A 56,467-nucleotide genomic window follows, 5' to 3' on the forward strand; every position below is an offset into this window, starting at 1 on the left:
TGATGTCGAACAGGCGGTCAGTGCGACGCATGACACGCCGTCTGAGCCGCGTTTACGCGGTCATATTCCATAGCACGGTCTCGTGGCGCATCTGAGCGCTTTCGGGATTGATTGCCGCCATCAGAGCGGGTGCAAAATCTTGTTGCATGAAAGCAGCCGCAGCATCTTTGGCGGATTTCATATCTGCCCAGACAACATAATCCGTCCAGCGTCCATCTTCGCCCTGACTCAGTTGACGATGGGCAAAGCCGGGGGCGGCGCGGACAAATGCTTCGGATGCTTGGCTCAGTTTCACGAACTGTTCGGGTTTTGTGCCCTCGGCAAGTGTGAAAGTGACGATTTCTGCGACATGGGTCATGTGGTTCTCCGTTGACCAGGTTTCGATATCGTCCTTCTAGGCCACTACAACTGACATAAACCTGTCAGTTGGGAAATGCCAGCCCGCAAAAATTGTGCGATCCGTTCAAATTCGCGCGCGGAATTGATCTGGCGCACTTTTGCAATGGCCCGTACGGGCGTAGACACAGGGCCAGATCGTATTCCCGGCGCGATGCGCCGACGTAGAAGGAGACAAGACATGCTCAACAATATTGGCCTTCCGGGTATCCTGCTCATTGCTGTTGTGGTTCTCGTCCTATTTGGACGTGGCAAGATCAGCTCGTTGATGGGTGAAGTGGGTAAAGGCATCACCTCGTTCAAGAAAGGCATCAAGGAAGGTTCGGAAGAGCTGGAACAGGACGCCTCCGAGCTGGCTAAAGACGTCACCCCTGAGACCGACAAAGACAAGGTCTGAGTTTAGATGTTTGATCTGGGCTGGACCGAGCTTCTGGTCATCGGCATCGTTGCACTGATCGTGGTGGGGCCGAAGGACCTGCCAGTGCTGTTTCGCAATGTCGGGCGGTTCGTCGGCAAGGCACGCGGTATGGCGCGTGAGTTCAGCACTGCGATGAACGAAGCGGCGGATGAAGCTGGCGTCAATGATATCAAGAAGGGCCTGAACGCGGCGACTAATCCGGTTAGTACCGCGATGGACGGGATCAACGAGGCCGCGCGTGACGTGGCCAAATCCATTGACCCGACCAAGTTCGACCCTGATAGCGAGACCGGCAAACTGGCTGCTGAACGGGCAGAGCAGGCAAAGAAGATCCAAGCCTCCACGGCCCGTGCGGCCGCTGAACGCAAGGCTAAGGAAGCTGCAGATGCGCTTGCAAAGGCGGAAGAGGCCGAAGCCGCGTTGAAAACTGAAAGCAAGTCATGACTAAAACCGACGAGATCGAGGACAGCTCGGCGCCTCTGATCGAGCATCTAGCCGAGCTTCGTACCCGGCTGATCCGGTCGGTGCTTGCCTTTATCGTGGGGATTGTTCTTGCCTTCATAGTGGCCGAACCGATCCTGCAGTTCTTAGTGCGTCCGATCGAGGCGACCCTGCGTGAGCTTGGTGATCCGTCACCAACACTGCAATACACCTCTCCACAGGAATACCTGTTCACACTGTTTCGGATATCGATGGTCTTCGGGTTTGCACTGGCATTCCCCATGATCTCATATCAGCTGTGGCGGTTTGTAGCTCCTGGGCTTTACAAGTCCGAGAAGGGGGCTTTCCTGCCGTTTCTGATCGCATCACCGTTTATGTTCCTGTTGGGGGCGGCTTTTGCGCAGTTTGTTGTGACACCGTTGGCGATGCAGTTTTTCCTTGGGTTTGCAGATGTCAGTTCGATCTTTGCCAACCTGCTGGCACCGGCGGCCGATGATGTCCCGGAAGAGATCATTGTTGTCCCCGAAACAACAGAAGGCGTGAAAATCACCTTCTTCGGAAAGGTCAATGAATCTCTGGATATTACGCTAAAGTTTATTCTCGCCTTTGGCCTGTGCTTCCAGTTGCCGGTTCTGCTGACACTGATGGGCAAGGCTGGGCTGGTCTCGGCCGAGGGTCTGGGTGCCGTTCGCAAATACGCGATGGTCGGTATTCTGGTTCTGGCTGCTTTGGTGACGCCACCAGATGTGATCACGCAGCTGATCCTGTTCACCGTGGTCTATGGACTATACGAAGTGTCGATCTTCCTTGTCGCCCGCGTCGAGAAAAAGCGTGAAGAACAACTGCGCGCGGATGGCTACTATGACGATGAAGAGGCCGAGGCGGATGCGGAAATGATGCAGGACTACGACGAGACAAAGTAGCCTGTATCCTGATTTCAAAAGGCGCGTCCACATTCGGCGCGCCTTTTTCACGCGCGGGCCTTGTTGTGTAGTTCGTAACATGGTTCAACTCAGCCGGAATACCCGGAGGAGCCGATGGACGATCAAGCCCTGAACCGTATCGCCGACGCGTTGGAACGCATGGCGCCCGCGCCGCTGGACGCACCCGATTTCAACACGGCCCCTGCATTTGTCTGGCATGTGGATCCGGACCGGCTGGTGCCCGTCTCTGAGGTTAACCGCGTCGATCTGGATCTGTTGGTCGGCATCAACCGATCCCGCGATACGCTGCTAGACAACACCCGCCGGTTCGCGGCTGGGTACAAGGCCAACAACGCGTTGCTCTGGGGCGCGCGAGGTATGGGAAAATCCAGCCTTGTCAAGGCAGTGCACGGTACTTTGCAAGCAGATCACCCGGATTTGAAACTTGTCGAACTACAACGGGAAGACATGTCCTCAGTCGCGCGTCTGCTGAACCACCTGAGGTTAGCGGCGCACCGGTTCATTCTGTTTTGCGATGACCTTTCGTTCAGCCACGATGATCAACACTATAAGTCACTCAAAGCTGTTCTGGATGGCGGCATCGAAGGCCGTCCGGAAAACGTGGTGTTCTATGCCACTTCAAATCGCCGCCACCTGATGCCACGCGACATGATCGAAAACGAACGCTCCAGCGCTATTAATCCATCTGAGGCTGTTGAAGAAAAGGTATCCTTGTCGGACCGCTTCGGCCTGTGGTTAGGCTTTCACCCCTGCGATCAGGACGAATATCTCGCCATGATCGACCGCTACTGTGCCGCCCATGGCGTCACGATCGACCAGGAAATCCTGCGCGCCGAGGCCATCGAATGGCAAGCCACGCGAGGGGCTCGATCCGGTCGCGTGGCCTGGCAATTCTTTGTCGATCTCGCCGGGCGCAACGGTGTCCACATCGCGTAAACCGCCTGCTTCAACTGGCCACAAATATCCCCGCCGGAGGCATGGCCCGTCAGGGCCAATCAAAACCCGGCTACAATCCGCGCCGCCTCATCCGCAGGGCTGGTCAGCGCCTCGCGGTCTTCACCGGGATGGAATCGTGCACGCACCGCTGTAGGCATCGGCGCGGGTTCAAGGATCGTAACCCGTGGACCTGTGCGAGCTGTCTCGGCTGCCCAACTACGGGCCAAAGCCATTTGCGCGGCTTTGGTGGCACCGTAGATGCCATAGAACTTTTCACCTGCCTTGGGATCATCAAAGAACACCGCGTGACCTGCATCGCCTAATAGGGGCGACACATAGGGAATCAGAACCGATGTGGCTGTCGCGTTAGTGCTGACCGCTTTGGTCCATTCCTTGGGGTCAACAAAGTTTGCTGGTGTCAGGGCCGAGGTATGGACAGCTGTATGCAGCCAAAGGTCAACCTTACCCCAGCGGTCGTGAATGCCACGGCAAAGTGTCGCCATTGCATTGGGATCGGAGATGTCCATCGGGGCCAAAGTAGCCGAGCCACCCTTGGCCTGAATGCGATCGTCCAGCTCTTCCAGCCCGCCTTGGGTGCGGGCGACGGCAACGATGTGATACTCGGGGGAAAGGGCTTCGGCCAGTGCCGCGCCCAGCCCGCGTGAGGCCCCGGTAATCAGGGCGATTTTGGTCTGATCGGTCATAGGTGGGGTTTGAACCCGTGCGCACAAGGCGTCAAGTCTGGATCAACTGCCAGGTATGTCGATCCTGCGGTTCTGGCCGCTTTGTCGCAGCACGACACCTTCCTCATCAATGGCGATCACCTTGCCCGAGGCGACACGGCTGCCTGGCTTTACTTTCTTTACCCGCCCCGAGGACAGACGAACCAGAGCGCGCAACTCGGACTTAGGGCCAAAAATGCCCAGCACAGAGACCGAGTTTTTCTTTAGCGCACCCGCTTGCGTTGCGGCGCTTTTGACCGTTGAATTTGCCATGATCTGTGGCCGGATCGTGTGCCCGGGCCCTGCATTGTGAGTGGTTTACGGTGATCGGGTATCATGCGGCCGTTCGAACCAAAAGGGTTGCAATCCCATTTCCAATAGGTCGCTAACCCAGGTCGCCCAACCCTTTGCAAACGCATCTCGTTCAACAGAGAGTTGTCGGCGGATTCTGACCTATGACTGCCGCCCCACCTCAGGGAAATGACCTGTCGCTATCATTTGATTCGTCTGATCAGCCCGACGCCAGTTTGGCTGCGTTCCACGAACCGCCAACGACCTGCATATCCTCGCGTTTCTTGCTGACTCGGCTGCTGTTTTCAAGACTGTCCAGATAGTCCTCATCTACCCCGGTGATGTAGTTTCCATCAAAGCACGAACAGTCAAAGGATTCGATCTCGGGATTGCCTTCCTTGGCGGCCCAGATCAGATCGTCTAGATTCTGGTAGAACAGCGCATCCGCACCCAACTCTTCGCGGATTTCTTCGATCTCTTTACCATTGGCAACCAGTTCGGCCTTGGTCGGCATGTCGATTCCGTAGACATTGGGGTATTTTACGGGTGGAGAAGCGCTGGCGATGTACACCTTCTTTGCACCAGCCTCGCGGCACATCTGGACGATCTTCTTGATCGTATTGCCGCGCACAATCGAGTCATCGATCAGCAGCACATTATGCCCGTCGAATTCCAACGGCACGGCGTTCAGCTTACGGCGCACGGATTTTTGGCGCTCGGCCTGACCTGGCATGATAAAGGTTCGGCCTACATAGCGGTTCTTGACCAGCCCCTCTCGATAGGGAATGCCGGTAATCTTGGCAGCTTCAAGTGCGACGGGTCGGGCGCTATCTGGCACAGGGATGATCCGGTCGATCTCTAGCCCCGAATCCTGAATCTGCTTGGCGAGTGTTTGGCCCATGCGCATCTGGGTTTTGTAAACCGACACGCCATCCAGCAGCGAATCCGGACGTGCCAGATAGACATACTCGAAAATGCAGGGCGTCAGCTTGCCTTCGACGGCCTGGAACCCATGCATATTCCCGTCGAGATCGATCAGGATCGCCTCACCGGGTTGCAGATCGCGCAATTTGTCGAAACCATTGATGCCAAACGCTACGTCTTCCGAGGCGAAGGCGAAATCATCACCGTCACCGGGCGCTTCTCGCTTGGCGACCGACAGGGGCCGGATACCATACGGATCGCGGAAGGCGAGCATACCAACACCGGCGACCAGACAGATCACAGAATAAGCACCCTGCACCCGCTCCATGGTCATCTTCACACCTGCAAACAAGTTGCGGATCGGGTCGGCATTGCCATTGACCTTGATGGCGTCCGCTACCTTGTCGGCCAACACGTTTAGCAACACTTCGGAATCCGAGGTGGTGCGCAGGTGACGGCTGTATTTCGCGGTCACTTTTTCGCGCTGTTCTTCGGTGTTGGTGATATTGCCGTTATGGACAAGGTAAATTCCGTAGGGCGCGTTCACAAAGAAAGGCTGGGCCTCGGTGGCGCTTAACGATCCTGCGGTGGGATAGCGGACGTGACCCATGCCGATCTTGCCCAGTAGGGTTTCAGCATCGCTGGCGTTGAAGACGTCCTTGACCAGACCATTGGCTTTTTTCTCGCGGAAGAATTCGCCGTTGTAGGTGACGATCCCCGAGGCGTCCTGACCCCGGTGCTGCAGCATCAGCAACCCGTCATAGATTTCCGCAAAGACATCATGTGTCCGGCTTGCGATCCCCAAAATCCCACACATACACGGGCTCCAATTTCTATGACTTGATCTGGCTGGTGTTCAGGTCGGATCGACTGCTACTGCGTATCTGATTGGGTTGTTGCAGCCGGAATGTATGGCATGCATGCACAAGCGCCAAAGCGGCCAATGCAGAATAGAACAAATACAGCAAGATCGGCAGCTCCGATTCCATGTCGGTTCGGCTCCGACATACTGCCTATTGCCGCGCGTGTCACCAAAGGATCACATTCGCGATTTGCCGCAGGCCTGAAATGCGCCGCTCGCGGGTTTAAGATGACAAATGAGCCGACCTGTGCTGTGCTTTAGGTCAGGTGTCTGCTCCAGATGCCCGATAGTTTGGGATGGAAAATAGCCATGTGGCAGCACAAGCAAAACAATCCCAAGGAAAAGCCCGTCAAGCGTCGGTGTCACCGATGCCGAGGATCAGGCCGTGCACCCTGTGAGATCTGCAAAGGATCTGGAACGGTCGTCAAAAGCCGCGACCAGTATGGCAAACCAATCTCAAGCCGTTGCGACGGGTGCTTTGGATTGAAAGCCATTCGCTGCAATATCTGCGGCGGTGAAGGGTTCGTTTGATTTTGGATGAATCTGACACAGAATATGCGAGCGCCGAATTTTAATGCTGAGAATGTTGTAAGGCGCGCTGTTTTTTTCTTACAAATGAGTCCAACCTCAACGCTGCGATGATCTTTGGGATATCTAGTGATCCAAGATTCACGATTGATATCCGCATTGCGGGACTTACCGGCCGTTCGTCTAATCGTTCACGCTTTTGAGAATTTGTTGATAGAACGCGACGTTTCCATCCTCACCAATAGGCCGTGCGACCCATTCCAAATCCAAACTCAGTGCTCCTGCGGGTACGATTTGCCGCGCGATATCGGGCGGTGTGGTTTCGTCAGACGTTCCATTCTTCCAGTCGTGAAAGGCTGATGAGTATCGAACGACCGCTCCGCTAACCGGCAAATCGAGCAACCCGCCCTCGGCAAAGAACGTCAATCCGTCACCCATCTCTTCCCCGATGAGTTTGAGCCTGTTTCCCAACCGATGTCTAAGGATGGCTACAAACACTATCGCTGCGGAAAACGTGAATTTATCGACAAGCACAACAATCTGCTTGATTGCGCTTTCCGAGATCGCGTCGATCAAGGGCATCGTTAAAAGAAAGTCGCCACCAGTATTTCCGCGAACGTCAATCAGAAGTGTTTTGGTCGAGCCGGCGCGCACATGTTCCACTGCGGCTGAGATGGCTTTGGGTAGCGCACTTTCGTTCGGATCAAAGAAGCTTGGTAACACTATTGATAGCCCAAGCTCTTGCCAGTCCTGTATTTCCACAAAAATCTCGGGTTCCCAAGCTGGATCAGTCTTGCCGTGCTCGTTTCTTGGGTAGAGCATCGATCCGGGAACCGTCTGTTCATTTGCCAATTTCAGATTCGCTATCTGCCCATTTTCGTCCTGCACACGATATTCGGTCACTTTGCCGTTTGACGAAAAACCCAAATGTGCCAAAGCGTACGGCCACGCAAAAAGGATCGGACCGATGACCCTTTTCCTCTGGCACGTTCCCGCCAGAAAATTCTCTGCCGTGGCTTCAATTTGGCTCAAAGCCGCACCGTTGATTGCGATCAATTTTCCTCGCGGTGCAATTACCCCTGGTGCCGCCCACATGACTTGCACTGAACGCCCCACGCTCACAAACCTCAGCGGCAGCACCGAGACCGCATCATTCGGGATCAGCCTTGTGTGCCCATTTTGGGGGAGTGCCAATAGGCGCATCGCGGACATCAAGAAGGCTTCGATGCAGCCCTCCGAGGCGTATCTCCGGGTTTCACTAAGGCAGCTGTCTATCACGGCCTTATCGATCCAACGAAAACTGGGATCGGTTGGCAGAGCAGTTTCTAGAATTTGCTTCAGGTCTTCCGTCAGCACCATGCTTCACAGTGCGCATAGCCACTAGTCAATGTCTAGATTGGGCTAACAGCTGCCAACGCATCGAGTACACCACACACGCCGTAGACCAGCCAATGTGGGCTGCGACAAGTGCCAGAATGGGGGGTGATCACAATTTTTTGGAAGCATAAGGGGCGTGATCACCCGTCGGAAGCGTCCGTTGAATTATCTGCAGTGCAGCTTGCGACCAGCTCCTCGTACTGAGCGGTGACCCAGCCCAGCGCGGCTTCGGGGTTTTGTTCTTCGATCTTGCCGCTGAACTGCTCAAAGACTTTTGCCGAGCGGCTTTCGTCGACCATCGTGTAAGACTGGCCGGTCATTACGGTGTCGTAGACAAAAAAGGCAATCGCAACCAGCAGGATGCCGCGTGCGATGCCGAAGAAGAACCCAAGTGCCTGATCCAGACCACCGATCGCCGAACGCTGCACCAGAGAAGAGAACAGCGGTGTAAAGATACTGACCACGATCAAGGCAACAGCAAAAACGGCGGCAAAGCCGGTGATAACCGAAAGCTCACAACTGTCGCGCAGGAATTCTCCGACGACGGGCACTTCTTTGACCAGTGGCACGGCTTGCGGCGCGAAGATGAAGGCCAGGACGGCAGCGGCAACCCAGCCAGCGATGGCGAGAACCTCGCGCATGAAACCACGCGAATAGGCCAACAAGCCCGACAGCACGATGATCAGGGCCACAACCCCGTCAATTATTGTAAAACCTTCCATGGCCCTCGCCTGTTCGTTTTCTGCCTCTCAAGGCGCGACTTTAACCTGCTCCGAACGTTTCGCCAACAAACCCCACCAAATCAGAGGGTCGGGTGAGTGTCAGACCTGCCACAGTGCCAGATTTGCCACCTGCCGGAGCAATTGCCGCTGTGAAACCAAGTTTTTGCGCTTCTTTCAACCTGTTTTCTGTCTGAGGGGCCGGTCTAAGTGCCCCAGATAGCGAGATTTCTCCGAAAACGACGGTATCGGCAGGTAGGGCAGTATCTTCACGGGCACTTAGCAGCGCAGCTGCCACTGCGAGGTCTGCGGCAGGTTCGCTGACTTTTAGTCCTCCAGCGACGTTTAGATAGACATCAAGCCCAGCAAAGGGGATGCCGCAGCGGGCCTCGAGCACCGCAAGGATCATCGCAAGACGTCCGCTATCCCAGCCCACAACGGTACGGCGGGGCTGCGAATGAGGCGATGGAGCAACCAGCGCTTGCAACTCGACCAGCACAGGGCGGGTACCTTCGATGCCTGCGAAGACCGCTGACCCGGGGCTCGGTGTGCCGCGTTCGGAAAGGAAGAGGGCTGAGGGGTTAGTGACCTGCGCCAAGCCCTTGCCGGTCATCTCAAAAACGCCAATCTCATCTGCAGGGCCAAAGCGGTTCTTTACCGCGCGCAGAATACGAAATTGATGGCCGCGTTCGCCTTCGAAATAGAGCACTGTGTCGACCATATGTTCGACCACACGCGGACCTGCGATCTGACCTTCTTTGGTGACATGGCCGACCATGATGATCGAAACGCCGTGGCGTTTGGCAAAGGTGGTCAGTTCGTGCGCGGCAGCACGAACCTGTGAAACTGAGCCTGGTGCGCTGTCCACATTGTCCGCCCACATGGTCTGGATCGAGTCGATGATGGCGAGGCCGGGTTTTTCGGCCTCTAGCGTGGTGAGGATATCCCGCAGATTGGTTTCGGCTGCCAGTTGAACGGGAGATTCTTCCAAACCCAACCGACGTGCACGCATCCTGACCTGCGCGCTGGCCTCTTCACCTGAGACATAGATTGTTTTGATACCGTTGCGCGCGAAGCGCGCGGCAGCCTGCAGCAGGAGGGTTGATTTGCCGATGCCGGGATCGCCCCCCACCAGTAGGGCCGAGGCGGGGACGAGGCCGCCACCGAGGACACGATCGAGTTCTTCAACTCCACACAAGGTGCGGGGCGGGGGTGTCTCCTCGGTCGAAAGATCGGAGAGCGTGATCGACTGGCCACGCTTGCCGCCAAGCGATTTCTTGGCCGGTCCAGCGGAGAGGGGCGCTTCCTGAATGATAGTGTTCCATTCGCCGCAGCCATCGCAGCGGCCGGACCATCTTGTATGTGAGGCACCGCAGGCGGAGCAGGTGAAGGATTGTGTCTTTGCCATGTCGCCCTTCGTGCCCGAGGAAGGGCGGTTCTTCAAGCCCTCGCGGGCTTTCCTCACCGCCGATAGCGTGCCGCGTCCTCAGGCCCTGCGGACCATCGTTCGCGACAGGCGCTGATCGCGCCTATTCCGCAGCCCTCGGCGGGGTCATGGCAACCACGCTGGCGGGGGATTTATCGTCGTTAGGCGATTGCAGTTGTGCCGAGAGTTCGGGCAGCAGGTCGAACAATTCGTCCCTTAGCCGCGCCAGTTGGGATTTGGCGATGGATTCTTCGATCTCGATATCTCGGGTCCATTGGCGCAGTTCGTGTTGGATAATCTGGGCCTCTTCTATGCGATGCTGAAACTGCTCGATCTCTTCCTGCCTTTGCTGCAGGAAGGTTCGGGCGCGCAAGACCTTTGCCTCGGAATAGGTATTGGCAAGCTCCTGACTGATCTGGCTCATCTGTGCGGCCAGTTCCAAAACCTGCGGTTCAAGCGATTGCAGATCGGGGTGATCGCGCAGAAAAGCCATACGCTCTTTCACTGCATCGAATTCGGATGATAACGCAAATGCACCGCTGCGGTCGGCGGCATGGGCGACCTGATAGGCCCCGGCCACGTCCTGCATGTTCATCGTGAACTTACGATGGGTGTTTTCAAGCGCCATCATGCGCGCGTTTGATGGCAGATAGAAGACCAGCATCAGGATCAGGGCGGTCAATCCGGCCTGAACATATAGACCTGCGTCAATCGTTGCACCGGTGCTGAGACCGGCCTGCAACGAGAGCCAGGGGAGGATGCCAAACGCGGATAAAATGGTGGTCGTCACCGCGAACAATGCTGCGGCGCAGATCAGGAAAAAGGTTAGTCTTAATAATGCATTCTGAAATTGTAATGTTATTGTGTGGAGGGCGGCCATGATCGTCGTTCTCCTTCTTCAACCGGTACAAAAACCGGGCCGAAGCGGAAGGTTAAACAGACGTAAAGTGATCCGCTACGGACCCGAAAACTACAAAATTTACTGCTCGAAATATGAAGATGATACTCAGAAATCTGTTTTCAATCAATTAGGTCTGAGGTTTTCGTGATCCGGATGTCATCTCTGTAATGTGGCCCAAGGCAAGCGAAGCGAGAATGCAGCCGGTGAACAGGTAGAGACCCCACGCGGTTTCGATGGTCGCGTAAGAGATGCCCTTGGCCAGCGTGATGTAAAGCGCGATGAGGAATATATCGGCCATCGCCAACTTGCCCAGGATGTTGAGCGCGGGTTGGACCTTTGGGTCTAACATATCCCATTGGACAAGTGCAGTGCCGATGGTTTTGATGTAAGGCGCGAAGAGGGCGAAGACGGTGACGATCAGCGCGAGGAAGATGTCGGATTTCCACAAGGACTGGAGACCGGTGATGACGCTGATCTCGCTGAGGCCGAAGATCGGCAGCAGCCCCGCGCGCATCAGTGGGGCGAACCACGCGATGGGGTAGAGGATCAGGAGGGAGAGGTTGGCGAGGCGGAGGGTCATGAACTATTTCCTAAGAGGAATTTCGGACACCCTGACCTTTTCGCGAGCTGAAGCAACTCCGGCAGCAGTCAGTTCCTGCACAAGAGCATCGTAAATTGGATAAGGATACATTGTCGGGCCAATTACAACTTCTTCTATCAATTCAGGCAAAGTCGCTCCCACAAACCCTTCCTCGGGGTAATTCACTAGTTTGAGTTTATATACTTTTTGTGGAACTCCATTGATAACATGGACATCCGACTTTAGCTTTTCCGACGGCCAAAGCGTCGGTGAATGTACCACCCGCCATTCACGCTCCTCAGAAAAACCCGGGTGCTTTGTTGACAGAACAGCGAAATGAAACGCGTTAAAAACTCGATCATGAAGCTCATTTGGCTCCAACATTGCTATTAGATCGAAGTTCCTTTCCAAGTTTTCTACAACGGTTTTGAAATCCTCCGCAAAGCTCTCGTGAGTACAATATAGAACAGGTGATGTGAACGCATTTAAGGCGTTGCTATCTGTGACAAACGGAGTGTTGTTGAAAACGAAAGCAACATTTGTGTCACCACCGTAAGCTCGCCACATAGAAAGGCGTCCAAATTCATCTTCGAAGTCTGTTCCATTTCCATGTTCGGATATCGAAATCAGATAGCTTTGCATATTCCGGTCGAATTGCCTGGCGTTTAACGATCCTTTTAGCTGATCTGCCAGACCATCTTGTCGTCGGTTTAATAGTGCACGTAACCGTTCACCGAGTGTAGTCTGGTTCCAAACATACGATAGACAGTCTTGACCATATTGAATTTCAGAAAAGTCGTTCATGACCTCGGCACTTCGCATCCAAACTTCATTGTTTCTGATGATGCTGACTGCCGCTTCAGCGCTGGTATAGTGAGAGAAACGTGTCTTTTTCTCTTTTATTTCATCTAGCTTGGCTGACGCGTAAGGAAAAAGAACTCGCCGAATTGCTTCGTCGTCAACTTCATGTGCCAAAGTAGTATTCCTTTCTACCGCACCGCCTCAATCGGCCCCTCTGCGCTCCCGCTGATGAACTGCTCCACATAAGGATCACCCGAGGCGTCCATCTGGTTGACCGGGCCGGTCCACTGGATCACGCCTCCGTGCAGCATGGCGACATTGTCGGCGATTGCACGGACGGAGCTCATGTCGTGGGTGATGGTCATTGCAGTGGCGCCCATCTCGGTCACGATTTCGCGGATCAGGTCGTTGATGACGCCGGACATGATGGGGTCGAGGCCGGTGGTGGGCTCGTCGAAAAAGATGATCTCGGGTTCGGCGGCGATGGCGCGGGCGAGGCCGACGCGTTTTTGCATGCCACCGGACAGCTCGGCCGGGAAGCGGTCGGCGACGTTGGCTTTCAGGCCCACGCGACGCAATTTCTCGATGGCGATTTCACGGGCTTCCTCTACCGGGCGCTTCAACGAACCGCGCAGCAGGCGGAAGGCGACATTTTGCCAGACGGGCAGCGAGTCAAACAACGCGGCCCCCTGGAACAGCATCCCGAAACGGGCCAGAAACGCGTCGCGGTCGCCTTTGGTGGCGTCTTTGCCGTCGACATAGATCATGCCGCTGTCAGGCTTTATCAGGCCAAGGATGCATTTCAGCGCCACGGATTTACCGGTGCCCGAACCACCGATGATAACCATTGAGGTACCCTTGGGAATCTCAAGGTTCATGCCTTGTAAGACGCGGTTGTCGTCAAAGGCTTTATGTACGTTCTCCATCCGGATCATAGCGAGAAGAACACCCCTGTGAGGACAAAATTGGCGGCGAGGATAAGGACGGCGGCGGCCTCGACCGAGCCTTTGGTGGCGCGGCCCACGCCCTGCGCGCCGCGGCCCGAGGACATGCCGTAGTAGCAGCCCATGATGGCGGCGATCACGCCGAAGGCCGCGCCTTTGACCAGCGACGAGACAATGTCGCGTAGTTCAAGGAAATCGACAGTGTTTTTCAGATAGGCCGCCGGGTTGAAGCCCAGATTTTGCGTCGCGACGGTGTAGCCGCCTGCAATGCCGATGATATCTCCGACCGCAACCAGCAGGGGCACGGTGAGCAAAGCGGCCAGCACGCGTGGGGCTGTGAGGTATTTCATCGGATGGGTGGAGAGCGTGACCAACGCGTCGATCTGCTCGGTCACTTTCATCGTTGCAATTTCAGCGGCGATGGAGGACGTCACGCGGGCCGCGATCATCAGGCCGACCAGAACCGGCCCAAGTTCGCGCACCATGCCGATGGCGACGATCTGGGGCACTACGGCTTCGGCATTGAAACGCGCTCCACCGGCGTAGATCTGCAGCGCCAGCGCGCCGCCGGTGAAGATGGCGGTCAGGCCGACCACGGGTAGGGACAGCCAGCCGATATTCAGCAGGGCGATGCCGAACTCACGTGGATAAAACGGAGGTCGGAAAATATGTGAAAGCGCGTCGAGCGCGAACAGCGCGACGCGGCCAAACGCGGCCAGCATGTTCAGTACGGCGCGTCCCAGCTCACCCAGCAATGAGATGGGGCTCATTCCACATAGCCTCGGGAATAGCGGCTGCCGAGTGAGGTAAGTATCTCATAACCGATGGTTCCGGCGGCTTCGGCCAGATCATCGACGGTTTGGTGCCCGTTCAGGATACGCAGGCGTTCAGGAGTGTATGGCAAGTCGGTAACATCCACGGTGATCAAGTCCATCGAGATACGTCCTACCACCGGGCAGGGCTGATCACCAGCGAATGCGTCAATGCCGCCGCCAATGGCACGATGTAGCCCATCGGCATAACCTGCTGCCACGGTTGCGATCTTGGACGGGCGGCGCGCGGTCCAACTATTTCCGTAGCCTACGGTTTCGCCGACGGAGACATCGCGCACCTGAATGATGGGCAGATCGACGGTCACAACCGGTTTGGCCCCGGCAAAGGGCAGCCCGCCATACAGGCCGATCCCCGGACGACAGAAATCAAAGTGAAATTCGGGTCCCATCAATGTGCCACCGGTGGCTGCAAGCGAACGCGGTGCATCCACCCCATCAGTCATCTGTTTGAAAGTCCGCAACTGCTGCTGATTCATCGGATGTTCCGGTTCATCCCCGCAAGCCAGATGAGACATAACCACTAGCGGATTCAGCGCAAGGGCCTCATGGCGCAGTTCTGCCCAATCAGCAGGCTCAAGCCCCAGACGGTTCATTCCACTGTCAAGTTGAATGCCAAAGCGGTGGTCGGGCAAGGCCTCGCGATGGCGTTTGAACTGTTCGGGGGAGTTGATCAGAGGTGTCAGAGCATGATTGCGCAAGAGATCAGCGTCGCCCTCCATATGGCCTGAAAAGACCGCGACAAGTGGGCCGGGGCCAACCGCCTCACGTACGACCGCACCTTCTTCGGCGACAGCGACAAAAAACTTGCGCACCCCTTCTTCGGCCAAAGCCCAAGCGACGGGTTCGGCACCCAATCCGTAGGCGTCGGCCTTTACGACAGCCCCGGTTTCGACGTTGGTTTTTGCGTCGAGCGCACGCCAGTTATGTGTCAGTGCGTGCAGATTAATCGTAAGATGTGCGGTACTCATAAAAGCTGTTCATGCCATTGTGCGGCCGGCGTCAAGGGGGGGGATTGATCTAATTTTTGCCTGGTTTGTGCGCCTCATAAGCTGCTTCTAGCTCAGAACGCAGGAAATTTCCGAATATCAGGGGGTTGTACCTGGGATGACCAGTGCCAGGTAGAGGTTGAACGATTGTATTCACATGCGGATCAAAGAAGAAGGGAACGCTGTATCGTTCACGCCCTGAGCGATTGATAACGCGGTGAGGTGTTGACATGAGCTGACCGTTGCTCATGCGGTGCAACATGTCGCCCACATTCACGACAAACGCATCCGGGTTTGTCGGAACATCGACCCAGTTTCCCGCTGCTGTCTGAACCTGCAATCCGCCGACCTGATCCTGGGCAAGCAAGGTCAGACATCCGAAATCCGTATGCGGCGCAGAACCGAACAGGTCGTCCGGACTGGCCTTGGGCTGCGGTGGATAGTGCAGAAGGCGCAACCAGATAGTAGGCTCGTCAAAGGCCGATAGGATCGAGAAATCAGTGGCCCCGCACGCCAGAAGTGCAATCCTCATCAGTCGGCAGCCCAATCCGGACATGACCTCGACATAGGTCTCAAGTGTATCACGGAACTGCGGCAATTCTGGCCAGCGATTGGGGCCAGAGAGATAGATATTCGGATCAACGGATGCGTCCTCGCGCATCATCATGAAACTGGCGGATTGATTGGGTTTGGTGACATCAGCGAGGGAGGAGTTCACATCCGTCGACGTATTGATGGCAATATAGCCGCGATGGGTTGTATCGACCGCGATTGCTTGTTTTTCGGACAATGGCAATGCGTGAAATCGCCTGGAGGCTTCGAAGACAGCTTGAATCAGGGCTTGGTCGATACCGTGATCAACAATATATCCAAAGCCGGTTGTTCCGTAGGCAGCGCGGAAATCGTTGGCGATTTCCTCGTCACATCGTTCACCCAGTCGCACGACCGGGATTTCTGTGAATTCTGTCATTTCTCTCTCGCTTTGTTGGGATGGTTTCAGGGGCGAAGCGTGCCCCCGATCTATCCCGCAAAGCGTTTGCGGCGATGCCCGTAGTGGCGTGCGAGTATGACGCGAGGTGGCAAAGGTTGAAGAGAATACCGCATGGCAGGTTTAGTTCATTAAGATATGGTAAACGTCAATATCCATCGATCGGACCTTCCTGCTGCCAAGGTTTGACCAGATTTCCGAAGCGGGTGAACTGGGCTTCGAACGAAAGCTCTACCGTGCCGATGGGACCGTGGCGTTGCTTTCCGACGATGACTTCGGCCTTGCCATGCAGGCGCTCCATGGCCTGTTTCCACTCTTCCATCTTTTCCAACTCGTGATCGCCGGGTTTCTCGCGTTCTTTGTAGTATTCCTCGCGGAATACGAACATGACCACGTCAGCGTCCTGTTCGATCGATCCTGATTCCCGAAGGTCTGACAGTTGTGGGCGCTTGTCGTCTCGGTTTTCCACCTGACGGCTGAGCTGTGACAGGGCAATGACCGGAATGTTCAGTTCCTTGGCGATGGCCTTCATGCCCATCGAAATCTCGGCAATCTCGTTGACCCGGTTCTCAGCCATGCCCCGGCAGAGTTGCAGATAGTCGATGACCAGCAAATCCAACCCATGCGTACGCTTCAACCTCCGTGCACGCGCTGCAAGCTGAGAGATCGGGAGGGCGGGGGTGTCGTCAATGAACAGCGGGCAGGCTTCTAATTCTTTGGCCGCATCCACAAAGCGACGGAACTCGGATTCTGTCATGTCGCCTTGGCGGATCTTGTGCGAAGAAATCTCTGAGGCTTCGGCCAGTACACGTCCCGCGAGTTGTTCGGCGCTCATCTCCAGCGAGAAGAACCCGACGACACCGCCGTCAACTGCGCCTTCGCTGCCATCGGGTTTCTGCCCGCGCTTGTAAGCCTTGGCCACGTTGAACGCGACGTTGGTCGCCAATGAGGTTTTACCCATCGACGGACGCCCGGCCAGAATAATCAGGTCAGACGGGTGCAACCCGCCTAATTGCTTGTCGAGATCGGCCAGACCGGTGGAAATCCCCGCCATGCCGCCACCGCGCTGGTACGCCTCGTTGGTGACGTTGACGGCTTCTGTGACCGCCTTAAGGAAGGATTGAAAACCTTGTTCGGTCTGGCCCTGCTCGGATAACTGATAAAGCTGTTGTTCGGCCTCGACGATTTGTTCCTTGGGTTCACTGGCCACATCGACCCGCGCCGCCTTGTCCGAAATGTCCCGGCCCAGACGGATTAACTCGCGTCGGATGGCAAGGTCATAGATCATCTGGGCGTAGTCATGCACAGCAAAGGCACTGATCGAAGCACCGGCCAGTTTTACCAGATAGGCCGGACCACCCAGTTCTTTCAGACCCTCATCTTCAGCCATGAATGATTTTAGCGTGACGGGTGAAGCCAGCGCATTTTTTGCGATACGAGTTGATGCGACTTCGAAGATGCGCGCATGAACCGGATCATAGAAATGCTCAGCACCAATAATCGATGCGACGCGATCATACAGATCGTTGTTCGTCAGAATCGCACCCAGAAGCTGCTGCTCGGCCTCGATGGAGTGCGGCATTGTTTCCGGATTCTGAATCTGTGCGGCTGCCTGCTCGATACTGCTGATCTCGTTCATTGCTGCTCTCTATGCCCCTTGGGCATGTTCCATAGCCGAGCCCCGTGAGTCGGGGCAAATTGTATGTTTTTGGGGATAGGCTGTGCATATCTCCAGACCCCATCATATTGAAGGATGATGAGGTTGTTCGTCAACATATTGTGCGATTGGATCGCATTGCGCGATCATTGTTTCCAAGGCGCGCACAGATGCCGTTGCGTTAGCTTTTGTGGGTTTCCTGCCATGCACGTGGGTCGTTGAGGAAGGCCTCGACCCCGTCCAGCGTCTCATTGTCGAACGCTTTCTGCACCTTAGCCTCTGCCAGCACATCCCACCAGGTGCAAAGGCTGTGCAGCTTTACGCCATGATCGCCCAGTGTCTTCTCGGTTTCGGGGAAAATGCCATAGTAGAAGATTACTGCGGTATGGCCGCAGGTCGCACCCGTCTCACGGATCGCATCAACAAAAGACAGTTTCGAGCCGCCATCGGTGGTCAGATCCTCAACCAGCAAAACACGTTCGCCCTCGGTCATCGCGCCCTCGATACGGGCATTGCGGCCATAGCCTTTGGGTTTCTTACGCACATAGGTCATTGGCAGGGCCATGCGCTCGGCAACCATGGCCGCGAACGGGATGCCTGCAGTCTCGCCGCCAGCGATGTTGTCGAATGCCTCGAAACCGGCCTCACGCATCACTGTGACAGTCAGGAAGTCCATCAGGGTTGAGCGGATGCGCGGGTAGGAGATTAGCTTGCGGCAGTCGATATAGGTCGGGCTGGGCAGGCCGGATGCCAGCGTGAAGGGTTCGCGCGAGTTGAAATGAACCGCCTTGATCTCCAGCAGCATCCGCGCAGTTAGGCGGGCGATTTCGGTGCTGTCGGGGAAAGAACTGGGGATCATGGCGCAAACCTCTGGGCTGGAAGGGTGTCGCTGGCTGATAGCCCGACCTCTGGCCCAGAGTCGAGGGGGCTGACCAAAAGAAAAGCGGACCCCCAAGAGGTCCGCTTTGCCCTTACGGGCGGCAGAGCGCCAAGGTGGGCTTAGCTGCTCATATCGTAGGCGCGTTCCCCATGTACCGAGAGGTCGAGCCCGTTTGTTTCAGTCTCGGCGTCTACGCGAAGCGGGGTGATGAGTGCAACCACCTTGACCAACACAATCGTGACAACTGCCGTAAAGGCACCTACGATGACCAAGCCGCCCAGTTGCGCAGTCCAAGTTCCCAGACCGAAAAGCGCAATCATCAGAGTACCAAAGATACCCCCGACACCGTGAACGGCGAAAACGTCCAGCGTGTCGTCGATGTTCAGCTTGTTACGGATCACATTGACGGCCTCCTGACACAGGATACCTGCGACTGCTCCTATGATCAGAGCCTGAACCGGACCCACAAAACCCGAGGCCGGGGTGATCGACGCCAGACCAGCAATGGTGCCAGTTACAAGGCCGACCATCGAGGCTTTGCCAAAACGGATGCGTTCCCACAATGCCCATGTCAGCGACGCAGTTGCGGCAGACAAATGGGTGACAGTCATGGCCATCGCCGCGCCGCCGTCGGCAGCCAGTTGTGAGCCGCCATTGAAACCGAACCAACCGACCCACAGCATTGCAGCACCCACCATTACATAGCCGGGGTTATGTGGAGGTGTCGTGCGATTGCGCCGCGGTCCGAGGATAACTGCGATGATCAGCGCGGCCAGGCCGGCAGTTTCGTGGACGACAATGCCCCCCGCAAAGTCGCGCACGCCGATTTCGCCAAGAATGCCTCCATCCGCCAGCATGCCGCCGCCCCAGATCCAATGGACAACGGGCGCATAGCACAGCAACATCCACAGCGCCGAAAAGGTGAGAACAAAGCCAAAGCCAACACGCTCCACATATGCGCCGATGATCAGGGCAGGGGTGATGATGGCAAAGGTCATCTGGAAGGCAAAGAACAGGATCTCGGGTAAGGTTCCCGCAAGGCTATCGGCGTCCACTCCGTTCAGGAAGGCTTTGCCAAGACCGCCCCAGAGGCCGCTTTCACCCGGTCCAAAGGCGATCGAATACCCTGCGACTAGCCAAAGAATGCTCATCAAACAAGCAATCGAGAAGCAGTGCATGAAAACGCTGAGTACATTTCGGGCACGCACAAGCCCACCATAGAACAGGGCAAGACCCGGCAATGTCATGAACAGGACCAGTGCTGTTGCCACAATGATCCACGCTGTATCGGCTCCGTTCATGGGCCGCTCTCCTTTCCCTATTGGGGCGCCGGATAGACAAACCACATCTACCTCCGACACCGCGTGAGTGGTGTGGAGCGGGTTGAAGCCGAGCTGAGGTGGGGAAAAAAGAGGCAGCAATACAAAAAGCCGCCCGTTTCGGTGGCTTTTTTTCAACTGGTGATCAATTTTGCGCCTATCGGGCGTATTTGCCCTAAATTTGGGCAGACTACGAAACGCTGCTCAGCAGCATAAGTAATGCATGATCGCGAGCGGCTTTGCGCACGTTTTCACGCCCCAGAGCACCGAATTCAACAGTCTCGGTGCGGGTCGGTTGGCCATCTGCTGCCAAACCAAAGCAAACGCGGCCTTCGGGTTTGTGCTCGGACCCGCCGGGGCCTGCAATACCGGTGATCGAGACCGCCAGTTGCGCCTGTGAGTGGTGCAGCGCACCCTCGGCCATTTCCTGTGCAACCTCTTCCGAGACAGCACCATGGGCCTCAAGCGTGTCGACGTGTACGCCAAGCATTTCTTGTTTGGCGGTGTTGGTGTAGGTGACAAAGCCGCGCTCGACTACGGCTGAGCTGCCGGGGATATCAGTCAGCGCGGCGGCGACCATGCCGCCGGTGCAGCTTTCGGCCGTTGCGATCATCACGCCTTGCGCCTTGGCGCGGTTCAACAGGTCGATCACAGTCATTGGCCCATCACCCCATGCGCGATGCCAGCAAGGATCACGACGCCGACGGCTGCAAAGATGCCCGCGATCACGTCGTCCAGCATGACACCCATCGGATCACCGCGCCGGTCGGCCCAACCGATGGGGCCGGGTTTGGTGATGTCGAACAGCCGGAACAGCAGGAAGCCTGCGATCCAGCCAGGCCAGAGCGCCGTGATATCGATCCCATGGGCCCATGACGGGTAGGAGATCGCCCAGATTGCGATGAACTGACCTGCAACTTCATCGATGACGATCTCGGACGGGTCGTGATCATCCTGTCCTGCCGTCATCACTCGCGTGGCCCAAAGGCCGCCGAAGAATGCTGTCAACGTCCCGATGACCAGTAGCGGAAAGCCGCCCAGTGTGTGCAGAACCCATGCCAGCGGCAATGCAGCCAGTGATCCCCAGGTTCCGGGGGCAGGGCGCAGATAGCCTACGCCGCCGACGGTTCCGATCAAGCGCGCCGCGGTCATGACTTCACCAGACAGGCAGTCGCAAGCGACGCAATCCCTTCGCTGCGACCGGTAAAGCCCAGCCGCTCGGACGTGGTGGCCTTGATCGAGACCTGGTCGGTCCGCAGGCCCATGATCTGTGCCATCTCGGCACGCATCGCGTCGGCATGAGGGCCGATCTTGGGATATTCGCAGACCAGCGTGCAATCGACATTCGAGATCGCATAACCCATCTGCCCGGCAAGCTCGACGGCGTGGCGCAAGAAAATGTCGCTGGCCGCACCTTTCCACTGCGGGTCGGAGGGCGGGAAATGCTGCCCGATATCGCCCCGTGCCAGCGCGCCATAGATCGCGTCGGTCACCGCATGCATGCCCACGTCGGCATCAGAATGGCCTTGAAGTCCTCGCTTATGTGGCACTTTCACACCGCACAGGATCACGTGATCTCCGTCCCCAAATCGGTGCACGTCGTAGCCGTTGCCCAGCCTTACATCCATGTTCATACCCATTATGCGTTCCGCCCGTTCGAAATCTTCGGGCCGGGTTATTTTCAGGTTATCCGCATCGCCCGGAACGATCGCCACATCAATCCCGGCAGCACGTGCAACTTCGACGTCATCTGCCGCGCCTCCGGGATGGGAGGCGTGGGCGGTCGTGATCGCGCCATAGTGAAACCCCTGCGGCGTCTGCGCGGCGTAAAGAGCAGACCGATCCTGTGTTCCTGTCACCACCGATCCATCTCCGGTCCAGAGTGCGTCAGTGACGGCCAAACCCGGAGCCGCTGCAGAATGTGCATCGAGCGCAGCCAGCACATCCCGGATTACCCTCGCGCTGACACAGGGACGAGCGACATCGTGGATCAAGACCTTTTCGACGCTGTGTGCTTCCAACGCCCGCAGGCCACTATGCACAGATCCGGCCCGGTCGCTGGCACCCGGTGCAAGAATCAGGTCTGTTGCAGAGAATTCTTTCCAGGCAGATGTATCGTCTTCCGCCAGAACAAGAACGATATGGTCGACGAGCCCTTTGAAGCGATCAATGGTCCAATCTGCCACGCGCTGCCCACCCAAAGCGCGCCACTGTTTAGGCACTCCGCCTCCGGCGCGCTGGCCGCGCCCGGCGGCGACGATGATGGCGGCTGTGGTCATCTGCGGGTTCTCCTGATTGGGCATTGTTTAGGGGGCGGTGAATGCAGAGGCAATCACCCACGTCAATCTGCCTAAAAATTAAGCAACTGATGATTTAGCGGGCTTGAATGCCGTCGATTTGTTGTTCATATGCTGCAATTTCGATATTAAAAGCGCAACTGCTCAAGGATTAAGCACATTGACCCTGCGTCTTGCTGAGAAGGACCTGACCCCGCCGGTGCTGCTGGCACCTATGGCCGGAATCACCGACCGGCCTTTTCGGGAGCTTGTGATGCGCTTCGGTGCAGGCATGGTGGTCAGCGAAATGGTTGCCAGCCAAGAGATGGTGCAGGCCAAGCCGGGCGTCCGCGAACGGGCAGAACTGTCGGCGGATGTTGAGAACACGGCGGTGCAATTGGCCGGTCGCGAGGCGCACTGGATGGCCGAGGCTGCCCGGCAGGTCGTCGACCGGGGCGCCCAAGTGATCGACATCAACATGGGATGTCCAGCAAAGAAGGTGACCAACGGCTATTCCGGGTCAGCCCTGCTGAAAACGCCGGATCACGCGCTGACGCTGATAGAGGCCGTGGTGGATGCCGTGGACGTACCCGTCACGTTGAAGACGCGCCTGGGGTGGGATGACAAATTGCTGAACGCGCCGGATGTGGCGCGGCGGGCGCAGGGCGCTGGCATCCGGATGGTGACGATTCATGGTCGTACGCGCTGTCAATTCTACAAAGGCCGGGCAGATTGGCAGGCGATCCGGGCGGTGAAAGAGGCGGTCTCGATCCCGGTCATCGCAAATGGCGACATCGTTGATACCCAGGCCGCGCAGAACGCGCTGGATCAGTCCGGGGCAGACGGAGTGATGGTGGGCCGGGGCGCGCAGGGTAAGCCATGGCTGCTGGCGCAGATCTGTCACGATCTATATGGAGCTGCGGCTCCGGACATTCCGGTGGGAGCCGACCTGATCGAGATGGTGCGCGCCCACTATCAGGCGATGCTCTCATTCTACGGTACTGAGCTGGGCTTGCGCGTCGCACGCAAGCATTTGGGATGGTACATGGATGAGGCCGGGACGTCTGCCACCTTACGACGCGTAGTACTGACATCACGCGATACGGATGAAGTACTGCAGCTGCTGGGCGATGCTTTGAACAGCTCTGCAGAGGTGGCGGCATGACCTCGGATCAGAGCATCTGGACCTCGCTGCCGGTTCCGGCCTTTATCATCGATCCTGACGACCGCATATCGGATGTCAATTCTTCGGGTGAGGGGTTCCTGAACGCTTCGCGCAAAGCTGTAATCGGGCATCCAGTCTGGGATCAGATCGCAGTCGATGCGCCTTTGGAAGAGGCTTTCATACGCGCCCGTCAGCAGAGCACGCCCCTGTTTGTGAATGATGTGGATGTGGGCTCGGGTAATCGCGCGCCGCTGCAATGTGCTCTGCAGATCGCGCCATTAATGGGGCATCCCGGTTCCATGATTATGATCATCTCACCACGTGAATTGTCTGGGCGGATGACCCGAGGCAATACCGTGAAGTCGGCGGCGCAATCGGCCATTGGCATGGCCGAGATGCTGGCGCATGAAATCAAAAACCCTCTGGCCGGGATCACCGGTGCGGCACAGTTGCTCAGCATGAATATCTCACAACAAGATCTTGAATTAACAGATCTTATTGTCGAGGAAAGCCGTCGTATTGTGAAGCTACTGGAACAGGTGGAACAGTTCGGAAACCTGTCTCAGCCCGATTTCAAGCCAGTCAATATACACGACGTTTTGGATCGCGCGCGCAGATCGGCGCTGCTTGGGTTTGGCGCTCATATGACCATTGTTGAGGATTACGATCCATCTTTGCCAATGGCGTACGGAGACCCGGACCAGTTTTTGCAGGTGATTTTGAATTTGCTCAAGAACGCCTCTGAGGCTGCTGATGGCAGTGGCATAATCCGGCTTCGCACCTATTTCGAACATTCATTCCGGCTGCGTCGCAGTGATGGTTCCGGTCACTCGCTGCCTTTGCAAATCGAGATCATCGATGACGGTCCCGGACTGCCGGAGAAAATTCAGGGCGAGATTTTCGATCCATTTGTTTCCGGTAAAGAAAACGGAACCGGCCTGGGGCTGGCGCTGGTCAGCAAGATCATATCCGACCACGACGGATGGATATCAGCGGAATCGGTGCCTGGGCGCACAGTATTCCGTTTGTCCCTGCGGCGCGCGCCGCAGGGCACATATGACAAGGAGAGCATCTGATGGATGGCACAGTTCTAGTTGCCGATGACGACCGCACGATCCGCACGGTTCTGACACAGGCCCTCACGCGGGCGGGGTGCAAGGTGCATGCCACATCTTCGCTGACCACGCTCATGCGCTGGGTGGCCGAAGGCAAGGGCGACGTGGTGATTTCGGATGTAGTGATGCCGGATGGAAACGGGCTCGAGATGTTGCCAAAGATCGCACAGGATCGACCTGGATTGCCGGTCATCGTGATCTCGGCCCAGAACACCATCATGACGGCCATTCAGGCTGCCGAGGCGGATGCCTATGACTATCTGCCCAAGCCCTTCGATTTGCCTGATTTGATGAAACGGACCGCTCGGGCGCTTGATCAGAAACAGCATGCTCAGGTTGAGCCTGTCGAAGCCAGCGAAGATCGTCCAGACGAGTTGCCGCTTGTTGGGCGCACCCCAGTTATGCAAGCGCTCTATCGTCTCGTGGCGCGGGTGATGAACACCGATCTGTCAGTGATGATATCGGGTGAAAGTGGTACAGGTAAATCTTTGATTGCGCGCGCTATTCACGATTTTTCAGACCGTCGAACTCTGCCTTTTGTCACCGCGACTGCCGCTGATCTAAGTGATCTGGAAGGCCCGGCGCGAGTCATGGCGCGCGTGCGGGGCGGCACGCTGTTGATCGATGAGATCGCCGATATCGATGACGAGATTCAGGCCCGGATCGTGCGCATGATGGACACTCCGGGCGATCATGTGCCGCGTTTCATGGCCACCAGCCAATCTGACCTGACTGACGCCATGGAGAGTGGCCGCGTGCGGCAGGACCTTTATTATCGACTCTGCGGTGCGACAGTACATGTTCCTGCTCTGCGAGAACGCGTTGATGATATCACGTTGCTCACCGACCATTTTCTTGCGAGGGAAGAGCGCGAAAGCGGAACGAAACGCCGCCTCAGCTCCGAAGCTGTGGAGCTTGTGCGTCGATATTCCTGGCCTGGGAATGTCCGGCAGCTGGAAAATGCCATCCGTCGTCTCAGCCTGACAAGCCGTGCAGAAGAAATCTCGCGCACCGAAGTTGAGATGGTTTTGGGCAGTCAGCCTGAGGCTGAGCCGGTTCTGGGGGATGGCGAGCGTGAAAAACTGTCAGCTTCGGTGGGGCGTCACCTGCGGCGATACTTCGATTTACACGGGAATATCCTACCACCGCCCGGGCTCTATCAGCGTATTTTGCGTGAAGTCGAAGCGCCTCTGATCGAAATTGCGCTGGATGCGACCGGTGGAAATCAAGCAAAATGTGCTGATCTTCTGGGGATTAACCGAAATACGTTGCGGAAAAAGATTACCGACCTCGATATTCAGGTGACACGCCGCCGCAAACTGATGTAATATCGCCACACAAACCGTGGCATTCGGGTTCGACCCCGGGAACGACCACGACATATGGCGGTAAGCCGCGCGAGCGGCACATCAGAATGAGGGCAGACGGTGGCAACCCGGGCACAGAACGGGCCGATCCTATCGATCAACCGGTGGCGCAAGTCCCGGAGGATGCGCAATTTCAGTACCTTGGGTCTGGTCGTGTTGGGCCCCATTCTGGCGCTGGCAACTTATCTGGTCATTGGTCCCTTTGATTTAGGCGCGGCGGCGCCGACGCTGAGGCTGATTCTGCTGGCCGATCTGGTTTATGTGCTGGTCGTCGCAGCGTTGGTGTTGGGGCAGTTATTCAGTCTGATCGCCGCCCGACGCGCGAAATCAGCAGGGTCACGGCTTCACCTGCGCCTGATTGGCGCGTTTACGCTGCTGGCTCTGGTTCCTACCGTTACGGTTGCTATTTTTGCAGGGCTTACGGTGAATATCGGCCTTGAAGGCTGGTTCTCGGATCGGGTTAGGCAGGTTGTTGGGTCATCTCTTACGGCCGCCGAAGCCTACGAACAAGAGCACCGCGAAGGGCTGACGCAGGACGCGATCGTTCTGGCGCGATTTCTCGATAACGCTCGATCATTAGATTACTACATCTCAGATGCCGAATTGCGTGAGGTTCTGGCGCAGGGGCAGTCCCAGATTCAACGCGGTTTGCGTGAGGCCTATGTGATTGATGGCAGTGCTGAAATTCGGTCGCGTGGTGATCGGTCCTACCTGTTCGACTACGAGGCACCGACGCCCGAAGAGATGATTGAGGCCAATGATCAGGGTGTGGCGATTATCGCAGATTGGGAGAACAGCGAGTTCCGCGCTCTTGTACCATTGCAGGCCTATCTGGACCGATACCTATATGTCAGCCGCGAGGTTGACGGACAGCTTTTGACCCTACTGGATGAGACCAAAGAAACCGCGCAGTTTTACAGTCAGCTCGAAAGTGAGCGTGGTCGGGTACTGTTCGAGTTCGGTCTTCTGTATCTTGGTTTCGCGGTGATCCTGATATTGGCGGCTATGTCGCTGGGCATGTGGTTTGCCGAGCGCCTTTCACGTCCCGTAGGGCGGCTGACAACGGCTGCGCAACGGGTCGGTGCAGGTGATCTGAGCGTTCAGGTCATCGAAGAGGCCAGCGATGATGAAATCGCGATGCTGGGCCGATACTTCAATCAGATGACCCGCCAGTTGAAGGGGCAGCGCGATACCTTGCTGGAGAATACGCGCCAGATCGAACGCCGCCGAAGGTTGTTCGACTCGGTGCTCAGTTCGGTGACGTCGGGGGTTGTGGGCGTTGATTCCGAAGGGTGCGTAACTTTTGTGAACCGGTCCGCAGAGCGCCTGTTGGGTTGGTCGGGCGGTGAGCATCATCTTGCGATAGGCATAGCCGTGCCCGAATTCTTGCCATTGTTCGAAACGCTCAAGGACAGCGGGCAGGAGGCTGTTCAGGGCGAAGTGAAAGTGACTCGAAAGGGTCAATTAGAGAACTTGCTGGTACGCATGGCGACGCGTCGAGGTGAAGATGGCGGCTTGGAAGGCTACGTTGTGGCCTTTGACGATGTGACCGATTTGGTCAGTGCACAGCGCATGGCGGCTTGGGGCGATGTGGCCCGTCGCATTGCGCATGAGATCAAGAATCCTCTGACCCCGATCCAGCTGAGCGCCGAGCGGATCAAACGTAAGTTTTCGCGCAAGCTGGATGAAGAAGACTGCAGTAGCCTTGAATCGATGACAGATGTGATCGTGCGTCAGACCAATGATCTGCGACGGATCGTCGATGAGTTCTCGAAGTTCGCGCGGATGCCCGAGCCGGAGCGGCGCGAAGAAAACATTGTGACGCTGGTGCGTGAGGCGGTGTTGTTGCAGCAGGCGGGCCAACCCGATGTTCAGATCGACGCTGATCTGCCCGAACAGCCTATTCTGGCGGATGTGGATTCGACCATGTTGAGCCAGGCCTTGACGAACCTGATCAAGAACGCGGGCGAGGCTATTGAAACGCTGAAAGAAAAAGGCGCCCCGGACAATCTTGAACCTCAGATTAAGGTGGCGGTCAGCAATGACGATGCGGGAACGCAGATCACCATTGCCGATAACGGCATCGGCCTGCCAGAAGATCGGGCGCGGCTGTTTGAACCTTATGTAACCACGCGTGACGAAGGCACGGGCTTGGGCCTGCCTATCGTCAAAAAGATAATCGAGGAACATGGCGGAGCGCTGACATTAGAAGATGCGCCCACATTTGACGGACAGGACCATTACGGCGCGATGGCTGTCATTCGTCTTCCCGGGGCCTCAGGCGGCCCGACAGATGCGCCGGAAAAACAGGCGATTAAAACAAACAAACTGAAAGCAGGCCAAAGATGAGCGACATTCTGATCGTAGATGACGAACGCGATATTCGCGAATTGGTGTCCGATATTCTAGAGGACGAAGGCTATTCCACACGGCTGGCGGCAAACTCGGATGAGTGCATGTCGTCGATCAATGCCGAACCTCCCGGACTGTTGATCCTGGATATCTGGCTGAAAGACAGTCGTATGGATGGGATTGACATCCTGAAGGCGGTGAAACGCGACAACCCGGATGTGCCGGTGGTGATCATTTCCGGGCACGGCAATATCGAGATTGCGGTCGCGGCGATCAAACAGGGGGCATACGATTTTATCGAAAAGCCTTTTAATATTGATCAGTTGATGGTGGTTATCCGCCGCGCGATGGAAACTTCGCGCCTGCGCCGCGAAAATGCCTCGTTGAAACGGCAGGAAGTCAGCTGTTCCGATATGATCGGCAGATCGGCTTCCTTCCGGGCGATGCAGGGGCAGTTGGATAAGGTGACCAAGTCCAATGGTCGGGTCATGCTCAGCGGTCCGGCTGGCTCGGGCAAAGAGATCGCAGCACGTTATATCCACGCCCATTCCAATCGCGCCAATGCACCATTCGTCACGGTAAACTGCGCCGGGATCGAGCCTGAGAGGGTCGAAGAGGTTCTGTTCGGCCGTGAATCATCGGAGCGTGGTGTCGAGTCAGGCCTGCTGGAAGAGGCCCATGGCGGGGTTGTCTATTTCGACGAAGTCGCTGATATGCCGCTGGGGACGCAGTCCAAAATCTTGCGCGTGCTTGTCGATCAGCAGTTCCAGCGCGTCGGCGGGTCAGACAAAGTGAGGGTTGATCTGCGCGTCATCTCTTCGACCAACCGCGATCTGGAACAGGAAATTGCAGCAGAGCGTTTCCGCGAAGAACTGTATCATCGTCTGAACGTTGTACCGATCTCAGTTCCATCTCTGGAAGAGCGCCGCGAAGACATTCCGGTTTTGGCGCAGCATTTTATCGAGATGTGCAACGACACGCAGGGCCTGCCAGTGCGTGAACTTTCCGATGAGGCCGTCGCGCTGCTTCAAACGATGACATGGCCGGGCAATGTGCGTCAGCTCAAGAACCTGATCGAACGGGTACTGATCCTTGGGGATAGTACCGGCCCGATTGAGGCACGCGAACTGCCCAATGAAGAAGAGAAGGCAGATGAAACCGGACGGGTGGTCCTGTCCGGTGCTCTGGCAACGCTGCCGCTTCGCGAGGCCCGCGAAGCATTCGAGCGTGAGTATCTGCTGACTCAGATCAATCGGTTTGGTGGTAACATCAGCCGCACTGCCAGCTTCGTCGGCATGGAGCGCAGCGCCTTGCACCGCAAACTCAAGTCCTTGGGGGTCGTGACCTCAAACAAGTCTGGTGCGAGGGTGGCGCAGATTGATGAGCCCGAACCCGCAGAGTGATTTGCTTCAATGACCGCAGATTGCTCGAAGACCACAGCCGTTTCCATTGGTTTTCCAGCCTTTGGAAAGCGGCTGAAACGGCTGCGCCGCGTGGTTGGCCTGAAGCAATCTGCCCTTGCTGATCTGATCGAGGTTGATCAGGCCACGATTTCTCGGTGGGAAAATGGTGGCCAAACCCCTTCGGCCCATGTTCAACAAGTTGTTTTTGCGGCGCTTGGTCCGGCAAAGGCACAAGATTCCGCGCTTAAACGTCTGGTGGTAAACTCGTCCGAGTGCCTACACCTTGTTGAAGAAGCCACACACACTTGCCTTGCCTATTCGGCCAGTCGTGCACGAGATTGGAAAACCTCTCAGCACGCGTTGCTGGGTGTATCACTCTGGCAATTTGCGACGGATGAGATCCGACAGGCCGAGGCGGAACTGCAACTCGATGGTTGGTGGGATTTGCACTCGCCTGCGCCCAAGGCGTTTCTGACCTCGGAAGCCGTGCATGACCAAATCAGAATCAGCGCTGGACGGATCGTTTGGGAGCGATTGTATCTTTCGGATGGCACCCCGGTTCGTCTGGTCAGCGGTCGGCGAGAGGGTGCCGCATAATTTATGCGTTCCGCTGGTGTGTAGGTCGCGATAGACCGAGTTCATGAGCGACTCTTTCCGAACATTTCTGCAAGTTTTGCTGATTTGGTTCGCAGGCCTCGGGGCTGCGACCCAGTTTGCCAAGATCGCCGTTCCGTTTGCTGACATTGGATTGCTTTATCCCGATCATGCGGCGGTGACCGGCTGGCTGCTATCGATTATCAGCCTGATGGGAGCAGCGCTGGGTGCGATGTCGGGTGCGATTGCGGCGCGGATCGGGCCAAACCGTCTGCTTTTGTCGGGTTTGGTTCTTGGGGGTGCATTGTCATTATTTCAAGCAAGTCTGCCGGGATTCCAATTGATGTTGCTCAGCCGGGTGGTCGAAGGGTTATCCCATCTTGCGATTGTTGTCGCGGCACCGACCTTGATTGCACAGATCACAACCGGTCGCGCTAGGTACAACTCTATGGTGCTATGGAGTACGTTTTTTGGCGTAGCCTTTGCGTTGAATGCCTGGTTCGGGTTGCCAATTGTCGACTGCTATGGATTGCCGGTGTATTTTGCACTGCATGGCGGATTGATGTTGGTGTTTGCCGCGCTGATAGCGTTCAGCAAATTGAAGATCGACATAGATCAGCCAGCCGGCATGAGGTGGAGTTTATCTTCTTTGCTTGGTGTGCACCTAAGGACCTATCGCTCGCCATTCATCTCGGCTCCGGCGATCGGATGGTTCTTCTACACGCTCACTTTCGTCTCACTTCTGGCAATTCTGCCGGGGCGCTTACCCGAAGGGCAGGGTGCATCGATCGCAGCATTGATGCCGTTGGCCGGGATCGTGTTGTCATGGTTGCTGGTACCGCTGCTTTTGACCGTGCTGTCCTGCGTCAGTGTCGTGAATCTGGGATTCGCCATGGGGATTCTGACGATCATTTCGCTGTTTCTGGGGGCTCCGCTTGCCTTCGGATGCATCGCATTGTTTGCGGTTCTTGGGCTTGTTCAGGGCGGTAGTTTCGCTGCTGTGCCCGAGTTGAACGACACAGCCGAGACCCAGGCGTTAAGCTACGGCGCAATGGCGCAGATGGGGAATGCTGGAAATCTGCTAGGGACGCCAGTTTTACTGGCAGTTCTTTTGGGCGCAAAAGAGGTCGGTGTGTTTTTGGCCGTGGCTGCATTCTATGGCATCGCCATATTTGCTCATCTCGCACTGGCCAAGCGTCGCAAATCAGCCGGCCTGTCCTGGGGTGATGATTTGAAATGACCCGTCTTCAAACTTCACGAAACACGACTCAGTGCTCAGTGGTGGAAGAGTTGTGGTACGTGCGGGTGCAACCCGCGATTTGACACCTTGTTTGCAAGGCGGCAGGCTGACCGGGCGGTACCCTTTCTGTGCCATACACTGTGCCTCGACCTTGTTTCTTAGCCCCTGATTCACGTCAACGGTATAGATCCGTCCGGGTTCCCACCATCCAGGGTTGCGATAGCAACGCCCACGGCCATCACAATAGGTGCGCCCGGGCCAGTATACCGGTGGGCTCTGACGGACCTGATTGGCGACAGGGGCGTCTTTAAGAGCTTTCACCTGACAGTTCGTGGTTTCGGTCTGCATGCGCGCAACGCTTTCGCCCTCGCGGTAATACAGCGAAAGCGGACCACAGGCAGATAGTGTCAGCAAGCAAATCAGAGCGGGCAGAATTGTTTTCATACAGTTACTTTGGCTCAGCTTGTCATCCATGACAATTCAATTGACCGCTTTGGGGGCATCTGTCATTCAAAGATTTCAGGCAGAAAGGCCAAGAGTATGAAGGTCATCATATGCGGTGCCGGCCAAGTGGGCTGGCAGATTGCGCGTCACCTTTCGGGCGAACTGAACGATGTAACGGTGGTCGACAACAACCCTGATCTGGTGCGTCGCGCGACTGAGACGCTGGACGTGCAGGGGATCGCTGGATTCGCAAGTTATCCGGATGTGCTGGATCGGGCAGGGGCCCGCGACGCTGATATGATCATTGCTGCAACCCATTCGGACGAGGTGAACATGGTCACCTGCCAGATGGCGCACTCGGTTTTTTCGATCCAGCGTAAGATCGCGCGTCTGAGGTCTAAATCCTATCTCCAAGCGATTCACTCCGATCTTTATCGCCGCGATCATCTGCCTATCGACGTGGTAATCAGCCCTGAACGCGAGGTCGCTGCCGCTGCAATGCGCCGTCTGTCGGCTCCGTCGGCTTTCGATACCGAGATTTTCATGGACGGTAAGGCGCAGCTGCTGGGTATTCGGGTTGAAGAAGACTGTCCAATCGTCAACACTCCGCTTCGCCAGCTGACTGATTTGTTCTCGACGCTCAGTTCAATCGTTGTTGGTGTTCGTCGTGAAGGGACGTTGTTCGCGCCTGAATCCGAGGATCAGCTGTTTGTTGGCGACGAATGCTATGTCTTTACCAGCGTCAAGGATGTGGACCGTACGATGGAGGTGTTCGGCAAAGCCCAACGTCAGCAAGATCGAGTCGTCATCGTGGGTGGCGGAAATGTCGGGTTGGAAGTTGCGCGCACGCTGGAAGAACGTGAAAGCCGCGTCCGCGCCAAGATCATCGAGCGCGACCGTCGATGCGCGGAAATCGCTGCCGAAGGGCTGGAGCGCACCATCGTATTGAATGGCGACGGTCTGGATTCGTCTTTGCTAAGCGAGGCAGGTATTGAACGCGCCGATGCGATGCTGGCAGTCACAGACGACGATCGCACCAACATGTTGGCTGCGGTGCGTGCCAAGGGCGAGGGCTGCCCGCTGGCCATCGCTTTGATCAATGACCCCAGTATGGTCGCCCTGATGGGGCCGCTGGGAATCGACGCTTATATCAATCCGCGTGCGACAACAGTAAGTTCGATCCTGCGCCATATCCGTCACGGTCGGGTGCGTCAGGTTTATTCTATTGGCGACGCCGAAGCCGAAGTTATTGAGGCCGAAGTCCTGTCGACTTCTCCGATGGCGGGGCAAAAGCTGCGTGATATTGATTTCCCCGAGGGCGTATTGGTCGGTGCCGTCCGCAAAGGAGACGAGGTGCTGCGCCCAACTGGAAGCCTCCGCATTGACGAGAAGGATGTCGTTGCAATCTTTGCTATGGCCAAAGACGTGCCCGAGGTTGAACGTCTGATGCAGGTCTCGATCGATTTCTTCTGATGTTGCAGGCACGTGGACAGCAACGGATCGGAGTATTGCGGCGACTACCGCTGTTGCTGATGATCTGGGGAATTGTCGCGCTGTCGATGTGGATTCCCGCTGCTTACGCGCTGGCACTGGATGATCACGATACCTCACGATCTTTCTTTTATTCCGGGCTGTTAGGTGTATTCGCTGTCTTGATCGTTGCGCTTGCGATGTCGAACCGAAAACCCCGGCGCGGGACGCTTGGCCAATTGGCGGTTCTACTTGCCGCGTTCACCTTGTTGCCGATCTTTCTGGCCATACCGTTTCATGATGCGCTGGGAACAACCAGTTTTCTAAATGCTTATTTTGATATGGTCAGTGCGCTGACAACAACCGGCGCTGACCTGTTCCCGGATCCCCAGCGTCTGTCTGCACCGCTGCATTTGTGGCGCGCTTTGGTTGGGTGGATGGGGGGGCTGTTGATGTGGATTTCTGCAGCGGCGATCCTTGCGCCTTTGTCGTTGGGTGGATTCGAGGTAACCGCAAAAGGGCAACCTGGTCGACCGGTCTCGGGCGTTGCCCAAAGCGAAAAGACCGATCCAAGAGGCCATCTGATCCGCGTGTCGCGCGCTTTGGCTCCGATTTATGCCGGATTGACAGCGGTGATCTGGGTTCTTTTGCTGATCGCAGGCGAACAAGGCTTAACCGCAGTGTGCCACGCGATGTCGGTGATGGCGACCTCGGGTATTTCGCCTGTGGGCGGGTTGGAAGGATCAACAGCAGGTATAACCGGCGAAGCTATCATGTTCCTGTTCCTTTTCTTCGCGTTGTCGCGGCTGACCTTTTCGACCGATACAGCGACCTCGGGCTATTCGCGGCTGGACAAAGACCCTGAGTTTCGGATCGGTATCTTTATCGTGCTGGCGGTTGCGGTATTGTTGTTTATCCGAGTTCTGGCGGGAACGGCCGAGCTTGGTATTCAGATCGAGATTGTGCAGGCGTTGCACGTGGCTTGGGGTATGGTGTTCACTGGAATGTCTTTCCTGACAACAGCCGGATTTGAAAGCGCGAATTGGAACGATGCGCAGCAACTATCGGGCCTCGGGACACCTGGTTTGATCCTGATGGGTTTGGCGTTGATTGGCGGCGGTGTTGCAACAACCGCAGGAGGGGTCAAACTGCTGCGCGTTTTTGCACTTTATCTGAATGGTAAGCGCGAAATTGACCGACTGATCTATCCGTCTTCTGTCAGCGGCGAAGGCGGAGGCAACCGACGTATCCAAAGCGACGGGGCCTTCATCGCCTGGATCTTCCTGATGATGTTTGCTTTGACGTTGGCTCTGTTCGATTTGCTGCTGGCCGCCATGGGTGTCGGGTTTGAGCAGGCGATGGTGCTGAGCGTTGCGGCGCTGAGCACAACGGGGCCGCTGATTGAATTGGCGACTGATGTCCCCATTCGACTTATTGATCTGTCAGGTGCAGCCAAACTGACAGTTTGCGCCGCAATGGTTATTGGCCGTTTGGAAACCCTGGCGATCGTCGCACTGATTACACCAACCCTGTGGCGCGATTGACCCTACGGCAGGCGTCTGCTGTTACTGCATGATTTTTCATCTGGAATATCTGCGCGCACCACTCCATACTCCGCCGGAGGGAGCGCGTTGGTCCGCAGCGCGTAGCAAGAACAATGGCGAGATTAAAACAATATGGCTTCGGACAGACAGAATCTGCAGGACGCGTTCCTGAATAATGTACGGAAAGCAAAAGTCCCGGTCACGATATTCCTGATCAATGGCGTGAAATTGCAGGGTGTAATCACCTGGTTCGATAATTTTTGTGTGTTGTTGCGCCGCGACGGACAGTCGCAGCTGGTCTACAAACACGCGATTTCGACCATCATGCCGTCACAGCCGATCAGCCTGTATGAGGGCGAAGACGCCTCTTGATGGAACATGATAGGACGCGCACCCGTGCCTGGGTGCTGCATCCGGAAATCAAATCAGATGAACAGCGCCGCGTTCCAGAACCGGCGCTGGAAGAGGCGGTGGCATTGGCTGCCGCTTTGCCCGATCTGGATGTGGTCGGTTCCGAAGTTGTACGTCTACAGCGGGCTCAGGCGGGATTGCTGTTCGGCAGCGGCAAGATCGAAGAGTTGGGTGAGCGTTTCCACGAGAACGAAGTGGAACTGGTTCTGATCGACGGGCCAGTCACGCCTGTTCAGCAACGAAATCTTGAAAAGGCCTGGAAGGTCAAAATCCTCGATCGAACCGGGCTGATCCTGGAGATTTTCAGTGATCGTGCGCGTACCCGCGAAGGGGTGCTACAAGTCGAGATGGCGGCACTCAGCTATCAACGAACGCGATTGGTGCGGGCTTGGACCCACCTTGAACGGCAGCGCGGCGGATTGGGATTCGTCGGCGGGCCGGGAGAAACCCAGATCGAAGCGGACCGCCGTGCGATCGATGAACAATTGGTGCGTCTACGGCGGCAATTGCAGAAAGTCGTCAAGACCCGCACGTTGCACCGCGCCGCACGGGCCAAGGTTCCGTACCCAATCGTTGCATTGGTCGGCTACACCAACGCCGGGAAGTCCACGCTATTCAATGGCCTGACAGGGGCCAAAGTGATGGCGAAAGATATGCTCTTTGCCACGCTTGATCCCACAATGCGGCGGGTCGAACTGCCGGATGGTCCCGAAGTGATCCTTTCGGACACAGTGGGTTTCATCTCGAACCTGCCGACAGAACTGGTCGCTGCATTCCGCGCCACGCTGGAAGAGGTGTTGGGTGCCGATCTTGTGGTTCATGTTCGAGACATTAGTCATGAAGAAACCGAAGCGCAGGCGCAGGATGTTGAGACGATTTTGACCTCTCTTGGGGTCGAGGATGACCGGCCCCGGCTGGAAGTCTGGAACAAAATTGATCTTCTCAGTTCCGAGGATCGCCAGGCCACGCTGGCTCGAGCCGAGCGTGATCCGGCAATATTTGCGATTTCGGCGGTAACAGGCGAGGGGATTGCTCCTCTTTTGTCTGAAATTGCCACGATCCTGCAGGGCGCCCGGCATGAATCCACACTCTCATTGACGTTCGCTGAAGGTCAAAAGCGGGCATGGTTGTTTCGTCAGGAAGTCGTGAGATCTGAAGCGCAGACCGAGGATGGTTTCGAAATCACTGTGCTTTGGACTGACAAGCAAGCGGCCCGCTTTGCCGCGCTTTGAAGTTTGGACCCACTCAATAAAAAGGGTTGTCGATGACACAGGCTGAAAAGAAGGTTCATTTGCGCGGTCATATTACGGTGCCTCAGGACCGGTTGGAACAGGTGCGACAAGCGCTGCCTGCTCATATTTCACTGACCCGTGCAGAGGCGGGGTGTATCTCATTCGAGGTCTGCGAAGATGCCAACCAGCCCGGTCGGTTTGAAGTGTCCGAGGTGTTTGCAAACAGGGCGGCCTTTGAGGCGCACCAGGACAGGACGAAAAACTCGGACTGGTATCGGATCACACAAGGCATTCCCCGTGAATACATTGTGACTTCAGAGTAAGGCGCGCGGACGTGTTTCAGACACCATCTATCTGGCTTTGCCGCTCTTGCGCATCGAACCATTCCAGCGAAGTTTTGATCTTGTTGTTCGATGTCAGTTCCCACTGCTCCCATCCACGCGTGACAACGCGGTTACCAGTGGCGTGATGATGCCCTTCGAGCGTTCTGACGAACAGGGCATGTGGTCCAGCCCACCGCATCATGTCGCAACGTACTTCCAGATCGGGAAAATCCGCATAAAGACAACGCGCCATTTCAGCGATTGCGGCATGTCCTTGCAGAGGTTCGCCACGATTGATGCTGATTTGACCATCCGGCGAAAAGAAGCTGGCAACCGCGTCTGGGTCGCCTGAACTCCACGCAACGGCATAGTCGCGCGCCAGATTATTCAAAATATCGCGAAGGCTGCCCATGCATTTCCCCCTTTGGTGCGATGCGACGGCCCGTTGATTTTAGGCGAATTCAATCAACCACGTCCACGCGGCGCGCAAAAAGGGGCGGGGAATTGCCGATACTGTCAGCGTGGGTTGAGTACGGTCACACCAACTGCCGCGGCGCGGGCAAGACCGATATCCAACGACATGGGAATGTATTCTCCTCTGCGCCACAACTGGGCCTGATCATCGTAGTAGCGCGACAAAAAATGGCCAGACTGACCAGTGGCCGTTATGAATACTGAACTGTCCGGATCGGCGAAATCATATACGCCACGATATCCTGCACCGTGCACATTCTGGAATGGATCTGGACCTTCACCCAAAGTGCGGCCGCGCAACAAGGTATTGTCGCCGCCACTGGTCGACTGGCGGATGTTTACGAAGAAACGCAGTACCGGTACTTCGCCCAGCACGGGGTGGTCGTGGGTCGCCTGATGGGCATCACCCCAACGCAAAGATTCCAGCGCTGAGCCATATCGTTCCGAAATCCAGATGATTGCGTCATCCAGCGCCAGCCGAGCCATGTCTGTGCATGTCTCAGCCGGGGCGCTCTGACGCACGTCGCACCAGACCGAAGCGCCATTGATATCACGGTAGACACGCTCGATGAACAATGGTTCGACATGTTTGTATTCCGCCGCCAACGGGCCAAGCTCATCCGAAATCAGACGGATTTGCAATGCCCGCAGCCAGGCAGCGTAAATCAATGGCTCGGGCAGGTGCTCATTCATCTCGCCATTCCAGTTGGCCAGCAAATCCAGCGCGATTTGCCGCTGACGTTCCGGTGTGCCTTCAGGCGCGGACTCTCCGGTGAACCAGAGATCAGCGCCGATCAGCGGCAACAAGGATCGAGCCGTAAAGCTGACCGTATCCAGCTGCGCCTCGATAAAGCTGTCGCGGGTGTGCACTTCGCGCGATTGCATCAGGCGTTCCCAACGGTGAACGCGCTGGGTGTCACCCCACTCATATGAGACATGATCTGGGAAGGGGCGATCAATGATCTTGTTATTTGTATTGCCCAGTACGCCGCCGGCTGGAGCAACAAATTCCGGGTTGTCCGCATAAGGCAACCGACCTTGCCAGCGGTTTCGTTCCAGCCACCCGGGGGTTGGAATACGGCCACGACTTTGGTTGTTAAGGTCTCGCCGGGGCATGGCACCGATCAGTTTCAAACCGATCGTGTTTCGATCGACCAATGACAGGTTCTGTGACGGCGCGATGTAATCTTCAGCTATATTGATGGCCTGCCGAACGGTATCGGCATTCATCAGCGCCAAAGATGCACTCATGGAGGTGTCGCGGGGACTGAGCGCACTCCATGACAGGGAGGCCACATGCCCCGGAGGCGTAATGGTTTCCAGATGGTAATGCGTGCCCGGCAGAACGGGGCCGTTCTCGGTCCAACGCAGGGTCAAAGTGATCGGGGCCGCGTCCTTGATCTCGATGATCGAAGGCCGGGTTTGGAAGCGCTTATATCCGTCTGGGGTCAGGTATTCTTCGGGATTCTCGGGGTTCAACTGTTCGATATGGACGTCCTGATCGTCCAGATAAGATGAGGTCAGACCCCATCCCAAGCGCTCGCTTCGCCCGGCTGAAATCGCAGGAATACCGGGGATCGTCGCGCCAATCACTCCGCCTTTGGCAAGCTCGAGCCGGGCTAGATACCAGATGCTGGGTGCGGTGAAGCCCAGATGGGGGTCGTTGGCCAATAAGGTGCCACCGCTGGCCGAACGAGACGGCGCGGCGGTCCAGGCATTTGACGCCCCTGCCAATCCGCGCTGGGGGAAAGGTGACAGCGGCGTGTCAAGCATCGAAGCTCCCTGCGCATACCGCGGAAGGTTCGGAAACAGAGCAGCATATTCGGGCAGAGCAGCGATCCCGGGGCCAGGAACATCGGGCAGAATGTCAGCCAAACGTGCCGGATCGTCCAGCATCAGAGAAGTTCGGGCACGCAGAACCTCATCCGCAAGGTGACCGGACAACTGCAAACTCATCAGTTTCATGATGGCCAGACTGTCGCCGGGCAGCCATGGCGGGACTGGCGCGTTGAACAAGAACATCTCGGGCGCGCCACGACCTAGCGCCTGTTCGTTTATTTCGGTCAGCCGGGCGTTAATTCCAGCAGAATAGGCGCGCAATGCGGCAAGCGTGTAATCGTCTTGTACGTCGACAGATCGATGGGCAAGGCCATAAAGGTCCAGTCGTCGCAAGAGCTTGTCGATATGGACTGTTCGCTGGCCGAATATTTCGGACAATCGGCCCTGTACGGTCCGGCGCAGAACGGTCATTTGCCAAAGCCGGTCCTGCGCATGGGCATATCCAAGGCCAAAGAACACATCTGGGTCGGATTGGCCCATGACATGTGGTACGTTCGCGGTGTCGCGGACGATCTCGACGGGGGCGGTAATCCCTTCAACTTCAAGGGTTTGATCATATTCGGGCAGGGATTGGCTGGCCAGAAAATAGATCAGCCCAATTGCTGCGACCAAAAGCAGGATCAGGCCCGTCGTAATTCTCACCAGCCAGCGAAAGACCAGACCCATCTGTCCCCCAAGAAATCTGTATATTCGTTTGCGCAGAGGTTACTGGAAGCCCATCCGGACCGAAAGAGGAATGCCACAGGAATATGTGTGAAATCCATAAAATCTAAAAGCCCTGCCACAAGATGTAGCAGGGCTTCTCTGAGGGGGAAGGGGGGGGCTCGTAAATCAGGGAATAATGCGGGTGTATTTGGTGCCTTCTATGGTTGCACCGAATTTCAGGCCCGCCTGCCCAAAGACCGCTGCCAGCACGGGTTTGCCCAATTGATTGGTATCTGTCGAAAGCGACTCACCGGTTGCGTCAACGACATATCCGATATCGGCGCCTGCGGTCCAACCGCTGGATCGGCGGAAGTCATTCAACGCGTCTTCGGTCATGAAGAATAGAACATGTGCATATTGTTGTGCGCCGATCTGTAGGCCCGCCGTGCCGGATATGGCCGAATAGTAATCAACTGTAGCACCCTGAATGCGCAGCGCACCCTGACCATAAGCACCACCGAAGAAGATTAACCCGGCGTCGGTGATCAATGGCATGACCAGCATCCCGTTAGCCTTGTTGGCGATATCAATGGTATTAGGGTATTTGCTGTACATTTCGTTTAGCGTCGCATCAACACGGGCATCAAGCGCCACCGCATTGGAATTCCCGACGCCATTGCCGCAGGCGGCTGTTAGCGTCAGTCCGGCCATGCCAAATGCAAAGCCGCGACGGCTTAGTCGGAGGGAGTTTGAGCTGCTCATGTTTCTCTGTCTCTGTGTATGGGCCTGATTTGTCGGGTCTTCCCGATCTTGTTTGCAAGAATACGCCGATTGCGCCCGCCTGTCACGGGAAAGCTGTGCTGCATGTGCGGCAGATCGGCGAAAAATCGCGACAATCTGAGGCGTTAGCCGTTCAGAATGCGCGCGGCCTCTGGCGAAAAATACGTCAGAATGCCGTCACATCCCGCGCGTTTGAAAGCCAGCAGGCTTTCAAGCATCACCTTTTCGCCGTCGATCCAACCGTTTTGGGCTGCCGCCTGTATCATCGCGTATTCGCCCGAGACCTGATACGCGTAGGTCGGCGCGCCAAAGCTGTCTTTTACCCGGCGGCAAATATCCAAATAGGGCATCCCTGGCTTGATCATGACCATATCTGCGCCTTCGGTCAGGTCGCGTTCGATCAGACGCAGCGCCTCGTTCGAGTTTGCGGGATCCATCTGATAGGTCTTCTTGTCCCCGGTCAGTGCGCCCGAGGCCCCAACGGCGTCACGGAACGGGCCGTAAAACGCGCTGGCATATTTCGCGGCGTAGCTGAGGATCATGACATTGTGATGCCCTGCCGCCTCAAGCGCACTACGCATTGCGCCAATCCGTCCATCCATCATGTCTGAAGGGCCGATAATATCAGCACCGGCTTCGGCTTGCGCCAGAGTCATTTTAACCAGCGCTTCGACCGTCTGATCATTCACAATTTCGCCATCCACAACATAGCCGTCGTGGCCGTTGATGTTGTAGGGGTCCAGCGCCACATCGGTCATTACAGCGATATCTGGTGCCGCTTCTTTGACCGCCCGAATAGCGCGATTGGACAAGTTGTCGGGATTCCACGCTTCGGCACAATCTTCGGTTTTCAGCGCCTGATCGGTGTATGGGAAGATACAGATAGCCGGTATTCCAAGCGCCTGTGCCTCGATAGCTGCTTTTGCGATCAAATCAACCGAACGCCGCATGACCCCGGGCATGGAGGGCACGGGCTCTTCGATACCTTCACCATCGCGCACAAAAATCGGCCAGATAAAGTCATCGACGGTCAGGGTGTTCTCGCGCACCAACCCCCGGATCGCCTCGGATTGACGGGCCCGGCGGAACCGCGTCAGTGGATAGGGGGCGATAGTCGGTTTCATGGCGCACTCTCCTTGAACAATCGCGCATTGGGTGGCATGAATTCCCGGTGGTCTCAAGGGTAACAATGGACGCATCCATTCGATGACGGTCCCTGCGGACGTTGAATAAAGGGCAGACGCTTGGACATCTACACTTCGATATTTGAAATCATCGATATGCGAAGCTTTTCGAATCTGTGGTATTGGATCGGATTGGCTGTTCTTTGGTCATCGGCCAGCCATTGGTCGATTGGCGTGCCCCACGATCTGGTGGCACGAGCGCGCCGTTCCGGTGGCCAGTCAGAACAGGATTTGTTGGACATTGCCAGGATCAACACGAATCGCGTGTTGTATATTGTCGAGACTTCTGGTCTTGCGATATTTGCGATCTGTTGTTTCGTGCTGACCGGGTTGGCAACAATGGGTTTCTTTTACGGGCTTGAATTCGCGCAAGCTGTGTTCTTGCTGATGTGCCCGATGTGCTTTGTCATGCTCATCAATATATCGACCGCAAAAAAAATGAGACAACAAGAGCTGACGTTGGAAAACGTTGCCAAGAATCTGGGACGGTGCCGGGTCTATACTCAGATCATCGGAATGATCTCTATATTGGTCACTTCGTTTTGGGGCATGTATCAGAACTTTACGGCTGGCGTTCTGGGCTGGTGATATCAAAGAGGCAGCATGATGAAGGCTCCGAACCACGTTACAGTCGGCGGTGCTCCTGAGGGGTTTGACGCACAGCTGGTGCTGAATGAGATCGTCCGCTCGGGTGGTCCGGTCTGTCATGTCGCGCGCGATGACAAACGGATGGAGGCGATGCGGGCGGCGCTGGCCTTTTTTGCCCCTCACATGCCGGTGTTCGTTTTCCCGGGCTGGGATTGCCTGCCTTATGATCGTGTGTCGCCCAATGCGGATATCTCTGCTGCGCGCGTGGCGACATTGGCCGCACTAGTACATCAGATGCCAGAGCAGTTTGTGCTGTTGACGACGCTTAATGCAGCAACACAGCGGGTTCCGGCCCGCGCGATTCTACGCGAGGCCGCGTTTTCCGCCCGCGTAGATCAGCGCATAGATGAAGAAGCGCTGAGGAACTTTCTGGTGCGCATGGGCTTCACCCAAAGCCCGACTGTTATGGAGCCCGGAGATTATGCGATCCGCGGGGGTATCATTGATATCTTTCCACCGGGCGAAAGTGGCCCTGTTCGGCTGGACCTGTTCGGAGATGTTCTGGATGGCGCGCGTCGGTTCGATCCTGTCTCGCAGCGCACGACAGAAAAGCTTGATGTGGTCGAGCTTGCCCCAGTGTCCGAAGTTATTCTGGACGAAGCCGCCATCACCCGATTTCGCCAGAACTACCGCATCGAATTCGGCGCAGCGGGCACGGATGACCCGCTGTATGAGGCCGTCAGCGCTGGCCGTAAACATCAGGGTATCGAACACTGGTTGCCGTTCTTTCATGAAAAGCTTGAGACGCTGTTCGATTACCTGCCGGGCGCGACAGTCTCACTTGATGATCAGGTCACACCAGCGCGGTTGGCGCGGTGGGATTCGATTGCTGATCAGTATGAGACGCGAAAGCTGGCACTGGAAAACCGCTCGCGCATGGATACTGTGTATAAGCCGACGCCTCCTGGGCTGCTTTATCTGGACGATGCTGCATGGGAAAAGGCGGTTGGCGACCGGCGAGTGTTGCAGTTCATCCCGCTGCCGCAGGCCAGCGGACCGGGTGTGATTGATGCAGGTGGTCGAATCGGGCGAAACTTTGCCCCGGAACGCCAGCAGGAAAGCATCAGCCTATTTGGTGCTCTCGCCAGCCACATCACCGATAAGATGGACAAAGGTCCTGTCCTCATTGCCTCTTATTCAGAAGGCGCGCGTGAGCGTCTAACCGGTTTGATCGAGGACGAAGGTCTCGCCGAGGCGATCCCAGTGGCCGATGGCATACGAGTTGGGAAGCGCGGGTTGCATCTGGCCGTTTGGGCATTGGAGCATGGGTTTGAAACGCCTGATTTGACGGTGATCGCTGAGCAGGACGTGCTGGGTGACCGTCTGATCCGCCAACCCAAGAAACGCCGCAAGGCCGAGAACTTTCTGACCGAGACCCAATCCCTCAGCCCCGGCGATCTCGTGGTGCATGTAGACCACGGCATTGGTCGCTACATGGGGATGGAGGTCGTCACCGCCGCCGGTGCTGCGCATGAATGCCTGCTGCTGGAGTATGCGGAACAGTCAAAGCTCTATCTGCCGGTTGAAAACATTGAGTTGCTGTCAAAATACGGCCATGACGAGGGGCTACTTGATCGTTTGGGCGGTGGCGCGTGGCAAGCCAAGAAGGCCAAGCTGAAAGAGCGCATTCGCGAGATGGCGGACAAGCTGATCCGCATCGCGGCTGAGCGTGCTTTGCGCAAGGCCCCGGTGATGGACCCGCCGCCCCACGCGTGGGAGGAGTTCAGCGCGCGTTTCCCGTATCAGGAGACCGACGATCAGTTGCGTGCCATTTCCGAGGTGATGGAGGACATGCACTCCGGCGCGCCGATGGATCGCCTGATTTGCGGCGATGTTGGGTTCGGCAAGACCGAAGTCGCCATGCGCGCAGCCTTTGTCGCAGCCATGTCAGGCGTGCAGGTCGCCATAGTCGCGCCGACCACGTTGCTCGCACGCCAACACGCAGCGTCCTTCAAGGAACGCTTCCGGGGCTTCCCGCTGGAGGTTCGGCAATTATCACGCTTTGTGTCGGCAAAGGAGGGGCAACAAACCCGCGACGGGCTGGCACGGGGCACTGTGGATATCGTGATCGGAACACATGCGCTGTTGGCCAAAGGGATACGGTTCAACAATCTGGGTCTGTTGATCATCGACGAGGAACAGCATTTCGGCGTGGGTCACAAAGAACGGTTGAAACAGCTGCGCTCGGACGTACACGTCCTGACCCTGACCGCAACGCCGATCCCGCGGACGCTGCAGCTGTCTCTGACCGGAGTGCGCGATCTGTCGATCATTGGCACCCCACCCATCGATCGCCTTGCCATCCGCACCTATGTCAGCGAGTTCGATGCCGTCACCATTCGCGAGGCGCTTCTGCGTGAGCATTATCGAGGTGGGCAGAGCTTCTATGTGGTCCCGCGTATTTCGGACCTGCCCGAGATCGAGGAATTCCTCAAAGAACAACTGCCGGAGCTGACCTATGTGGTCGCCCATGGGCAGATGGCAGCGGGTGAGCTGGATGACAGGATGAACGCCTTCTACGACGGCAGGTACGACGTGTTGCTGGCGACCACTATTGTCGAAAGCGGGTTGGATATTCCGACCGCCAACACGATGGTGGTGCATCGGGCGGACATGTTCGGCCTCGCACAACTCTATCAGATCCGGGGTCGGGTAGGCCGTTCGAAAACCCGCGCTTATGCCTATCTGACCACCAAACCGCGCGCACGCCTGACGGCAACGGCCGAGAAACGCCTGCGGGTTTTGGGCTCATTGGATACGCTGGGGGCTGGATTTACGCTGGCATCACAGGATTTGGATATTCGTGGGGCCGGTAATCTTCTGGGTGAAGAGCAGTCCGGCCAGATGCGCGACGTAGGCTATGAACTCTATCAGTCGATGCTGGAAGAGGCGATTGCCAAGATTAAAGCCGGCGAGATGGAAGGGCTGTCGGATGCAGACGACCAATGGGCCCCGCAGATCAACCTAGGCGTCCCGGTTCTGATCCCCGAGGATTACGTGCCTGATCTTGATGTGCGTCTTGGTCTCTATCGCCGCCTGTCGTCATTGTCGACGAAGGTCGAGCTGGAAGGCTTCGCTGCTGAATTGATCGACCGTTTCGGCACTTTGCCGAAAGAGGTGAATACACTGATGTTGGTCGTACGTATCAAGGCGATGTGTAAACGGGCAGGGATTGCCAAGCTGGACGGCGGACCTAAAGGCGCGACGATCCAGTTCCATAATGACAAGTTCGCTTCCCCTCAGGGGTTGGTCGAGTTCATCCAGAACCAGCGTGGATTGGCCAAGGTCAAGGACAACAAGATCGTTGTCCGGCGCGACTGGAAAAAGGACAGTGACAAGATCAAGGGCGCGTTTGCGATCGCGCGCGATCTGGCCGAAAAGGTTATGGCTGAGAAGAAAAAGGCAAAAGCCTAGTCCCCGGTCACAAAGGTGCAAAGCTGCCAATCGCCCGCTTCGGATTTCACCAAAGCAGCGCGATACCCAACCATCGATGTCAGAAAGTCGCCGTGCATGTAGCCTGTGGTTCCATCCGTCAGTCGAATTTTCTGATAGGTTTCATCGGTTTGATAGTCAGGAACAATGACAACCTCGTGGCTGATCAAACCAACAATCGGGCCACCGCGCGACGGGGATTGGCGCAGCGTTACCTGTTCAGCGGCCACGAAATATGCTGTGAACGGATCCACGGAAGCGGGCAGGGCGATTTGCCAATGTGTTGGCATCCAGAACTCACCCTGTTCGTCAAAGTAACCTGGCTGCGACAGCGTTTCGTATAATTCTGTCCAATAGGCATCGCGCAGTTCGTCAGCTTCGTCTCTGAACTCTTCGCTCAGCTGATCGGGCGGCACAGTTAGGTTTATTCGGAATTCGTCCGGTCCGCCATTGCTGCCATGGCTTAGATAAATATCGGGACATGAGGCAGCCACCACGGCCTCGGTATCGAGCGCCTCGATTTTTTCAAGCAGATCGGACCTGAACTTTAGCAGGGTGGGGTCTTGTTCTGCTTGATCCACTGGAGGAAATGTCTGCCGTTGCGCAAATGCGGGACCACACATTACCAAAGCCAGAGCCAATGACAGTGCATTCATTCGGCGGCTCGCATCGCGGCTTGCGCACAAAAACAGGATGCACCAACAGCCCTGTCCGCACGCGCGAGCGCAAGATCAAGACGTTGTTGAATCTGTTTGATTTCTATGGCCTCTCCACGCTCTTTCAGGCAATCGCGTAGCCCTCTAAGGCTCCAGACATTGTCGGGGTGGATCGAGGCACGGCCGAGCGCTCCTCCTAGACCCAGATCCTCTCGAAAGACGGCCTCGGCCTCGGCAACGTGGCCCTGTTCAAATAACAATGCTCCAAGCGCGTGGCGTGTGGGCTGCATCCAGCCCCATGGTTCGTCATAAGGCAATGTGTCGTCCAACTCGACCGACCGACGCAGATGGGCATATGCAATATCGTGGTTGCCCTTACGATATTCGATTTCTCCGCGCAGCATTTCCGCAGCAATTTCAAGAAGGTCGATGACACGGTTATTGTGCAGCCTGCGTGTTTCGGGCACGCAGGTTTTAGCGGCAAGGAACAGTTGCTCTTCAGCTTCGGCCTGCGCGACCTCATCCGTGGCCGCATGGGCGATGGCGCGGGCATAGTGTGTTGTTGCCGTGAGCGTACGATAGAGGTCCGGATCGTCGGGAAGATCCAACGCCTTAGCCTCTTCCCAGCGGCCAAAGCGGATCAGGATATGCGGACCCATGGACATATAACTTTCGAAATAATCCGCCATGGGCGGGCTTTCGATCCGCAGCATTTCCTCGGGTGTGGTGTCCCACAGGCCTTGATTGGCGCGCAGGGCGGGCTCCATCTGACCCAGAAACAATGCACCGTAGATTGCAAAATGGTAATTGTGTTGACGATAGCCGGTGTAGATATTGAACGCGCCTTCGCGCTCATAATACTTCAAATCAGCGACCGAGGCCTGTTCATTCCAATAGACGACGTTGTGATAATGGCCGCACTGCACGTCGATATGCGTTGGCATATGTACCAGATGCCCCGCATCCGGAACCAGCGTGCGCAGAATATCCCCCGCTTGCAGAGCCTTTTCCGGGGTCGGCGACATCTCCATCAGATGGACATAGAGGTGCAACAGGCCGGGATGAGACATCGCATCAGGATCATCGGCCATCGCTTTTTCCAATGCCTCTTGCGCCTCAAGCGTGGCCGCGCCCTCGGCAGGTTGTCCGGTTTTCAGGTTCCACATCTGCCAGGGCGTAAGGTTCATCAATGCTTCGATATAGATAGTGCGCAGATCCAGATTGCCGGGCTGCTCAGAAAATGCTGCGCGCATCGCGTCGGCATAGTCGTAATCCCAGGTGTGCATATCCTCAATCGGATCACGCTGTGGGTAACGGGCTGGCAGCGCACGGATCAGGGCCTGTTCAACCGGTGTGCACATCTCCAGAAGGGCCATAGCTTTTTGTGTAGCGTCATAGGCAATCGCCAGTGATTTGGTCTGACCCTGATCGTCACGCAGGTCCCATGGCAGGTTGTAATTCGGCCCCGCCGCATAGGCGACGCCCCAATGGGCCATGGCGCAGTCGGGGTCAGCGTCTGCGGCCTTCTGAAAACAGGCGACCGCCTCGTCATGGTTATAGCCATATGTCCAGATTAGTCCGCGATCGAACCACAGCTGCGCCTCAACCGATGCAGTGGTGACGGCACAGGAATAGGTGCCAAGATCATAATAGTCGCGCATAAGACCCCTCCCAAACAATTGGCAGGAGCTTAACGCGTTTCAGAAGGTCTGCACAGATCAGGCAGGCAGTCGATTTTCGATCCGACCCATATGCAGCATCAGGCCGAAGCCCAGAATGCACATGGTCAACACCCCTGTCGTCAAAGGCGTAATCGATCCATCAAATAGTAAGCCCACGGGTGCGGCGATCGCCGCAGCCAGAACCGTTGCGATAGACCCAATGACCGAGGCGGCCATTCCCGCGATATGGCCCATCGGTTCCATCGCGATGGCGTTCAGGTTGCCCATGGTAACGCCCGCCATGAAGAATACGGTAGTTTGCCACGTCACGAACAGCGCGAATGAGACGTCCGGGGACAATGGCATCGCGTTCAGGACAATTACGCATGCGGTGATAATGATCTGCGCACCCAGGGCCCAGGTCACGATCCGGCGCATGCCGAGGCGAACAACGAGCGCGGCATTCAACAGACTGGCCGAGCCCGAGATCAGCGCCACAAAGCCGAACCAGAACGGAAAGCTCTCAGCTCGGTCATGTATGACGTCAAAAACCGGTTGCACCATTGTCAGCATGGTAAACAGCAATCCCATACACAATGTCTGCACAAGGATTGAAAGTCGCACGGTGGGATGGGTCATCATCTCCTTCACAGCTGCGATCATTAATGGCAGTCGAAAGGGGCGGCGATTTTCAGGAGCCAGGGACTCGGGCAACCGCGTTGCCATCCAAACTACGATGATTGAAGCAAAAAGCATGAAGGATACGAAGATCCCGCGCCATCCAACCAAGGCGATAACACCTGCACCAAGCAGCGGTGCTGCGGCCGGAACCAACGTGAAGATCATCATGGCAATCGAGATGATGCGCGCCATCTCGCGCCCCGCATAGAGGTCCCGAATGATCGCCATCGCCACAACACGAGGGCCAGCAGCGCCGAGGCCTTGAACAACCCGCGCGGCCAATACCAGCTCGAGCGAAGAACTGGCCCAGGCAACTGCCGACGCCAGGATATAGAGGGCAACGCCTCCATAGATAACCGGTTTGCGTCCAACGGCATCCGAAATCGGGCCCGTGAAAAACGTCCCGATACCCATCCCCAGCACAAAAGATGTCAAAATCAGTTGCGCTTTGTTCATGTCATTGGGGCTAAGCTCTTTACCGATTTCGGGCAGAGCGGGCAGCATTGAGTCGATCGAAAAGGCAATCGTGGCGAACATCATCGCGACCAGCGCAATGAATTCGCCCCGGGACATGCGATTGGTCATGGGGAGCTCCTTCCCAGCAGCGCTATCACGGTGCCGAGGAATGGACTAGATCAGAAATGCACAGGGGTCTGTGCTATTCTGCAGGGGAAGCCTCAATCTGAGACATGATCTCGGATATTACTTTGCCCCATAATTCAGGCGGTTGCGCACCGGGAACGGCGTGTTGGTTCGCTACAATAAAAGTGGGAACCGAATTCACGCCCATCTCGCGAGAATGGCTGTCGCGAGTTCTTATGTCTTCGCGATCGGATTCCGATTGCAGCAATTTCATCACGACTGCCGCGTCCATGCCAACGCTGTCTGCGATATCGGCCAGAACTTCTCGATCTCCGATGTCGCGTGCTTCGACGAAATATGCGTTGAACAGGGCATCGACCACGGCGTTCTGCTTGCCCTCTATACCGGCCCAATGGATCAGTCGGTGTGCGTCCAGCGTATTTGGCGTACGTTTCATGCCCTCGAAATCGATCTTCAGACCAGCGTTCTCGGCGTGCTCGACGACCGGTGCATAGGCGCGAACAGCGCCGTCTTTGCCGCCAAACTTACGCTCCAGATACTCACGCCGGTCCATCCCTGCATCGGGCATATCCGGGTTCAATTGAAAAGGATGCCATTCGATCACGAACGGATGGTTCGGGATTTCGGCAAGCGCCTTGTCTAGATGGGTCTTGCCGATATAGCACCAGGGGCAGATCGGGTCGGACATGATATCAAGCTTAACGGTCTGTGTCATTCGGACGTTGCCTTGAAATAGGCCGGCAGGGCGCGGCGCAGGAGTTTGCCGTTGCCCCCAGTGGGCAGTTCGGACAGATGGACAAAGGCCCGCGGTTGTTTGTAGCGCGCCAGCTTGTCAGACACATAGGCGCGCAACGTCTCCGCGTCTAGTTCCTCGGGGCCGGTGTAGAATGCAACAATGATCGAGCTGTCTTGTTTAACCTCAACCGACGCGGCGCCAACCTGCGTGATACCTGGGTGGTTCGACAAGGCAGCCTCAACTTCGACCGGAGAGACCCGATAGCCGCCTGCGTTCATCATGTCATCATCGCGGCCCATATAAGTTATCTGTCCATCTGCGGCCATCGCACCCTGATCGCCTGTCAGGAACCAGTTCCCAGCTATACGTGCGTCGGCCTCTTCGGGTGCGTTTAGGTAAGTCAACATAAGGCCCGGATCGTCACGGTGAATTGCAATCGTGCCTTCTTGTCCCTGCGGGACCGGGCCGTCGGGACCAACAATGGCCACCCGGCGCCCGGGTTGCGGCTGACCCAACGCCTCACCGCGCGCCGGGTGGCTGGGGCTGGACGAGATGAAAGTCGAACATTCCGACATACCATACGCTTCGTATAGTTCTGTTCCGGTGGACCGCACCCACTTGTCGTGCAGGTGACGTGAGAGCTTTTCTCCGGCGCACAGGCCATGGCGCAGATCAGGTAAGTCTAGTCGCTGATTGCCTTGCATGATCTTCCGAAAGACCCCGGGGGCAGCTGCAAAAATCGTGGCGCGTTGTTGGGTCAGCAGGGTGGGCAGATCTCGGATGTTTGTTCCCGGCTCTGGAATCAGTGCCGTTGCGCCGATGGTCCACGGGTCCATCAACCCGGTACCCAGAGTATAGGTCCAGTTGAATGCTCCGGCGTGGCACAATCGATCCGAAGATTGCAGACCGTACCAGCCATCGACCATCATTTGCCGCGCCCAGATGGCGCGATGCGCGTGGGCGACCGCGCGCGGCTTGCCTGACGTTCCCGAGGTATAGACAACATAGGCCAGTCGCTCTGGGTCACCCATCGCAAACTCCGCCGGCGGCAGCGTTCGCATTCCGACAAGCTCATCCAGCCGCATTTGGTTGGGGTGCTCGGCGCAGGCGACCTGCGGATCGCGCAAAACGGCGGCAGGATTTAGATCGTTGATGATATTGGCGGTTTCCGCATCTGTCAGTTGTGATGAAGTTGGGACGGGAACCAGTCCCACGGCGATTGCTCCAAGATATGCGATTGGGAAATCGACTGTATTGCCAAGTCGCATCAAAATGATGTCGCCGGGCTTGAGGCCGCTCTGAAGCAAGCCGGTTCCTGTACCCAGGATCGCCGCTTTCAGCTCTCGGTAGGTCCAGTTGACTGCGCTGTTCTGCCCAAGCACAGATAGGGCGGTTTTTTCCGAATTGCTTTGGGCATGACGCAGGACATGCGCGGCAAGATTGAATGGGCGCGGGCAGGGCGGCGGTGGTCCCTGATCAAAGATCGACAACATGGGAACTGGCTACAGCTGCGCACGGCGCGTTGCAAGCAGAGCATGCTGCCCCTATAGAAAGACGCATGAGCAAGAATGATCATAAGTCCATCGTCAGAATTGCCCGCGACAATGGTATTAATACCGAGCTTGAGCCCGTCGATCTGGGCGCGCGTGTGCGTGAGCTGCGCAAAGCCCGAAACTGGACGCTGGAACAGGCGGCCAACCAGGCCGGGTTGGCAAGGTCGACACTTAGCAAGATCGAAAACGGTCAGATGTCGCCGACTTATGATGCGTTGAAGAAGCTGGCGATAGGGCTGGAAATTTCGGTGCCTCAGCTGTTCACTCCGCCCCAGCGTGATCAGGTCATAGGCCGAATGGCAGTGACCAAAATGGGCGCGGGGGCCGCCCACGCAACTACAACCTATGAGCATGAACTGCTGGCGGAAACGCTTACCAAAAAGCAGATGCTACCCTATCGCGCCCGAGTGCGCGCACGATCTATGGAAGAGTTTGATGGATGGGTACGTCACGATGGTGAGGAGTTCTTGTATGTCCTGACCGGCGTGGTGCGCCTGTTCACCGAATTTTATGAACCAGTCGAGATGCGCCGGGGCGACAGCGCCTATTATGACGGTAGCATGGGGCACAATGTAATTTCGGTTAGTGACGAGGACGCCACGATCCTTTGGGTGACGTCACTTACTTAAGGTTTGCGCAACTTCGCGGTTCAACGCTTCGGTATACAGGAAATCCTCAAGCTCTTCCCGGGCTTCATTAACAGTCAGATGGTGACGTTCGGCCAGATATGCTTCGAACTGCTTACGATCTTCACCAACGCGCGCCATGTCCCTGTCCCGCAGGTTTGGAAATCTGCGTTTTGCACGCGCATACGACGCGCCCCAGTCTTGCGTCAGATCAGCCCAGTTCAACATCTACGAGCCTTCCCTTTATTCGGTTCCAGGATTGCTCTCCCCGGTTTTAGCGTACGGAGTGTGGGGGGATAATGCGGACATGACAAAATGTCGCAGGTTGTCGTGACGGAAACCAAAGGCAAAAACCCGCTGCGGCTAAACCGCAACGGGCCGACGGACCTGCTGTTTTAGTGAGTGGCGGCCGGTCCGTTGTTCTTCTGACTTGAGTTGTCAGTATAGTATTACGTACCCGAAAAATGCTGCAATTACCTGCACTAAGATATTCATCGGGGTGTGTACAAGGTATAGTCCATGCCACGAGTCCGTAAAGCCCATTGCGATGATTTTGACCGGATAAGCAATACTTGTGCAACTTGTGTACCAGTAGGCGCGAATGGTTCCGCGACCCACAAGCTCTGGTATTGGACACAGTTTATGACAGTTTCAGCCGAAAATCGCTTATGGCTGGCAATCTTCCCTGTTGCCGTGCCATTGCCGCATCAACCAATTTTTGGCCCGGATATGCGCTGAACTAAAAGCCGCGCGGTCTTGTCAGTCCTCGTACCACCAGACCTGCGGCATGTATTCGGGGCCATCTCCATAAATCGGAAGCGAGGCAGGTTGCTTCAACTCCTTCACGTGGGCGATGCGGCCGACATCGAAGCTCCAGATCGGAATGACGTAACGGCCAGCGGTTAGTACGCGGTCCAACGCGCGGGTAGCGGCCACAAAATCCTCGTGGCTTTCCGAGGCCAGCATTGCATCGATCAATCCGTCAACGGCAGGAGAGGTCAGCCCCATGACATTCCTAGTCCCCGGGGTGTCGGCGTTTTCGCTGCCCCAATACAGGCGTTGTTCGTTGCCGGGCGACAGCGAAAGGGCGCGGCGGAAGGGCGTCATGTCGAAGTCTTGCGCGTCGATACGCGAGGTGTACTGCGCGTCGTCAACTTTTTCGACGGTCAGTTGAATGCCCAGGCGCTCCAACGCGCGTGCATAGATTTCCGCGATCACACCGACATCCTGCACCACATTCAGGCTGCCCTGACTGATGACAAGGTCGATTTCAAACGGTTTGCCATTGGCATTGCGAAGCTGACCGTCCTGAATTGTCCAGCCTGCCTCTTCCAGCAGTTTTAGCGCCTTGCGGATATTGCTCCGGTTGCGTTCGGTTCCATCACCCGCGGGCAATTCATACCCCTCAATGGTACCCGGCGCCAGTTCGGCGGCGTAAGGTTGCAGAAGGTCTGCTACGCGACCGGTGGCCGCACCGGGTTGCATGGCCAACTCAGAGCCTGAGAAATAGGACGTAATTCTGGGTTGCGCGCCGCCTGTGATGGTGTCGTTGATGAATTCAAAGTTGAACGCCAGAGTCAGCGCTTCGCGAACGCGCCAATCGTCAAAGGGGGCCTTACGCGTATTCATGACAAAACCTGTCATGCCCGAAGGTTTTTGATGCGGAATTTCAGTCTTTACAACATCACCGCGTTGCGCCGCCGGGAAATTATACTGAGTGTTCCATTTGTCCGCGTTAAACTCGCGCACTGCAGAAAGTTCACCTGCCTTGAATGCTTCGAAGGCAACGGTGCCGTCACCATAGAATTCGATCCGCATGTCATCCAGATTCATCGTGCCCTTGCGGTATGGGATATCGGCACCCCAGTAGTCAGGGTTGCGGCGTAGGTTTACATAGCGGCCAGCTTCGTAATCATCGATCACGTAGGGTCCTGATCCGATGGGTATATCTTGCAACTGAGCGTCCGCGAACGATTTCCCCTCCCATTGCGCTTTTTGCAGGATAGGGCGCATGCCGGCGATCAGGGCCAGTTCGCGATCGGGTTCATTGAAGCTGATCCGAACACTGCGTGGGCCGGTCTGTTCAATGCTATCGATCTTGCCCCAAAGCCCGCGATAGCGCAGGTGGCCTTCGGTACCCAGCGTCTCATACGACCAGATAACATCTTCGACAGTGACAGGTGCGCCATCCGAGAATCGTGCGTTTTCACGCAAAGTGAATTCGACCCAAGTGCGGTCTGAATCTGTCTCAACTGATTCGGCTAACAACCCGTAAAGAGTGAAAGGTTCGTCCCAGGACCGCCCCATCAGGCTTTCATGGGTCCAAAATCGCAGCTGCCAGGGTGACGTGCCTTTTTGCACAAACGGGTTCAAACTGTTATAGCCGCCGGTATTTCCAAATACGACCTTTCCGCCCTTGGGCGCGTCGGGATTTGCGTAGGGTAGCGACACAAAATCCGGTGGTAGTGCCGGGTCGCCATACATAGCTATGCCATGGGCTGATTCTGCCGAAGCGAATGAAGCCGCAAAAATGCAGGCGATTCCCGCAATTGCTGGTCGGAGGGGGAGGAGATAATCGGGGCTCATTTTGGAAACAATCCTGCTCTGGCCTTATTTTGTTTGGGATTCACCGTAGCCATGATTTTTCTTATTATCAAACTTTTAGCTTGGACGGATGCAAAGAATTGCTTATAAAGGATGCACTGCTCGATAGGTTTCTTGCCTGTATGAAACCTGCCTCAATAACTTAACGCCCGCTTCGTGCGGGCGTTTTTTTTTGGCAGAATCTGCCGGGATGCACCTGCTGTATCATTCCCCGTTTCCTTTGCAGGTGCAGCATGGCACTGTGTGGCTGAATTGAAATCAGTACGGAGAGCAGGCATGAGCTTGGCGGGAAAAACAGCCATCATAACAGGGTCGAATTCGGGGATTGGACTGGGCGTTGCGCGTGAGCTGGCCAAGGCGGGTGCGGATGTGGTTCTGAACTCGTTTACCGACCGGGATGTAGATCATGCGCTGGCTGCCGAGATTGGGAAAGAGACCGGGACCAACGCGCGCTACATCAAGGCGGACATGTCGAAAGGCGATGAATGCCGCGCACTTATCGAACAGGCAGGTGCCTGCAACATACTGGTGAATAATGCCGGCATCCAACATGTTTCGCCGATCGATCAATTTCCGACTGATAAATGGGATGCAATCATCGCGATCAACATGAATTCAGCCTTTCACACAACGGCTGCAGCCTTGCCGATGATGCGCGCGGCAGGTTGGGGCCGTATCGTGAATATCGCTTCGGCACATGGGTTGACGGCCTCTCCTTTTAAGGCAGCTTATGTAGCGGCAAAACATGGTGTGGTTGGGATGACCAAAACCGTTGCGCTTGAGACGGCTCAAGAACCGATCACGTGCAACGCTATCTGCCCGGGTTATGTGCTGACCCCACTGGTTGAGGCGCAAATCCCCAATACGATGAAGGAATATAACATGAGCCGCGAGGATGTTGTAAAGAACGTCCTGCTGGAACGGCAACCTTCAAAAGAGTTCGCGACGGTTGAACAACTTGGTGGCACGACCATCTTCTTGTGTTCGGATGCGGCTGCGCAGATCACCGGGACGACGATTTCGGTCGATGGGGGGTGGACCGCGCTTTGAGGATACATGGAGGCGCTGCCCCCCCCAACCCCCCGGAATATTTTTGGCCAGATGAAGAGGCGGAAGTATGAAGCGGATCAATCTGGCTTTGCAGGGCGGTGGTGCCCATGGTGCGTTTACCTGGGGTGTGCTGGACCGTCTACTGGATGAGGAGGATGTCGAGGTTGCGGCGATCACTGGAACCTCGGCTGGCGCCCTGAACGGAGCCGCGTTCAAATCCGGAATGGTGCATGCGGGGCGCGAAGGGGCTCGGGCCTGTCTCGACGATTTATGGACGCGCATGGGCGCTGTTGGTGATATGCGGATCGTTCATTGGATGCGCGGTATAGAACCCGCGCATATATCGCAGGCGCTTGAGTATTCACTGCCGTATTCGATGGCCGAAACATGGTCGCGGCTGGTGTCTCCCTATGCTTACGGGCCGTTCTATCGCAATCCGCTTGGGCCGGTTGTGGATCGGTTCAATTTTGATGAGATTTGTGCAGA

At 56.4% G+C, this 56,467-nt stretch carries 54 protein-coding genes (2 of these 54 running past the window's edge); 21 read left to right on the plus strand and 33 right to left on the minus strand.

The features are described 5' to 3' along the window. Both ACR0IU_RS05900 and ACR0IU_RS05905 read right to left on the minus strand, forming a co-directional pair. Nucleotides 1-31: the start of a helix-turn-helix transcriptional regulator gene (locus ACR0IU_RS05900; RefSeq protein ID WP_170540139.1), read on the minus strand. Its footprint begins 641 nt before the window's first position; 31 of the gene's 672 nt are visible here — the first part of the coding sequence; the start codon lies at nucleotides 29-31; its stop codon lies off the left edge, out of view. A gap of 21 nt (nucleotides 32-52) precedes the next feature. Continuing rightward, nucleotides 53-358: a hypothetical protein gene (locus ACR0IU_RS05905; RefSeq protein WP_010440382.1), complete on the minus strand. Its 306-nt coding sequence runs from the start codon at nucleotides 356-358 to the stop codon at nucleotides 53-55. Nucleotides 359-577: 219 nt separating this feature from the next. On the opposite strand from ACR0IU_RS05905, the gene ACR0IU_RS05910 reads away from it, so the two are divergent. The 4 genes from ACR0IU_RS05910 to ACR0IU_RS05925 all read left to right on the plus strand — a co-directional run bounded on the left by ACR0IU_RS05910 (nucleotide 578) and on the right by ACR0IU_RS05925 (nucleotide 3,135). Continuing rightward, on the plus strand, nucleotides 578-793 hold the full coding sequence (locus ACR0IU_RS05910; protein WP_010440381.1) for a twin-arginine translocase TatA/TatE family subunit: 216 nt from the start codon (nucleotides 578-580) through the stop codon (nucleotides 791-793). 6 nt (nucleotides 794-799) lie between these two features. Further along, on the plus strand, nucleotides 800-1,258 hold the full coding sequence (gene tatB, locus ACR0IU_RS05915) for a Sec-independent protein translocase protein TatB (protein WP_170470712.1): 459 nt from the start codon (nucleotides 800-802) through the stop codon (nucleotides 1,256-1,258). Next, nucleotides 1,255-2,178 carry a twin-arginine translocase subunit TatC gene (gene tatC / locus ACR0IU_RS05920; RefSeq protein WP_480715579.1) on the plus strand — a complete coding sequence of 308 codons (924 nt, stop codon included), beginning with the start codon at nucleotides 1,255-1,257 and terminating at the stop codon, nucleotides 2,176-2,178. The genes tatB and tatC overlap by 4 nt, the downstream gene beginning before the upstream one ends. Nucleotides 2,179-2,292: 114 nt before the next feature. Further along, nucleotides 2,293-3,135, plus strand: a complete 843-nt coding sequence (locus ACR0IU_RS05925; RefSeq protein ID WP_480715580.1) for an ATP-binding protein — start codon at nucleotides 2,293-2,295, stop codon at nucleotides 3,133-3,135. 59 nt (nucleotides 3,136-3,194) lie between these two features. Here the strand turns inward: ACR0IU_RS05925 and ACR0IU_RS05930 are convergent, their stop codons facing one another. The 19 genes from ACR0IU_RS05930 to ACR0IU_RS06020 form a co-directional block, all read right to left on the minus strand. Further along, nucleotides 3,195-3,839 (minus strand): SDR family NAD(P)-dependent oxidoreductase, encoded by a 645-nt coding sequence (locus tag ACR0IU_RS05930; protein WP_480715581.1) that lies wholly within the window; start codon nucleotides 3,837-3,839, stop codon nucleotides 3,195-3,197. A 42-nt stretch (nucleotides 3,840-3,881) separates the two neighbouring features. Further along, complete coding sequence (locus tag ACR0IU_RS05935) at nucleotides 3,882-4,130, minus strand: hypothetical protein (protein ID WP_029621843.1); 249 nt, start codon at nucleotides 4,128-4,130, stop codon at nucleotides 3,882-3,884. A 238-nt stretch (nucleotides 4,131-4,368) separates the two neighbouring features. After that, entirely contained in the window at nucleotides 4,369-5,889 is a 1,521-nt protein-coding gene (gene purF / locus ACR0IU_RS05940; protein WP_480715582.1) for an amidophosphoribosyltransferase, read from the minus strand. Nucleotides 5,890-6,645: 756 nt separating this feature from the next. Continuing rightward, nucleotides 6,646-7,821, minus strand: coding sequence for a S41 family peptidase (locus tag ACR0IU_RS05945; protein ID WP_480715583.1), 1,176 nt, complete (start codon nucleotides 7,819-7,821; stop codon nucleotides 6,646-6,648). A 158-nt stretch (nucleotides 7,822-7,979) separates the two neighbouring features. Continuing rightward, nucleotides 7,980-8,561 (minus strand): CvpA family protein, encoded by a 582-nt coding sequence (locus ACR0IU_RS05950; protein WP_010440366.1) that lies wholly within the window; start codon nucleotides 8,559-8,561, stop codon nucleotides 7,980-7,982. Between the two features lie 40 nt (nucleotides 8,562-8,601). Further along, complete coding sequence (radA, locus tag ACR0IU_RS05955; RefSeq protein ID WP_480715584.1) at nucleotides 8,602-9,966, minus strand: DNA repair protein RadA; 1,365 nt, start codon at nucleotides 9,964-9,966, stop codon at nucleotides 8,602-8,604. 121 nt (nucleotides 9,967-10,087) lie between these two features. Further along, entirely contained in the window at nucleotides 10,088-10,864 is a 777-nt protein-coding gene (locus tag ACR0IU_RS05960; protein WP_480715585.1) for a DNA repair protein, read from the minus strand. 148 nt (nucleotides 10,865-11,012) lie between these two features. After that, the gene (locus tag ACR0IU_RS05965; RefSeq protein ID WP_480715586.1) at nucleotides 11,013-11,465 is read right to left on the minus strand and encodes a paraquat-inducible protein A; all 453 of its coding nucleotides are present in this window, start codon (nucleotides 11,463-11,465) and stop codon (nucleotides 11,013-11,015) included. Between the two features lie 3 nt (nucleotides 11,466-11,468). Continuing rightward, entirely contained in the window at nucleotides 11,469-12,440 is a 972-nt protein-coding gene (locus ACR0IU_RS05970; RefSeq protein ID WP_480715587.1) for a DUF2971 domain-containing protein, read from the minus strand. A 14-nt stretch (nucleotides 12,441-12,454) separates the two neighbouring features. Beyond that, complete coding sequence (locus ACR0IU_RS05975; protein WP_480715588.1) at nucleotides 12,455-13,201, minus strand: ABC transporter ATP-binding protein; 747 nt, start codon at nucleotides 13,199-13,201, stop codon at nucleotides 12,455-12,457. Next, complete coding sequence (locus ACR0IU_RS05980) at nucleotides 13,198-13,980, minus strand: MlaE family ABC transporter permease (RefSeq protein ID WP_480715589.1); 783 nt, start codon at nucleotides 13,978-13,980, stop codon at nucleotides 13,198-13,200. Before ACR0IU_RS05980 ends, ACR0IU_RS05975 begins: the two co-directional genes overlap by 4 nt. Continuing rightward, complete coding sequence (gene alr / locus ACR0IU_RS05985; RefSeq protein ID WP_170781699.1) at nucleotides 13,977-15,011, minus strand: alanine racemase; 1,035 nt, start codon at nucleotides 15,009-15,011, stop codon at nucleotides 13,977-13,979. The genes ACR0IU_RS05980 and alr overlap by 4 nt, the downstream gene beginning before the upstream one ends. 49 nt (nucleotides 15,012-15,060) lie before the next feature. Further along, nucleotides 15,061-15,999 carry an isopenicillin N synthase family dioxygenase gene (locus ACR0IU_RS05990; protein ID WP_480715590.1) on the minus strand — a complete coding sequence of 313 codons (939 nt, stop codon included), beginning with the start codon at nucleotides 15,997-15,999 and terminating at the stop codon, nucleotides 15,061-15,063. Between the two features lie 166 nt (nucleotides 16,000-16,165). Continuing rightward, nucleotides 16,166-17,656, minus strand: a complete 1,491-nt coding sequence (locus ACR0IU_RS05995) for a replicative DNA helicase (RefSeq protein WP_480715591.1) — start codon at nucleotides 17,654-17,656, stop codon at nucleotides 16,166-16,168. A gap of 199 nt (nucleotides 17,657-17,855) precedes the next feature. Continuing rightward, complete coding sequence (locus ACR0IU_RS06000) at nucleotides 17,856-18,533, minus strand: orotate phosphoribosyltransferase (RefSeq protein ID WP_480715592.1); 678 nt, start codon at nucleotides 18,531-18,533, stop codon at nucleotides 17,856-17,858. A gap of 140 nt (nucleotides 18,534-18,673) precedes the next feature. Beyond that, nucleotides 18,674-19,855, minus strand: a complete 1,182-nt coding sequence (locus tag ACR0IU_RS06005) for an ammonium transporter (protein WP_010440354.1) — start codon at nucleotides 19,853-19,855, stop codon at nucleotides 18,674-18,676. Nucleotides 19,856-20,063: 208 nt separating this feature from the next. Next, nucleotides 20,064-20,531 (minus strand): CinA family protein, encoded by a 468-nt coding sequence (locus tag ACR0IU_RS06010; protein WP_480715593.1) that lies wholly within the window; start codon nucleotides 20,529-20,531, stop codon nucleotides 20,064-20,066. Continuing rightward, nucleotides 20,528-21,025, minus strand: a complete 498-nt coding sequence (locus tag ACR0IU_RS06015; RefSeq protein ID WP_480715594.1) for a phosphatidylglycerophosphatase A family protein — start codon at nucleotides 21,023-21,025, stop codon at nucleotides 20,528-20,530. Before ACR0IU_RS06015 ends, ACR0IU_RS06010 begins: the two co-directional genes overlap by 4 nt. Beyond that, nucleotides 21,022-22,152, minus strand: a complete 1,131-nt coding sequence (locus ACR0IU_RS06020; RefSeq protein ID WP_480715595.1) for a bifunctional 2-C-methyl-D-erythritol 4-phosphate cytidylyltransferase/2-C-methyl-D-erythritol 2,4-cyclodiphosphate synthase — start codon at nucleotides 22,150-22,152, stop codon at nucleotides 21,022-21,024. Before ACR0IU_RS06020 ends, ACR0IU_RS06015 begins: the two co-directional genes overlap by 4 nt. 178 nt (nucleotides 22,153-22,330) lie before the next feature. On the opposite strand from ACR0IU_RS06020, the gene dusB reads away from it, so the two are divergent. The 7 genes from dusB (at nucleotide 22,331) to ACR0IU_RS06055 (ending at nucleotide 31,385) form a co-directional block, all read left to right on the plus strand. After that, entirely contained in the window at nucleotides 22,331-23,314 is a 984-nt protein-coding gene (gene dusB / locus ACR0IU_RS06025; RefSeq protein WP_480715596.1) for a tRNA dihydrouridine synthase DusB, read from the plus strand. Next, complete coding sequence (locus ACR0IU_RS06030; protein ID WP_480715597.1) at nucleotides 23,311-24,390, plus strand: two-component system sensor histidine kinase NtrB; 1,080 nt, start codon at nucleotides 23,311-23,313, stop codon at nucleotides 24,388-24,390. Before dusB ends, ACR0IU_RS06030 begins: the two co-directional genes overlap by 4 nt. Next, complete coding sequence (locus ACR0IU_RS06035) at nucleotides 24,390-25,757, plus strand: response regulator (protein ID WP_480715598.1); 1,368 nt, start codon at nucleotides 24,390-24,392, stop codon at nucleotides 25,755-25,757. Before ACR0IU_RS06030 ends, ACR0IU_RS06035 begins: the two co-directional genes overlap by 1 nt. A gap of 162 nt (nucleotides 25,758-25,919) precedes the next feature. Beyond that, complete coding sequence (locus ACR0IU_RS06040) at nucleotides 25,920-28,145, plus strand: sensor histidine kinase NtrY-like (protein WP_480651774.1); 2,226 nt, start codon at nucleotides 25,920-25,922, stop codon at nucleotides 28,143-28,145. Then, nucleotides 28,142-29,551: a nitrogen assimilation response regulator NtrX gene (gene ntrX / locus ACR0IU_RS06045; protein WP_319544682.1), complete on the plus strand. Its 1,410-nt coding sequence runs from the start codon at nucleotides 28,142-28,144 to the stop codon at nucleotides 29,549-29,551. The genes ACR0IU_RS06040 and ntrX overlap by 4 nt, the downstream gene beginning before the upstream one ends. Nucleotides 29,552-29,560: 9 nt before the next feature. Beyond that, a complete protein-coding gene (locus ACR0IU_RS06050; RefSeq protein ID WP_170540060.1) occupies nucleotides 29,561-30,148 on the plus strand; it encodes a helix-turn-helix domain-containing protein in 588 nt (195 codons plus the stop codon). A gap of 43 nt (nucleotides 30,149-30,191) precedes the next feature. Continuing rightward, nucleotides 30,192-31,385, plus strand: a complete 1,194-nt coding sequence (locus tag ACR0IU_RS06055) for an MFS transporter (RefSeq protein WP_480715599.1) — start codon at nucleotides 30,192-30,194, stop codon at nucleotides 31,383-31,385. Here the strand turns inward: ACR0IU_RS06055 and ACR0IU_RS06060 are convergent. After that, on the minus strand, nucleotides 31,350-31,829 hold the full coding sequence (locus ACR0IU_RS06060) for a hypothetical protein (RefSeq protein WP_319544679.1): 480 nt from the start codon (nucleotides 31,827-31,829) through the stop codon (nucleotides 31,350-31,352). The two genes, ACR0IU_RS06055 and ACR0IU_RS06060, sit on opposite strands and share 36 nt — an antisense overlap. 96 nt (nucleotides 31,830-31,925) lie before the next feature. On the opposite strand from ACR0IU_RS06060, the gene trkA reads away from it, so the two are divergent. The 5 genes from trkA (at nucleotide 31,926) to ACR0IU_RS06085 (ending at nucleotide 36,809) form a co-directional block, all read left to right on the plus strand. Continuing rightward, complete coding sequence (gene trkA / locus ACR0IU_RS06065; protein WP_480715600.1) at nucleotides 31,926-33,302, plus strand: Trk system potassium transporter TrkA; 1,377 nt, start codon at nucleotides 31,926-31,928, stop codon at nucleotides 33,300-33,302. Further along, on the plus strand, nucleotides 33,302-34,843 hold the full coding sequence (locus ACR0IU_RS06070) for a TrkH family potassium uptake protein (RefSeq protein ID WP_480715601.1): 1,542 nt from the start codon (nucleotides 33,302-33,304) through the stop codon (nucleotides 34,841-34,843). Before trkA ends, ACR0IU_RS06070 begins: the two co-directional genes overlap by 1 nt. Nucleotides 34,844-34,975: 132 nt before the next feature. Then, nucleotides 34,976-35,215, plus strand: a complete 240-nt coding sequence (hfq, locus tag ACR0IU_RS06075; protein WP_010440340.1) for an RNA chaperone Hfq — start codon at nucleotides 34,976-34,978, stop codon at nucleotides 35,213-35,215. Then, entirely contained in the window at nucleotides 35,215-36,486 is a 1,272-nt protein-coding gene (gene hflX / locus ACR0IU_RS06080) for a GTPase HflX (RefSeq protein WP_480715602.1), read from the plus strand. The genes hfq and hflX overlap by 1 nt, the downstream gene beginning before the upstream one ends. 32 nt (nucleotides 36,487-36,518) lie before the next feature. Beyond that, nucleotides 36,519-36,809 (plus strand): putative quinol monooxygenase, encoded by a 291-nt coding sequence (locus ACR0IU_RS06085; protein WP_480651554.1) that lies wholly within the window; start codon nucleotides 36,519-36,521, stop codon nucleotides 36,807-36,809. Nucleotides 36,810-36,825: 16 nt separating this feature from the next. On the opposite strand, the gene ACR0IU_RS06090 is transcribed toward ACR0IU_RS06085, so the two are convergent. From ACR0IU_RS06090 to hemB, 4 genes are all read right to left on the minus strand, one after another. Further along, nucleotides 36,826-37,221 carry an SgcJ/EcaC family oxidoreductase gene (locus ACR0IU_RS06090; protein ID WP_480715603.1) on the minus strand — a complete coding sequence of 132 codons (396 nt, stop codon included), beginning with the start codon at nucleotides 37,219-37,221 and terminating at the stop codon, nucleotides 36,826-36,828. Nucleotides 37,222-37,325: 104 nt separating this feature from the next. Further along, on the minus strand, nucleotides 37,326-39,788 hold the full coding sequence (locus ACR0IU_RS06095; RefSeq protein WP_480715604.1) for a penicillin acylase family protein: 2,463 nt from the start codon (nucleotides 39,786-39,788) through the stop codon (nucleotides 37,326-37,328). A gap of 165 nt (nucleotides 39,789-39,953) precedes the next feature. Then, nucleotides 39,954-40,529: a lipid-binding SYLF domain-containing protein gene (locus tag ACR0IU_RS06100; protein WP_480715605.1), complete on the minus strand. Its 576-nt coding sequence runs from the start codon at nucleotides 40,527-40,529 to the stop codon at nucleotides 39,954-39,956. Between the two features lie 143 nt (nucleotides 40,530-40,672). Next, complete coding sequence (gene hemB, locus ACR0IU_RS06105) at nucleotides 40,673-41,671, minus strand: porphobilinogen synthase (protein ID WP_480715606.1); 999 nt, start codon at nucleotides 41,669-41,671, stop codon at nucleotides 40,673-40,675. A gap of 120 nt (nucleotides 41,672-41,791) precedes the next feature. On the opposite strand from hemB, the gene ACR0IU_RS06110 reads away from it, so the two are divergent. Further along, nucleotides 41,792-42,319, plus strand: coding sequence for a hypothetical protein (locus ACR0IU_RS06110; RefSeq protein ID WP_010440333.1), 528 nt, complete (start codon nucleotides 41,792-41,794; stop codon nucleotides 42,317-42,319). Between the two features lie 18 nt (nucleotides 42,320-42,337). Further along, the gene (gene mfd, locus ACR0IU_RS06115; RefSeq protein ID WP_480715635.1) at nucleotides 42,338-45,793 is read left to right on the plus strand and encodes a transcription-repair coupling factor; all 3,456 of its coding nucleotides are present in this window, start codon (nucleotides 42,338-42,340) and stop codon (nucleotides 45,791-45,793) included. Here mfd and ACR0IU_RS06120 read toward each other — a convergent pair. The 5 genes from ACR0IU_RS06120 to ACR0IU_RS06140 all read right to left on the minus strand — a co-directional run bounded on the left by ACR0IU_RS06120 (nucleotide 45,790) and on the right by ACR0IU_RS06140 (nucleotide 51,641). Further along, nucleotides 45,790-46,467: an SH3 domain-containing protein gene (locus tag ACR0IU_RS06120; protein ID WP_480715607.1), complete on the minus strand. Its 678-nt coding sequence runs from the start codon at nucleotides 46,465-46,467 to the stop codon at nucleotides 45,790-45,792. The genes mfd and ACR0IU_RS06120 overlap by 4 nt on opposite strands. Then, nucleotides 46,464-48,128: a hypothetical protein gene (locus ACR0IU_RS06125; RefSeq protein ID WP_480715608.1), complete on the minus strand. Its 1,665-nt coding sequence runs from the start codon at nucleotides 48,126-48,128 to the stop codon at nucleotides 46,464-46,466. Before ACR0IU_RS06125 ends, ACR0IU_RS06120 begins: the two co-directional genes overlap by 4 nt. A gap of 57 nt (nucleotides 48,129-48,185) precedes the next feature. Further along, nucleotides 48,186-49,394, minus strand: coding sequence for a multidrug effflux MFS transporter (locus ACR0IU_RS06130; RefSeq protein ID WP_480715609.1), 1,209 nt, complete (start codon nucleotides 49,392-49,394; stop codon nucleotides 48,186-48,188). 73 nt (nucleotides 49,395-49,467) lie between these two features. Then, a complete protein-coding gene (locus ACR0IU_RS06135) occupies nucleotides 49,468-50,127 on the minus strand; it encodes a DsbA family oxidoreductase (RefSeq protein WP_480454996.1) in 660 nt (219 codons plus the stop codon). Beyond that, the gene (locus tag ACR0IU_RS06140; RefSeq protein ID WP_480715610.1) at nucleotides 50,124-51,641 is read right to left on the minus strand and encodes a class I adenylate-forming enzyme family protein; all 1,518 of its coding nucleotides are present in this window, start codon (nucleotides 51,639-51,641) and stop codon (nucleotides 50,124-50,126) included. The genes ACR0IU_RS06135 and ACR0IU_RS06140 overlap by 4 nt, the downstream gene beginning before the upstream one ends. Before the next feature lie 65 nt (nucleotides 51,642-51,706). On the opposite strand from ACR0IU_RS06140, the gene ACR0IU_RS06145 reads away from it, so the two are divergent. Continuing rightward, nucleotides 51,707-52,330, plus strand: coding sequence for a helix-turn-helix domain-containing protein (locus tag ACR0IU_RS06145; RefSeq protein WP_010440326.1), 624 nt, complete (start codon nucleotides 51,707-51,709; stop codon nucleotides 52,328-52,330). On the opposite strand, the gene ACR0IU_RS06150 is transcribed toward ACR0IU_RS06145, so the two are convergent. Continuing rightward, the gene (locus ACR0IU_RS06150) at nucleotides 52,319-52,555 is read right to left on the minus strand and encodes a hypothetical protein (RefSeq protein ID WP_010440325.1); all 237 of its coding nucleotides are present in this window, start codon (nucleotides 52,553-52,555) and stop codon (nucleotides 52,319-52,321) included. The two genes, ACR0IU_RS06145 and ACR0IU_RS06150, sit on opposite strands and share 12 nt — an antisense overlap. A 531-nt stretch (nucleotides 52,556-53,086) precedes the next feature. Continuing rightward, on the minus strand, nucleotides 53,087-54,913 hold the full coding sequence (locus tag ACR0IU_RS06155; protein ID WP_480715611.1) for an extracellular solute-binding protein: 1,827 nt from the start codon (nucleotides 54,911-54,913) through the stop codon (nucleotides 53,087-53,089). A gap of 294 nt (nucleotides 54,914-55,207) precedes the next feature. Between ACR0IU_RS06155 and ACR0IU_RS06160 the strand changes: the two genes are divergently transcribed. Together ACR0IU_RS06160 and ACR0IU_RS06165 are read left to right on the plus strand one after the other, a co-directional pair. Continuing rightward, nucleotides 55,208-55,981: a 3-hydroxybutyrate dehydrogenase gene (locus ACR0IU_RS06160; RefSeq protein ID WP_480715612.1), complete on the plus strand. Its 774-nt coding sequence runs from the start codon at nucleotides 55,208-55,210 to the stop codon at nucleotides 55,979-55,981. A 67-nt stretch (nucleotides 55,982-56,048) separates the two neighbouring features. Continuing rightward, on the plus strand, nucleotides 56,049-56,467 hold the beginning of the coding sequence (locus tag ACR0IU_RS06165; protein WP_480715613.1) for a patatin-like phospholipase family protein. 607 nt of this gene lie beyond the right edge of the window; only the first 419 of its 1,026 coding nucleotides appear in the window; the start codon lies at nucleotides 56,049-56,051; its stop codon lies off the right edge, out of view.

The sequence above is a fragment of the Ruegeria sp. CL5 genome, from assembly GCF_056536485.1.

What these genes read in the sequence shown, in the direction of transcription:
- ACR0IU_RS06030 (WP_480715597.1), top strand. Translation starts at nt 23,311, where the DNA reads ATGACCTCGGATCAGAGCATCTGGACCTCGCTGCCGGTTCCGGCCTTT.
- ACR0IU_RS06005 (WP_010440354.1), bottom strand. Translation starts at nt 19,855, where the DNA reads ATGAACGGAGCCGATACAGCGTGGATCATTGTGGCAACAGCACTGGTC.
- ACR0IU_RS06060 (WP_319544679.1), bottom strand. Translation starts at nt 31,829, where the DNA reads ATGAAAACAATTCTGCCCGCTCTGATTTGCTTGCTGACACTATCTGCC.
- hemB (WP_480715606.1), bottom strand. Translation starts at nt 41,671, where the DNA reads ATGAAACCGACTATCGCCCCCTATCCACTGACGCGGTTCCGCCGGGCC.
- ACR0IU_RS05945 (WP_480715583.1), bottom strand. Translation starts at nt 7,821, where the DNA reads ATGGTGCTGACGGAAGACCTGAAGCAAATTCTAGAAACTGCTCTGCCA.
- hflX (WP_480715602.1), top strand. Translation starts at nt 35,215, where the DNA reads ATGGAACATGATAGGACGCGCACCCGTGCCTGGGTGCTGCATCCGGAA.
- ACR0IU_RS06125 (WP_480715608.1), bottom strand. Translation starts at nt 48,128, where the DNA reads ATGCGCGACTATTATGATCTTGGCACCTATTCCTGTGCCGTCACCACT.
- ACR0IU_RS06150 (WP_010440325.1), bottom strand. Translation starts at nt 52,555, where the DNA reads ATGTTGAACTGGGCTGATCTGACGCAAGACTGGGGCGCGTCGTATGCG.
- ACR0IU_RS05980 (WP_480715589.1), bottom strand. Translation starts at nt 13,980, where the DNA reads ATGAGCCCCATCTCATTGCTGGGTGAGCTGGGACGCGCCGTACTGAAC.
- ACR0IU_RS05965 (WP_480715586.1), bottom strand. Translation starts at nt 11,465, where the DNA reads ATGACCCTCCGCCTCGCCAACCTCTCCCTCCTGATCCTCTACCCCATC.
- ACR0IU_RS06130 (WP_480715609.1), bottom strand. Translation starts at nt 49,394, where the DNA reads ATGACCAATCGCATGTCCCGGGGCGAATTCATTGCGCTGGTCGCGATG.
- ACR0IU_RS06120 (WP_480715607.1), bottom strand. Translation starts at nt 46,467, where the DNA reads ATGAATGCACTGTCATTGGCTCTGGCTTTGGTAATGTGTGGTCCCGCA.
- ACR0IU_RS05935 (WP_029621843.1), bottom strand. Translation starts at nt 4,130, where the DNA reads ATGGCAAATTCAACGGTCAAAAGCGCCGCAACGCAAGCGGGTGCGCTA.
- tatB (WP_170470712.1), top strand. Translation starts at nt 800, where the DNA reads ATGTTTGATCTGGGCTGGACCGAGCTTCTGGTCATCGGCATCGTTGCA.
- ACR0IU_RS06035 (WP_480715598.1), top strand. Translation starts at nt 24,390, where the DNA reads ATGGATGGCACAGTTCTAGTTGCCGATGACGACCGCACGATCCGCACG.
- ACR0IU_RS05905 (WP_010440382.1), bottom strand. Translation starts at nt 358, where the DNA reads ATGACCCATGTCGCAGAAATCGTCACTTTCACACTTGCCGAGGGCACA.
- ACR0IU_RS05995 (WP_480715591.1), bottom strand. Translation starts at nt 17,656, where the DNA reads ATGAACGAGATCAGCAGTATCGAGCAGGCAGCCGCACAGATTCAGAAT.
- tatC (WP_480715579.1), top strand. Translation starts at nt 1,255, where the DNA reads ATGACTAAAACCGACGAGATCGAGGACAGCTCGGCGCCTCTGATCGAG.
- ACR0IU_RS05930 (WP_480715581.1), bottom strand. Translation starts at nt 3,839, where the DNA reads ATGACCGATCAGACCAAAATCGCCCTGATTACCGGGGCCTCACGCGGG.
- ACR0IU_RS06095 (WP_480715604.1), bottom strand. Translation starts at nt 39,788, where the DNA reads ATGGGTCTGGTCTTTCGCTGGCTGGTGAGAATTACGACGGGCCTGATC.
- ACR0IU_RS06010 (WP_480715593.1), bottom strand. Translation starts at nt 20,531, where the DNA reads ATGACTGTGATCGACCTGTTGAACCGCGCCAAGGCGCAAGGCGTGATG.
- ACR0IU_RS06050 (WP_170540060.1), top strand. Translation starts at nt 29,561, where the DNA reads ATGACCGCAGATTGCTCGAAGACCACAGCCGTTTCCATTGGTTTTCCA.
- ACR0IU_RS06015 (WP_480715594.1), bottom strand. Translation starts at nt 21,025, where the DNA reads ATGACCGCGGCGCGCTTGATCGGAACCGTCGGCGGCGTAGGCTATCTG.
- ACR0IU_RS06160 (WP_480715612.1), top strand. Translation starts at nt 55,208, where the DNA reads ATGAGCTTGGCGGGAAAAACAGCCATCATAACAGGGTCGAATTCGGGG.
- ACR0IU_RS06155 (WP_480715611.1), bottom strand. Translation starts at nt 54,913, where the DNA reads ATGAGCCCCGATTATCTCCTCCCCCTCCGACCAGCAATTGCGGGAATC.
- ACR0IU_RS05950 (WP_010440366.1), bottom strand. Translation starts at nt 8,561, where the DNA reads ATGGAAGGTTTTACAATAATTGACGGGGTTGTGGCCCTGATCATCGTG.
- ACR0IU_RS06020 (WP_480715595.1), bottom strand. Translation starts at nt 22,152, where the DNA reads ATGACCACAGCCGCCATCATCGTCGCCGCCGGGCGCGGCCAGCGCGCC.
- ACR0IU_RS06090 (WP_480715603.1), bottom strand. Translation starts at nt 37,221, where the DNA reads ATGGGCAGCCTTCGCGATATTTTGAATAATCTGGCGCGCGACTATGCC.
- ACR0IU_RS06085 (WP_480651554.1), top strand. Translation starts at nt 36,519, where the DNA reads ATGACACAGGCTGAAAAGAAGGTTCATTTGCGCGGTCATATTACGGTG.
- ACR0IU_RS06000 (WP_480715592.1), bottom strand. Translation starts at nt 18,533, where the DNA reads ATGATCCCCAGTTCTTTCCCCGACAGCACCGAAATCGCCCGCCTAACT.
- ACR0IU_RS05925 (WP_480715580.1), top strand. Translation starts at nt 2,293, where the DNA reads ATGGACGATCAAGCCCTGAACCGTATCGCCGACGCGTTGGAACGCATG.
- ACR0IU_RS05975 (WP_480715588.1), bottom strand. Translation starts at nt 13,201, where the DNA reads ATGATCCGGATGGAGAACGTACATAAAGCCTTTGACGACAACCGCGTC.
- ACR0IU_RS06100 (WP_480715605.1), bottom strand. Translation starts at nt 40,529, where the DNA reads ATGAGCAGCTCAAACTCCCTCCGACTAAGCCGTCGCGGCTTTGCATTT.
- ACR0IU_RS06140 (WP_480715610.1), bottom strand. Translation starts at nt 51,641, where the DNA reads ATGTTGTCGATCTTTGATCAGGGACCACCGCCGCCCTGCCCGCGCCCA.
- ACR0IU_RS05990 (WP_480715590.1), bottom strand. Translation starts at nt 15,999, where the DNA reads ATGACAGAATTCACAGAAATCCCGGTCGTGCGACTGGGTGAACGATGT.
- ACR0IU_RS05960 (WP_480715585.1), bottom strand. Translation starts at nt 10,864, where the DNA reads ATGGCCGCCCTCCACACAATAACATTACAATTTCAGAATGCATTATTA.
- ACR0IU_RS06135 (WP_480454996.1), bottom strand. Translation starts at nt 50,127, where the DNA reads ATGACACAGACCGTTAAGCTTGATATCATGTCCGACCCGATCTGCCCC.
- mfd (WP_480715635.1), top strand. Translation starts at nt 42,338, where the DNA reads ATGAAGGCTCCGAACCACGTTACAGTCGGCGGTGCTCCTGAGGGGTTT.
- alr (WP_170781699.1), bottom strand. Translation starts at nt 15,011, where the DNA reads ATGAGTACCGCACATCTTACGATTAATCTGCACGCACTGACACATAAC.
- trkA (WP_480715600.1), top strand. Translation starts at nt 31,926, where the DNA reads ATGAAGGTCATCATATGCGGTGCCGGCCAAGTGGGCTGGCAGATTGCG.
- ACR0IU_RS06040 (WP_480651774.1), top strand. Translation starts at nt 25,920, where the DNA reads ATGCGCAATTTCAGTACCTTGGGTCTGGTCGTGTTGGGCCCCATTCTG.
- ACR0IU_RS06055 (WP_480715599.1), top strand. Translation starts at nt 30,192, where the DNA reads ATGAGCGACTCTTTCCGAACATTTCTGCAAGTTTTGCTGATTTGGTTC.
- ntrX (WP_319544682.1), top strand. Translation starts at nt 28,142, where the DNA reads ATGAGCGACATTCTGATCGTAGATGACGAACGCGATATTCGCGAATTG.
- purF (WP_480715582.1), bottom strand. Translation starts at nt 5,889, where the DNA reads ATGTGTGGGATTTTGGGGATCGCAAGCCGGACACATGATGTCTTTGCG.
- ACR0IU_RS05910 (WP_010440381.1), top strand. Translation starts at nt 578, where the DNA reads ATGCTCAACAATATTGGCCTTCCGGGTATCCTGCTCATTGCTGTTGTG.
- radA (WP_480715584.1), bottom strand. Translation starts at nt 9,966, where the DNA reads ATGGCAAAGACACAATCCTTCACCTGCTCCGCCTGCGGTGCCTCACAT.
- ACR0IU_RS06070 (WP_480715601.1), top strand. Translation starts at nt 33,302, where the DNA reads ATGTTGCAGGCACGTGGACAGCAACGGATCGGAGTATTGCGGCGACTA.
- ACR0IU_RS06145 (WP_010440326.1), top strand. Translation starts at nt 51,707, where the DNA reads ATGAGCAAGAATGATCATAAGTCCATCGTCAGAATTGCCCGCGACAAT.
- hfq (WP_010440340.1), top strand. Translation starts at nt 34,976, where the DNA reads ATGGCTTCGGACAGACAGAATCTGCAGGACGCGTTCCTGAATAATGTA.